Source organism: Paenibacillus sp. FSL E2-0178, from assembly GCF_038593005.1.
GTDB lineage: Bacteria > Bacillota > Bacilli > Paenibacillales > Paenibacillaceae > Paenibacillus_AQ > Paenibacillus_AQ phytohabitans.
In genome coordinates this window covers 5,931,791-5,989,461 of record NZ_CP151953.1, presented here as the reverse complement: position 1 = coordinate 5,989,461, position 57,671 = coordinate 5,931,791, and the positions used below count along the sequence as shown (strand labels likewise).

The 57,671-nt window shown below is 53.2% G+C and carries 48 protein-coding genes (2 of these 48 running past the window's edge); 19 read left to right on the top strand and 29 right to left on the bottom strand.

The genetic code is table 11. The features are described from left to right. Positions 1-780, top strand: partial view of an MFS transporter gene (locus MHI42_RS26175; RefSeq protein WP_340985424.1) — the 3' portion only. It extends 396 nt beyond the left edge of the window; the window shows 780 of its 1,176 coding nt (coding positions 397-1,176); the start codon falls outside the window, past its left edge; its stop codon occupies positions 778-780. A 181-nt stretch (positions 781-961) separates the two neighbouring features. Further along, positions 962-1,312: a DNA primase gene (locus MHI42_RS26170; protein ID WP_342421095.1), complete on the top strand. Its 351-nt coding sequence runs from the start codon at positions 962-964 to the stop codon at positions 1,310-1,312. A 95-nt stretch (positions 1,313-1,407) separates the two neighbouring features. Here MHI42_RS26170 and MHI42_RS26165 read toward each other — a convergent pair whose 3' ends face one another. Further along, positions 1,408-2,025: an SCO family protein gene (locus MHI42_RS26165; RefSeq protein WP_144026206.1), complete on the bottom strand. Its 618-nt coding sequence runs from the start codon at positions 2,023-2,025 to the stop codon at positions 1,408-1,410. A 56-nt stretch (positions 2,026-2,081) separates the two neighbouring features. Further along, positions 2,082-3,014, bottom strand: coding sequence for a heme o synthase (gene cyoE / locus MHI42_RS26160; protein WP_342421094.1), 933 nt, complete (start codon positions 3,012-3,014; stop codon positions 2,082-2,084). Positions 3,015-3,272: 258 nt separating this feature from the next. Between cyoE and MHI42_RS26155 the strand changes: the two genes are divergently transcribed. Further along, a complete protein-coding gene (locus tag MHI42_RS26155; RefSeq protein ID WP_042139837.1) occupies positions 3,273-4,277 on the top strand; it encodes a metal-dependent hydrolase in 1,005 nt (334 codons plus the stop codon). 424 nt (positions 4,278-4,701) lie between these two features. Continuing rightward, on the top strand, positions 4,702-4,893 hold the full coding sequence (locus MHI42_RS26150) for a hypothetical protein (RefSeq protein WP_042139839.1): 192 nt from the start codon (positions 4,702-4,704) through the stop codon (positions 4,891-4,893). Here MHI42_RS26150 and trpS read toward each other — a convergent pair. After that, positions 4,890-5,879: a tryptophan--tRNA ligase gene (gene trpS, locus MHI42_RS26145; RefSeq protein ID WP_342421093.1), complete on the bottom strand. Its 990-nt coding sequence runs from the start codon at positions 5,877-5,879 to the stop codon at positions 4,890-4,892. The two genes, MHI42_RS26150 and trpS, sit on opposite strands and share 4 nt — an antisense overlap. Positions 5,880-6,320: 441 nt before the next feature. On the opposite strand from trpS, the gene MHI42_RS26140 reads away from it, so the two are divergent. After that, positions 6,321-7,292: an aldose 1-epimerase gene (locus MHI42_RS26140; protein ID WP_342421092.1), complete on the top strand. Its 972-nt coding sequence runs from the start codon at positions 6,321-6,323 to the stop codon at positions 7,290-7,292. A gap of 101 nt (positions 7,293-7,393) precedes the next feature. Next, a complete protein-coding gene (locus tag MHI42_RS26135) occupies positions 7,394-7,627 on the top strand; it encodes an alpha/beta-type small acid-soluble spore protein (RefSeq protein ID WP_039307200.1) in 234 nt (77 codons plus the stop codon). 132 nt (positions 7,628-7,759) lie between these two features. Here MHI42_RS26135 and MHI42_RS26130 read toward each other — a convergent pair whose 3' ends face one another. Both MHI42_RS26130 and MHI42_RS26125 read right to left on the bottom strand, forming a co-directional pair. Continuing rightward, positions 7,760-8,170 carry a hypothetical protein gene (locus MHI42_RS26130; protein WP_042139842.1) on the bottom strand — a complete coding sequence of 137 codons (411 nt, stop codon included), beginning with the start codon at positions 8,168-8,170 and terminating at the stop codon, positions 7,760-7,762. A 386-nt stretch (positions 8,171-8,556) separates the two neighbouring features. Then, entirely contained in the window at positions 8,557-10,356 is a 1,800-nt protein-coding gene (locus tag MHI42_RS26125; RefSeq protein WP_342421091.1) for a M3 family oligoendopeptidase, read from the bottom strand. A 104-nt stretch (positions 10,357-10,460) separates the two neighbouring features. On the opposite strand from MHI42_RS26125, the gene MHI42_RS26120 reads away from it, so the two are divergent. Beyond that, positions 10,461-10,616 carry a YycC family protein gene (locus MHI42_RS26120; RefSeq protein ID WP_076248154.1) on the top strand — a complete coding sequence of 52 codons (156 nt, stop codon included), beginning with the start codon at positions 10,461-10,463 and terminating at the stop codon, positions 10,614-10,616. Beyond that, the gene (locus tag MHI42_RS26115) at positions 10,613-10,843 is read left to right on the top strand and encodes a hypothetical protein (RefSeq protein ID WP_039307194.1); all 231 of its coding nucleotides are present in this window, start codon (positions 10,613-10,615) and stop codon (positions 10,841-10,843) included. Before MHI42_RS26120 ends, MHI42_RS26115 begins: the two co-directional genes overlap by 4 nt. A gap of 122 nt (positions 10,844-10,965) precedes the next feature. Here MHI42_RS26115 and MHI42_RS26110 read toward each other — a convergent pair whose 3' ends face one another. Continuing rightward, positions 10,966-11,670, bottom strand: a complete 705-nt coding sequence (locus MHI42_RS26110) for a DUF2225 domain-containing protein (RefSeq protein WP_171720128.1) — start codon at positions 11,668-11,670, stop codon at positions 10,966-10,968. A 27-nt stretch (positions 11,671-11,697) separates the two neighbouring features. Then, entirely contained in the window at positions 11,698-12,081 is a 384-nt protein-coding gene (locus tag MHI42_RS26105) for a globin (RefSeq protein WP_042139845.1), read from the bottom strand. A 428-nt stretch (positions 12,082-12,509) separates the two neighbouring features. On the opposite strand from MHI42_RS26105, the gene ylbJ reads away from it, so the two are divergent. The 4 genes from ylbJ (at position 12,510) to MHI42_RS26085 (ending at position 17,522) form a co-directional block, all read left to right on the top strand. Then, positions 12,510-13,760: a sporulation integral membrane protein YlbJ gene (gene ylbJ, locus MHI42_RS26100; protein ID WP_342421090.1), complete on the top strand. Its 1,251-nt coding sequence runs from the start codon at positions 12,510-12,512 to the stop codon at positions 13,758-13,760. Positions 13,761-13,839: 79 nt separating this feature from the next. Then, complete coding sequence (locus MHI42_RS26095) at positions 13,840-14,637, top strand: NAD kinase (RefSeq protein WP_171720130.1); 798 nt, start codon at positions 13,840-13,842, stop codon at positions 14,635-14,637. Positions 14,638-14,854: 217 nt separating this feature from the next. Next, positions 14,855-16,036 (top strand): copper amine oxidase N-terminal domain-containing protein, encoded by a 1,182-nt coding sequence (locus tag MHI42_RS26090; protein ID WP_342421089.1) that lies wholly within the window; start codon positions 14,855-14,857, stop codon positions 16,034-16,036. Positions 16,037-16,070: 34 nt separating this feature from the next. Next, entirely contained in the window at positions 16,071-17,522 is a 1,452-nt protein-coding gene (locus MHI42_RS26085) for a S41 family peptidase (protein ID WP_342421088.1), read from the top strand. 165 nt (positions 17,523-17,687) lie between these two features. Here MHI42_RS26085 and MHI42_RS26080 read toward each other — a convergent pair whose 3' ends face one another. Together MHI42_RS26080 and lipA are read right to left on the bottom strand one after the other, a co-directional pair. Then, a complete protein-coding gene (locus tag MHI42_RS26080; RefSeq protein ID WP_342421087.1) occupies positions 17,688-18,422 on the bottom strand; it encodes a YutD family protein in 735 nt (244 codons plus the stop codon). Positions 18,423-18,711: 289 nt separating this feature from the next. Further along, positions 18,712-19,617, bottom strand: a complete 906-nt coding sequence (gene lipA, locus MHI42_RS26075) for a lipoyl synthase (protein WP_039307183.1) — start codon at positions 19,615-19,617, stop codon at positions 18,712-18,714. Positions 19,618-19,840: 223 nt separating this feature from the next. On the opposite strand from lipA, the gene MHI42_RS26070 reads away from it, so the two are divergent. Next, the gene (locus MHI42_RS26070; protein ID WP_342421086.1) at positions 19,841-20,956 is read left to right on the top strand and encodes a M23 family metallopeptidase; all 1,116 of its coding nucleotides are present in this window, start codon (positions 19,841-19,843) and stop codon (positions 20,954-20,956) included. A 24-nt stretch (positions 20,957-20,980) separates the two neighbouring features. Here MHI42_RS26070 and MHI42_RS26065 read toward each other — a convergent pair whose 3' ends face one another. Then, entirely contained in the window at positions 20,981-22,681 is a 1,701-nt protein-coding gene (locus MHI42_RS26065) for an alpha amylase N-terminal ig-like domain-containing protein (RefSeq protein WP_342421085.1), read from the bottom strand. A 118-nt stretch (positions 22,682-22,799) separates the two neighbouring features. Here MHI42_RS26065 and MHI42_RS26060 point away from each other — a divergent pair, with 118 nt between their 5' ends. Then, complete coding sequence (locus MHI42_RS26060; RefSeq protein WP_342421084.1) at positions 22,800-23,816, top strand: LacI family DNA-binding transcriptional regulator; 1,017 nt, start codon at positions 22,800-22,802, stop codon at positions 23,814-23,816. Between the two features lie 231 nt (positions 23,817-24,047). On the opposite strand, the gene MHI42_RS26055 is transcribed toward MHI42_RS26060, so the two are convergent. From MHI42_RS26055 to MHI42_RS26045, 3 genes are all read right to left on the bottom strand, one after another. Next, the gene (locus MHI42_RS26055) at positions 24,048-24,716 is read right to left on the bottom strand and encodes an alpha/beta fold hydrolase (protein WP_342421083.1); all 669 of its coding nucleotides are present in this window, start codon (positions 24,714-24,716) and stop codon (positions 24,048-24,050) included. Between the two features lie 112 nt (positions 24,717-24,828). Next, positions 24,829-25,407, bottom strand: coding sequence for a hypothetical protein (locus MHI42_RS26050; protein ID WP_342421082.1), 579 nt, complete (start codon positions 25,405-25,407; stop codon positions 24,829-24,831). A gap of 41 nt (positions 25,408-25,448) precedes the next feature. After that, positions 25,449-25,985, bottom strand: coding sequence for a hypothetical protein (locus tag MHI42_RS26045; protein ID WP_171720140.1), 537 nt, complete (start codon positions 25,983-25,985; stop codon positions 25,449-25,451). A 274-nt stretch (positions 25,986-26,259) separates the two neighbouring features. On the opposite strand from MHI42_RS26045, the gene MHI42_RS26040 reads away from it, so the two are divergent. The 4 genes from MHI42_RS26040 to MHI42_RS26025 all read left to right on the top strand — a co-directional run bounded on the left by MHI42_RS26040 (position 26,260) and on the right by MHI42_RS26025 (position 34,768). Further along, complete coding sequence (locus MHI42_RS26040; RefSeq protein ID WP_342421081.1) at positions 26,260-28,662, top strand: DUF6385 domain-containing protein; 2,403 nt, start codon at positions 26,260-26,262, stop codon at positions 28,660-28,662. Positions 28,663-28,825: 163 nt separating this feature from the next. Continuing rightward, complete coding sequence (locus tag MHI42_RS26035) at positions 28,826-30,892, top strand: glycosyltransferase (RefSeq protein WP_342421080.1); 2,067 nt, start codon at positions 28,826-28,828, stop codon at positions 30,890-30,892. After that, the gene (locus MHI42_RS26030; RefSeq protein ID WP_342421079.1) at positions 30,889-32,574 is read left to right on the top strand and encodes a glycosyltransferase; all 1,686 of its coding nucleotides are present in this window, start codon (positions 30,889-30,891) and stop codon (positions 32,572-32,574) included. Before MHI42_RS26035 ends, MHI42_RS26030 begins: the two co-directional genes overlap by 4 nt. Positions 32,575-32,590: 16 nt before the next feature. Further along, entirely contained in the window at positions 32,591-34,768 is a 2,178-nt protein-coding gene (locus MHI42_RS26025; RefSeq protein ID WP_342421078.1) for a glycosyltransferase, read from the top strand. A 1,422-nt stretch (positions 34,769-36,190) separates the two neighbouring features. Here the strand turns inward: MHI42_RS26025 and MHI42_RS26020 are convergent. The 15 genes from MHI42_RS26020 to MHI42_RS25950 form a co-directional block, all read right to left on the bottom strand. Next, a complete protein-coding gene (locus MHI42_RS26020; RefSeq protein WP_342421077.1) occupies positions 36,191-36,925 on the bottom strand; it encodes a glycosyltransferase in 735 nt (244 codons plus the stop codon). After that, complete coding sequence (locus tag MHI42_RS26015; protein ID WP_342421076.1) at positions 36,906-38,255, bottom strand: hypothetical protein; 1,350 nt, start codon at positions 38,253-38,255, stop codon at positions 36,906-36,908. Before MHI42_RS26015 ends, MHI42_RS26020 begins: the two co-directional genes overlap by 20 nt. Next, entirely contained in the window at positions 38,252-39,748 is a 1,497-nt protein-coding gene (locus tag MHI42_RS26010) for a hypothetical protein (protein WP_342421075.1), read from the bottom strand. The genes MHI42_RS26015 and MHI42_RS26010 overlap by 4 nt, the downstream gene beginning before the upstream one ends. Before the next feature lie 179 nt (positions 39,749-39,927). Further along, positions 39,928-40,818: a glycoside hydrolase family 43 protein gene (locus MHI42_RS26005; protein ID WP_342421074.1), complete on the bottom strand. Its 891-nt coding sequence runs from the start codon at positions 40,816-40,818 to the stop codon at positions 39,928-39,930. 33 nt (positions 40,819-40,851) lie between these two features. Then, positions 40,852-42,693, bottom strand: coding sequence for a beta-L-arabinofuranosidase domain-containing protein (locus MHI42_RS26000; protein ID WP_342421072.1), 1,842 nt, complete (start codon positions 42,691-42,693; stop codon positions 40,852-40,854). An 18-nt stretch (positions 42,694-42,711) separates the two neighbouring features. Continuing rightward, positions 42,712-43,542 (bottom strand): carbohydrate ABC transporter permease, encoded by an 831-nt coding sequence (locus tag MHI42_RS25995; RefSeq protein WP_039307165.1) that lies wholly within the window; start codon positions 43,540-43,542, stop codon positions 42,712-42,714. Next, positions 43,539-44,426 (bottom strand): sugar ABC transporter permease, encoded by an 888-nt coding sequence (locus MHI42_RS25990; protein WP_039307163.1) that lies wholly within the window; start codon positions 44,424-44,426, stop codon positions 43,539-43,541. The genes MHI42_RS25995 and MHI42_RS25990 overlap by 4 nt, the downstream gene beginning before the upstream one ends. A gap of 182 nt (positions 44,427-44,608) precedes the next feature. Continuing rightward, positions 44,609-46,012: a sugar ABC transporter substrate-binding protein gene (locus MHI42_RS25985; RefSeq protein ID WP_342421070.1), complete on the bottom strand. Its 1,404-nt coding sequence runs from the start codon at positions 46,010-46,012 to the stop codon at positions 44,609-44,611. 128 nt (positions 46,013-46,140) lie between these two features. Further along, the gene (locus tag MHI42_RS25980) at positions 46,141-47,907 is read right to left on the bottom strand and encodes a sensor histidine kinase (protein WP_342421069.1); all 1,767 of its coding nucleotides are present in this window, start codon (positions 47,905-47,907) and stop codon (positions 46,141-46,143) included. Further along, positions 47,904-49,499, bottom strand: a complete 1,596-nt coding sequence (locus tag MHI42_RS25975; RefSeq protein ID WP_342421068.1) for a response regulator — start codon at positions 49,497-49,499, stop codon at positions 47,904-47,906. Before MHI42_RS25975 ends, MHI42_RS25980 begins: the two co-directional genes overlap by 4 nt. A 652-nt stretch (positions 49,500-50,151) precedes the next feature. Next, the gene (yunB, locus tag MHI42_RS25970; protein WP_342424807.1) at positions 50,152-50,964 is read right to left on the bottom strand and encodes a sporulation protein YunB; all 813 of its coding nucleotides are present in this window, start codon (positions 50,962-50,964) and stop codon (positions 50,152-50,154) included. A gap of 856 nt (positions 50,965-51,820) precedes the next feature. Next, entirely contained in the window at positions 51,821-52,432 is a 612-nt protein-coding gene (locus MHI42_RS25965) for a VTT domain-containing protein (protein ID WP_042139861.1), read from the bottom strand. Positions 52,433-52,793: 361 nt separating this feature from the next. Next, the gene (locus MHI42_RS25960; protein ID WP_246354565.1) at positions 52,794-53,678 is read right to left on the bottom strand and encodes a glycine betaine ABC transporter substrate-binding protein; all 885 of its coding nucleotides are present in this window, start codon (positions 53,676-53,678) and stop codon (positions 52,794-52,796) included. A 17-nt stretch (positions 53,679-53,695) separates the two neighbouring features. Then, positions 53,696-54,532: a proline/glycine betaine ABC transporter permease gene (locus tag MHI42_RS25955; RefSeq protein ID WP_039305343.1), complete on the bottom strand. Its 837-nt coding sequence runs from the start codon at positions 54,530-54,532 to the stop codon at positions 53,696-53,698. Further along, positions 54,529-55,728: a glycine betaine/L-proline ABC transporter ATP-binding protein gene (locus MHI42_RS25950; protein ID WP_042139862.1), complete on the bottom strand. Its 1,200-nt coding sequence runs from the start codon at positions 55,726-55,728 to the stop codon at positions 54,529-54,531. The genes MHI42_RS25955 and MHI42_RS25950 overlap by 4 nt, the downstream gene beginning before the upstream one ends. Positions 55,729-55,984: 256 nt before the next feature. On the opposite strand from MHI42_RS25950, the gene MHI42_RS25945 reads away from it, so the two are divergent. Further along, positions 55,985-56,539, top strand: coding sequence for a GbsR/MarR family transcriptional regulator (locus MHI42_RS25945; protein ID WP_171720151.1), 555 nt, complete (start codon positions 55,985-55,987; stop codon positions 56,537-56,539). 99 nt (positions 56,540-56,638) lie between these two features. Here the strand turns inward: MHI42_RS25945 and MHI42_RS25940 are convergent, their stop codons facing one another. Beyond that, a protein-coding gene (locus MHI42_RS25940; RefSeq protein ID WP_342421067.1) for a carbohydrate binding domain-containing protein crosses the window boundary here: on the bottom strand, positions 56,639-57,671 show its end. 4,088 nt of this gene lie beyond the right edge of the window; the window shows 1,033 of its 5,121 coding nt (coding positions 4,089-5,121); the start codon falls outside the window, past its right edge — the gene reads right to left on this strand; the stop codon is at positions 56,639-56,641.

Here is a 57,671-nt window from a genome sequence, read left to right as displayed (position 1 = left end):
GGGATCATCCACACGTTGGCCTCTGTGGTCTCACCGGCGGCCGGTGCGTTCATCGTGGCCAAGGCCGGCTATTCCGGTACCTTCAGCACGCTGGGCTGGCTGCTGATCCTGACAGGTGTGATGGCCTTCTTCAGTGTCCCGAAGCATTCTCCTGCGCTGGCTGTACACAAACCCGCTCTGCCGCTGCCGCAGGAGAAAGCGGCGAATCCGCTGTCAGCCGATATTCCAGTCTCTAAGCGCTACTATCTGCTGCCTTTTTTCGTATCCTGCTCCCAAGGGGTACTCTTCTTTGAACTTCCGCTGTCTCAAGGAAGCGGCGGAATGATTTCGACCGGAATTCTGCTGTCGCTGCTCAGCCTGGGGGCACTACTGACCCTCAGCCTGTTCTTCCTGAACCGGCTGGCCCCTGGCATCCGCATTGCTGCCGCCCTGCTGGGAATGGCGATCTGCTTCTTCACTCTGGCCGCCTTCCGCAGCATCCCGGCGGGAGCCGTTCTGTTCATGCTGGGCGCAGCCAAAGGTGTGTTATTCCCGGCCATGGCTTCCCTGTTCATCAGTCTGGGCGGTGCAGGCCGGATGGGCCGTACCTTCTCGCTGCAATCCATCGCCATGTCGCTCGGGGCATTTGCCGGGCCGGTAGCCGCCGGACAGCTGCGGGACTATGTCTCCCCTTACTTCATTGCCTTCGTGCTGCTGATGACAGCCCTTCTGCTGCTTCCCCCCGGGAGATCCGGCAGTCCCGCTGCTTATTCTCCGGGCTTGAACGGCCATGCCGCCTGATTCCAGCCGCATTCGCCAGCAATCACCCGCATTTTTTCTGCCGGGTGATTGTTTGTTTGATGACGTTTGTTTTTACGACATTTCCCGGGGAATGAATACATATTGCTCTTGGAACTGTTAAAATTGGCGAAGCTTAGGTACAATATCGTCATAACCAACTACGATCCGGGAGTGAGCAACAATGTCTATTACCATTATTGTCGAAGGCAAGAATGACCGCAGCCGGCTGAGACGGCTGCTCGCGCCGGAGGTCGACATTCTGTGCACTTTCGGCACCTTGAACACACTCAAGCTGGAATCCCTGCGCCGCACTGTCGGTGATGGAGAAGTATACCTGTATATGGACAATGACAGCTCCGGCAAAAAAATCCGCGGCGTACTGCGCGATGCCTTTCCCGATGCGGTGCATATGTATACCCGCCGGGGTTATGTCGGTGTCGAAGGCACTCCTGACGAGTACAGCATCACCCAGCTCGAAAAAGCCGGCCTTGAGGAATATATTCTCTATCCGCAGCCGTTCAGTAACAACTAGCTGGCTCCGGTCTATAGTTCAACACCAAAAACGCCTTGCCGGTCCCTCCTTAAATGGAAGGAGTCCGGTAAGGCGTTTGGTATATTCCGGCAAATCTATTCACGGGCCAGCTTCTTAACCGATTCGGCCAGAAACTCGGGAGTCACATTCTCCGTATCGCCGGCATCATATAATCCCCGGAGGCGGTTGGTCCGGTCTACCAGACCAATAAGGTTGGCATGGGCGAAATCATCCTTACTGTTGCCGTAGATCAGAACCTTGAATGATTCAGCCGCCAGCTTGCGTACCTGCTCCTGATCCCCGCGCAGGAAATACCAGCCGTTATAATCGGCATGAAACTTGTCGCCGAATGCCCTGATCGCTTCACGTGTGTCGTTCTCCGGGTCAAAGGAAATGGAGACAAATTCAATATCCTTGCCGAAGCTGCCATCCTTCACCAGCAGATCCTGTGTCTGTGACAGCATGTAAGTAGTAATAGGGCACACATCCGGGCATTCGGTGAAGAAGAAATAGACCAGCCTTGCTTTGCCTGCCGTATCCGCCAGGCTCACCTGCTGTCCATCCACATTCTCCAGAGAGAAGTCCTGTACCTCCCCGATGACCGGCAGCTTCTTGTCTCCGAAGCTAAGCGAATTCACTACCAGATAGACGGCCATAATTACCGCCGCCAGCAGCATCAGCCAGGTCCATTTATAGCGTTTCAAGGTCTGCACAGGACCCCTCCCCATTCATCATAAGAATCCGTACTTCCACCGCGTGTATCTAAAATTTAACCGTGGATCGTATTCAATACCAGCACAATCAGACTTATGGTCAGATAGTTAATGGAGAAGAAGAAATTTTTCTTGGCCCAGGCATCATCATCCTTCGCCTTAAATCCGATTAAGGTTAAATAGAGCCAGGCCAGCGACAAAGCTGACGATACAATCAGATAAAATATTCCTGCATAGTCATACATGTACATCAGTACAGGGATAGGCAGCAGCAGTGCCACATAAGGGATCATCTGGAACTTGGTGCGGCGTGTCCCTTTGACCACTGGAAGCAGCGGGAACCCTGCGGCCCTATACTCCTCTTTGCGGCGGATACCAAGTGCCCAGAAGTGGGGCGGCTGCCACAGGAAGAGCATGGCGAACAGCAGCCAGGCACCAAGGTCTACGGTTCCGGTAACAGCCACATAACCGATTACAGGCGGCATGGCACCGGAGATGGCTCCCACGGATGTGCTCCAGGTAGATGTTCTTTTGAGCCAAAGGGTATACACTACAACATATACGAACATGCCGACGATGCCAAACAGTCCGGCCAGTACTCCGCAGAAAGCAAACAGCACAGCCAGGCCGGCAATACCGAGCCCAATGCCGTACAGCAGCACTGTCTGAGGCTTCAGCCTGCCTGTAGGCAAGCCACGCTCACGGGTTCTTTCCATCTTCATATCCAGATCCCGGTCGAAATAATTATTGAATACACAGGCCGAGGCCATAACCAGCATAGTGCCGAGCAGGGTAAGGATTAAGCGCCCATATTGTACATCCCAGCCTGAAGCTACCCAGTAGCCTGCAAAAGCAGCGATCAGATTGGAACGGATAATACCGGGTTTCGTCACCGAAATGAAGTCGCGCCAGCTTGCACCTTCCGGTGGAGACTTGGCAGACATTGATGCGGAATCGGAAGAAGCTTGATATCTCAATTGATTGTCCACGTATGGTGTTCCTCCTTCTAAGGGACTTCTTAACGTTCCGCCGGAGCCTGAGTAACCGTTCGGCTACATCTGGATAATATTACTCGCTCCGCTATTAACTTTATCATAGCAAACTGGGAAAGACTTTGACAATCATTGACCATGATGTTCATCAATTCGACAATTACGTGACAATATTTATTTCCTCCCCCCTAAATAACTGGACGCTAAATTGGGTAGTTATTAATAGAGAACTTCCGTACAAAGGAGATCTGACCAATGGATACCGCTACACATTTTGTTATGGGACTAGGACTCGCCGGTCTGTCGTTCGTTGATCCTTCAGTCGCCGCGAATGGGACACTTGCCGGTGCCGTAATGGTCGCTACTGTACTCGCTTCTCAGGCACCGGATGCTGATACTGCGCTGCGGCTGAAGGACAACGCAGTTTATATCCGCAATCACAGGGGAATCACCCATTCCCTGCCCTTTTTACTGTTATGGCCGGCTCTGATCACAGTGGTCATAGGTCCGGTCTTCGGATTAACGGATCTCCATGCCTTAAGCCATATTGCGCTTTGGAGCTTCATCGGCGTTGCCATCCATGTGTTCTCGGATCTGTTCAACACCTATGGGACCCAGGCGGCACGCCCGTTCACCGAGAAATGGATTGCCTGGAATATTATCCACATCTTCGATCCGTTCATCTTCGGCAGCCATGCGGCAGCGATCATTCTCTGGATCAGCGGGATTGTGCCTCCGGCGCCCTTGTTCATTACGCTATACGCAAGCATCGTCTTGTATTACATCTGGCGGACGCTCGTACATGCGCGTATCACACGCAACATCAAGAACAAGGATGTGCACCATAATGCTGGTGACCGGTACTTTGTCATCCCTACGATTTCGCCTACACGCTGGAACGTGGTCAAAGCCAAGCCGGATGGCAGCTACAACGTCGGACTGCTGAACAACGGCAAGCTGGAATGGTTCAAGCATGCGGTGTGCTCCACTCACCCCGCTGTTGAACATTCGAAATCCCATCCGGATATTCAGGCTTTTCTATACTTCACCTCTTACGCTGTCGCCGAGGTCGAAGAGCTGCCCTCTGGTTATATTGTACGCTGGGGGGATGTTCGTTATTTACACCGTAAGCAATTCCCGTTCGTTGCAGTACTGGTCATGGACAACCAGTATCATCCGCTGAATACTTATGTAGGCTGGCTCAGCAGTGAGAAGCTGGATGAGCGCTTCGCCATTGATCCGGGGACAGTTAAGACATAGCAGCGTAAACAAGGCATATCATGTAGATGGATGGCATCCGCCCATGCGGATGCCATCTTTTTAATTTATACGGGCAATGAGTTGAAGTTCACCCTCTTTACGAATTGTTGTATGAAATACAGCAATTCCCCCGCTTAGCGGCTATGAAGGAGGATAATTCTGCCTTTTGTGCAACAATTTCCGATAAGAGGTAATTTAATAAAGAAAATGTTGTATTCCGTGCAGGATTCCGTCATTGGACCCTTTACTGGATTCTGAGGTCTAATTCTCTCACCGCCTCTTGACGCCCCGGACCGCATAAGGCACAATCACAATAAAGCGGTTACAGTTTATACTTCATGATATGAATTGAAAATCCCGGGGTGCAGAAAGCACTCCGGGACTCGCTCCACCGCTATTGCAGCAGAAAGGAAGGCTGGAACATATGGGTAAAGGTCTGTCACTGTGGTTCGCCTGCTCTTCAATTCTCATACTTACGGCAGCTTCCATTTCAATCAGCTATAACATTTGGCTGGCGCTGCTGCTCGGCGCCCTGTGCGTGCTCAATATCGGCTGGGGCTTCATCATCAAAGCCCGGCTGAGACGCAAGGCCGAGCGCAAGCTGCCCTCCTCTTAACGGTAAGGCAGGAAGCCCATCCGTTCCTTCACGCCTTCCAGTGTCCGGGCAGCACTGCTGCGCGCGCTTTCGGCACCTTGAGCCAGAATATCGCCCAGTGTGCCTGAGCTGCGGATCTCATGGTATCTCTGCTGGATGGGTTCAAGCAGGGCGACGGTTACTTCGCCAAGCTCTTTTTTGAAGCCGCCATACATTTGCCCTTCATACTTGTCAGCTATCTGCTGGAGGCTCATTCCCGAGCATTCGGCATAGATACTCATCAGGTTGCTGATCTCAGGCTTATTGGCCGGATCAAATACCACTTCGCGTCCTGAATCCGTGGTTGCGCGGCTGATCTTTTTGCGGATGACATCCGGCGGATCCAGCAGACCGATTCTGCTGCCGGCATTGGGGTCGCTTTTGCTCATTTTTTTGGTCCCGTCATCCAGAGACATAATCCGCGCCCCGACTTCAGGAATATACGGCTCAGGAATGGTGAAGAAATCACCGAACCGGTGATTGAAGCGCCCCGCCAAGTCGCGGGTCAGCTCCAGATGCTGCTTCTGGTCTTCACCCACCGGTACCAGATCGGCGTTGTAGACCAGGATATCTGCAGCCATCAGCGATGGATATACGAATAATCCGGCTCCTACGGATTCTTTGCCTGCCGATTTATCCTTAAACTGCGTCATCCGTTCCAGCTCACCCATAGCAGTCAGTGTCGTCAGAATCCATCCCAGCTCAGCATGCTGAGGCACGTGGGACTGCATGTAGACATGGGAGATGGCAGGATCAATGCCTGCAGCCAGATACAATGCAGCTACCGATTCCGAATTCTCACGAAGGGCAGCGGGGTCTTGGGCAACCGTAATGGCATGCAGATCCACCACCATGAAGTAACATTCATATTCCCTTTGAAGCTTGACGAAATTCTTGATCGCTCCGATATAATTTCCGAGTGTGAGCGAACCGCTGGGCTGAATCCCCGATAATACTTTTTTAGCCATGATCTTTATCCTCCATCATCTGTTTATTCCGTTTGCGTCAGGACGCAAAAAGGCCCCACATCCGCAAGGGACGTGAGACCGTGGTACCACCCTTATTCGCTGCTCCTAAGTTATCCCTGAAGGACAGGCAAGCAGCCTTAGCTTCCGTTAACGGGGAAGAGCCGGCCGGTCTACTGAAGGCTTATGCAGCCCGTTCGATCGCGGCGCTCAAGGGTCCATTCGGTCAGAGGTGCACCACCGGTTCACATCAGCCACCGGCTTTCTGAAGGTACAGTCCATGCTTACTTGTCCCTGTCATCACGTTGTTGTCATTCATTGTTGCCTTCATCATAGAGCGTGCCGGAGAAGTTGTCAAATCTCTAACCACCGCCGAATAAATCTGGTATGATAAGGATATTCGTGTATGATCTGATTACAGTTTATCAAAGGAGCATATCTCTTATGAAACAGGTGACCAAAGGGCAGTGGAACGGTTATGATACGTACATTTTGCATAGCCGTGAGCTGGAAGTCACGCTTTTGCCCCGGCTGGGGAACAATGTAATTTCCTTATGGGACCGCAAGGAGGAGCGGCAAATCCTGCGCCAGCCTGATGAAAGCGACTTGGCTTTTTATATTCAGAAACCTTATCACTTCGGCATTCCGCTTCTGGTACCGCCCGGCCGTATCCGAAACGGGCAGTTCGCGTTCGATGACACCAGCTACCAGTTCGACCGGAATTCAGGCGATCATCATATTCACGGCCTGCACCGTACCCAAGCCTGGTGCGTCAGCGATATTGAAGAGGACGAGGAGGGCTGCGCGGTAACAACCGAATTCACAACTACGGATGATCCGGAGTGGATCAGGCAATTTCCCGAGCCGCTGAAGCTTGAGATGACATTCCGCCTGCAGGGCCCCGACCTGGTGCAGACACTCAAGGTTACCCATCTGGGCGGCAGGCGCATTCCATTTGGTATCGGCTATCATACATGGTTCATGCTTGACGGCGCCCCTGAGCGCTGGAGCCTAACTCTCCCTGTGCAAAGTCTTTATGAGCTAAATAATGAACTTCTGCCTAGCGGACATTTATTACCGCTCGGTGAACTCGATAGTCTTAACAGCCATATGAACCTCCAAGGCAAGAATCTGGATACGGCCCTGAGGATGGATGATCATCAGCCTGCCGAAGCGTTACTGATGCGCGATGACGGCTATGGACTGCGTTATTCGGTGGACAAGGAACAATTCCGCCATTGGGTCCTCTATACCAAAGGAGAAGCTGACCAGTTCCTCTGCATTGAACCGCTCACCTGGCTTCCGGATGCGCCGAATCTTCAGCAGGATGCTTCCTTCACCGGAATGGTCACGCTTGAACCGGGCCAGACACTCGTGCTCGGCAGCAGCTTGCAGATGATTTATCCCGGCCAATAAATTTCATATAATTACCAGCCTCTAAACCTTCGAAATTCGTGCATGAATTCTTCCCCTAGCGCTCATACTATCTTCACAACGGGCGAAGGAGGTGAACAAACATGGGTCAAGCAGGTCAACAAGGTCGTGGTAGCCGTTCTAACAACCTGGTCGTTCCTCAAGCGAATGCAGCGCTGCAGCAGTTGAAATATGAAGCAGCACAAGAGCTTGGAGTAACTATCCCGGCTGACGGTTATTATGGGAACTACACTTCCCGCGAAACCGGTTCTTTGGGAGGATACATCACCAAACGTCTGGTGCAACTGGCAGAGCAACAACTGTCCGGTCGTTCGTAGTAGCAGCCTTATCATAAGTATCCGGCCAAGCGCATAGCTTAGGCCGAGCAGCTTCACAGCCCTCCCGCGCTTCTCGTCGAAGCGTAGGGGGGCTTTTTATATGGGCATGCAAAGATATATATAATCGGGTAATCAGCCAAAGGACTGGTCGGAGACATCGCCATGGTTACTGCGGGGGTAGCGGATCATCAGGTTGGCCATATTGTAATTAGACTCCAGTGTCGCATCCACCACCACCATCCCCTGGCGGACGGCAAATTCATAGCTGATCTCGCCATGAGTCCAGCGCTTCTTGTACTTCAGGCTCTCCAGAGCCATCACCCGGAAAGAAGATTGCTGACCCGCAGTTAATCCTTCCTGCTCCGCTGCATAGCTCCCGCTGCGACCGGCAAGCGGATTATGGCGGATGCCGAACTTTCCGATGACGTTATTTCTGATTTGCACAAATACGATACCGGAAGTCAATCCTGACAATTCTTCCTGCAGTTCCTTAAACACCAGATCGATTTGTCTTGCCAGCGATAGTTGTTCCGTCCTCAACATACATATCCTCCTAGAAGTTTTGTGGGTGATACAAATTCCATGATTCAGCTTCACAAAACCCGCTTCGTAAGCTATGGCTTAAGTTTTGTGTGGGTAAAAATACAGAGTAGTAAAGTATCAGCCTGACAGCCCTTATATAAGGCTTTAGGCACATTATAGGTCACTAATTAAACGCATTCAACATTATCCAACATAATTGGGTTATTATCCCTATGAATGCGCAAATTTCTTAATACCATTAGCTAAATCAATCCTTTTATCGCCCTTTTTCGACAAAAACGCAACTAAAAAAGCCCCTGTTTCCAGGGGCTTTGCGTATTCATACCATATTCTATAGCTATTGCTTTACTGCAAAAAATTCAATTCGCCTTATTTCCGACAAATTCTTAGGCCAGATGCGCTGTCATTTCCAGGAATTCATTAATGTCTGCAGTAATCAAATCTGCGGCCCCCTGCCAGAAGTCCGGCTTGGACAAGTCCACGCCAAGATGCTTCGACACCAGATTCTCCAGTGTCATAACTCCGGTATCCTTCAGCAGGCTGTCATATTTATCAGCAAAGGATGCACCTTCCTGCAAAGCAAGCCGGTACAGTCCGGTACTGAACATATATCCGACAGTGTAAGGGAAGTTGTAGAACGGCACATCCGTAATATAGAAATGAAGCTTGGAGGCCCAGAAATGCGGGTGGTACTCCGAGAGCACACCGCAGAAGGCTTCTTTCTGCGCTTCTTCCATCAGGGCAGACAGTTCTTCCGCATTCACCAGACCCTCTTTGCGTTTCTCGTAGAAGCGGGTCTCAAACAGGAAGCGGGCATGAATATTCATGAAGAACGCTACGCTGTTCTGAATCTTCGCTTCAAGCAGCGCCAGCTTCTCCTCAGCATTGCCTGCGGATTTCACCTGTGCATCAGCCACTATGACTTCGGCGAAGGTGGAGGCCGTCTCAGCCACGTTCATGGCATAGTTCTGATTGAACAGCGGCTGGTCATCCAGCAGGAATGAATGATAGGCGTGACCGAGCTCATGCGCAAGCGTCGATACATTGGACGGAGTACCGCTGTAGGTCATAAAGATGCGCGATTCTTTGCTCTCCGGGAATGATACACAGAATCCCCCGGGGCGTTTGGCCGCACGGTCTTCGACCTCAATCCAGTCATTGTCAAAAGCATGTTCGGCGAAATCCGCCAGCTTCGGACTGAATTTGCGGAACTGGGTAACAATATCGGCTGCCGCTTGTTCATAAGGGATTTTGCCGGAGGACTTGCCAACAGGCGCTTCCACATCAACCCAGGCCAGGGATTCCAGACCCAGAAGCTTCGCCTTGCGCTGCAGGTAGGACACAATCGCAGGCTTGTTCTTCGTGATTACCTCCCACATCACATCGAGCGATTCCCGCGTCATGCGGTTAATGCCAAGCGGCTCCTTCAGCACATCCTCCCAGCCCCGGCCCTTATACAGCTTCAGGCGGAAGCCGGCCAGATGGTTAAGGGTGTCGGCACAATAATCAGCAGCGCCGGCCCAGGCCTCTTCCCATTTGCGGAACATGGTACGGCGGACCTCAGGGTCCTCGTCATCCAGCTTGTTGAAGGCTTGGCCGGCAGACAGCAGCTTCAGGCCTTCTTCATCCTCAAAAGGAATCTGGACCCGGCTCACAATCGTTTCGTAATGCTCGCTCCAGCCATGGTATCCGTCAACTGCCAGTTCAAGCGCAAGGCTCTCAAGCTCCGGACTCATCTTCTCCCGGGCCTGATCACGGCTCTCACTGAGCACGAAGCTCAGCGGGGCAATCTCCGGCCGGGCCATCCATTCAGCCCATACCCCGTCCGGAGTCTGGCGCAGCACATTGTCGAATGCAGAGCTGACGCCCTCGAATCCGGCCCGCATGCCAGTTACCTTGGACGACAGCCTTACAGCCCCTTTGTCCTGCTGATTCTGGGCTCCCAGACAGCCGGTGAATTCTGCAGCCTGCGTGAGGCGTCCGGCACAGCTCTGCAGCAGTTCGATCACACCGTCCAGCGACTCCGTAGAAGCAGCATCGGTTGGCGCAACTGCCGCAGCGACCTGCCGGCGCAAGCTTTCAATGTCTTCCTCCAGATGGTTCAAAAAACTCTCAAACTGGGGGGAAGCCGAACCTCCAGGGAAAATGGATTCCAGTTCCCAGGTCAATGATAAAGGCTGTTTCATGTATTCTCACCATTCCTTTGTTCATATTGGTTTTCTTTGTATTTGTGCTGCAGCCATGGTAAAGTGAATTACGATAGTCCACCAATGTTAAGGAGGCCACCCTTGTGAAGCCACTGCAAATTTCGCCGGAAACGGCCATTACGTTATCCAAACAACTCGGCGTTCCGCTGGAACACCTGATGCATATGCCTCAACATATCCTGCTGCAAAAAATCGCCGAATTATCCAAGAAAGCAAGTACAGAGCAGGACAAGGAATGATTCCCTTTAGCCATACCTGGCCTTATGATATTATTCTGGGTGACATGTACGTACAGTATTGCCCGTTCTGCGACCAGGAGAATGTTCTTCTGCCTATGAAGCCCAAAGAGCTGCAAATCGTGCGTGACGGCAAAAAAAAGCTGCTGGTCTTCCCCTGCTGCAGTGCCAGCCCCACGGTCATCGACAATGACGGGGACTATCTGCTGTTCGACCGGGCTGTCCGCTAAGCAGCGGAAGACAGTGCCCCCGCTTCAGTCACCAAATACAGGCGTATGAGGAGTTTTCTCTTCTACGCCTTTTTGGTGTCCGGATGACTGCGGACCGACATTCAAAATCCAAGTACGGTTCTCTATGTAGCCGACGGAAGGCCGTCCGGATCAATCTCTTCTCCGCGCATCTGCTCCCGCAGAATGGCCCACTGTTCACGTGAAGCGCGGATCATAGCCGCATCTGTAATTCTCTGGTCATTAATCACACGGGAAAACCACCTTACAGCGACAGTGAACTCGCCGACACGGCGGTTAAGCTCCCCGATCAGATACATCAGTCGGGCATCATTTCCTCCCGAGGAATCATTCTCGAACACCTTCACATACTCATCAAGCGAGTAACGCAAGAAACGCTGCTCCTGTACCGTATCCCCTTGATAGCGGTATAGCCAGGCAATATGGTGCAGCAGACTTGCAATGATCCGTTCCTTATCCTTGATGCTTTGTGCGCAGATCAGAGCCAGCTTGTAAGTCTCCAGAGCTACCTCCCAGCTGCGCTTGTCCCCGAAGTCACGGGTTACCCAGCGTCTGCCCACCTGCGCATCAAAAGATTTGCGCTGCCATTCCACCAGTTTGTCTGCTGAATTCTCCGTGGATGCGAAGCCGCACTTCGGACAGACACGCACAACATAATAGTCAGGATTCTCATCCTTGTAATACGAGCAGAAATCAGCATCACGGCGGATGGCTTTTTTGAGACTGGGACGTACTCTGGATGTTGAAAATTCATGTTCGCAGTTGCAGCATACAACCTTAATTGAATACAGGGGTATTAATTCCGGCAAAACGCCCTCATCCTTTCACAGCAGCTCTTATTCATGGGGCATATTGACAAAATGATGCGCAGGACCCGCCAGCCGGCTGAGTACGAACGAACGCAGGGGCTCTTCCACACCGGTCTCTTCAAGTGCGGCCTTCATGCAGTTCAGCCAGTCATCCGCCCGTTCCGGAGTGATGGGAATATGCATATGCCTGGCTCTCATCATGGGATGGCCGTGCTGCTCCGAATAAAGGGCAGGACCACCAAAAAACTGGCTTAGAAACTGATATTGCTTCTCCAGTACAGGAGTAATATCTTCAGGAAATAACGGACTTAGCTGCGGGTGGAGCTGTACCTTGGAGTAGAACACTTCCACCAGACGGTGAACTCCCTCGGCACCTCCCAGGTTATCAAACAGACTCTCATTCGAATTCATTGGAGGCTTCAGCCTTCTTCCCTGTTAATCTGACAAGCAGTTATTTTATTATACCAAAAAATAAGCTCCACAGTTATCCCTGCCTTAAGACATGCATCCTAAGGGAAAAAACACAAAAAAAGGCGCCAAACCTAAGTTCAGCGCTCGTTAACTACTGTAGTCAGTAAGTTCTAAATTCTTCATCACCAGGCGGGACAAGAGAGACCCGGATTACATATACAAAAGCACAAACAAGAACTCCGGCAACTACACTCATCACCATCACTCCATCCCTTAAATCAATCTTGATCAGATGTGCATTAATTAATTTTATAATATCATAATTCCGGTGAAAAAGCACCGGTAAATGTAACCGCTTTCCGCGTTATTTTTGTGCTGTTTGTCCCACTTCCGGCATACAACTAAGCATAGAATTGGAGGTGCCATCGATGTCACTGAACAAAATTGCCGGCCCGCTGCTCGGTATCCTGCTGGCGGGCTGCATGCTGCTGATGCTGATCCATCCGTCCAGCTCTCTGGATGCGGCACTTCGCGGGCTGGCTGTCTGGTGGGACGTGCTCTTTCCTTCATTGTTCCCCTTCTTCGTCATTTCTGAAATCATGCTGGGCTTTGGCATCGTCCACCTCTTCGGGGCGCTGCTTGATCCGCTTATGCGCCCGCTCTTCAATATACCCGGCAGCGGCGGATTCGTGGCTGCCATGGGATATGTGTCAGGATATCCCGTCGGGGCCAAATTAACCGCCAAGCTGCGGGAGCAGGGAATGATCAGCAAGGTGGAAGGGGAGCGGCTGGTGGCCTTCACCACCTCCTCAGACCCTATTTTCCTGCTTGGCGCCGTGTCCGTCGGGTTCTTCCATGATGCCTCACTCGGGCTTATCCTCGCCCTTGCCCATTACGGGGGCGGATTCATCGTTGGCCTGCTGATGTCATTTCATGGCCGCAGCAGACCCGGGGACTCCGGGACAGCCCCCTCTCCCCCCGCAGAGCCCACATCTGCAGCCCCGTCAGGACCAAGCTACGGCAGACTGCGCACCGCGATGAGTGCCATGGCTGAAGCCCGCCGCAAAGACGGCCGAAGTCTCGGCGAACTGCTGAGGAACGCCATCCAGTCTTCGCTGCAGCTTATTATTGTCGTTGGGGGGCTGGTAGTATTCTTCAATGTGCTGATGGAGCTGCTTGCCCGCGCCGGAATTATGTCCATGCTGTTCAGTACCACCGGCCGGCTGCTGTCCCTGGCCGGATTCCCGCCGGGGCTCTCGGCCGCTCTGGTCAGCGGGTTATTCGAGGTGACACTCGGGGCCCGCTCGGCCGGAGAAGCGGCTGCAGGAATTCCGCTGCAGTTCAAGGTGGCCGCTGCAGCGTTCATCCTCTCCTGGGGCGGATTATCCGTTCACGCCCAGGTAGCCAGTATACTGAATGGCACCGGACTGCGTTACCTGCCCTTTATGGCCGCACGGTTAGTGCATGCCCTGCTCTCTGCCGGGCTTGTTCTTCTGCTCTGGAAGCCGGTGGTCAGCTCAGGACTGGCCGGGCAGTGGGGTGCGCTGCCTGTTGCCTCCGGCCTGGCTTCACCGGATTCGGCCCTGATCAGCAGCCTCAGCCTGCTCTGCCTGCTGCTGGCCTGCATGCTTGTGCTGTCGCTGCTGATGCTGCTGGCGGGCAGGCTGCGGCGTTTTTAACTCATTCAAATATTGTGTTCCGGGTCAAGATTGATTATGATCGGTGTATGACTGAATCATACAAAGGAGCCTGTACATCTTGAGATATTATGTTCTGGACCGCGGAGATGAATTGTCCATCCAACTAGCGGAGCAATTTCACAAGCTGGCGGCGGAGCGGGATTTGGAGCTGGATGCCAAGTCTCCGGAAATTGTGATATCGATTGGCGGCGACGGCACCATGCTGCATGCTTTTCATACGTTTATCGACCAGATTCCTAATTTGGCTTTTGTCGGTGTGCATACCGGGCATCTGGGCTTCTATGCGGACTGGCAAGCTGAAGAGCTGCCGACCCTGATCGATTATATGTGCGGAGATATAGGGCCGCATAATCCACGCATGGTGCAGTATCCGCTCCTTGAACTGGAAATTCACAAGAAGTCCGGTTCAAGCTCGCATATTGCCCTGAACGAATTCACACTTAAAGGCGTAGACGGAACGGTTGTCATCCAGATTGATATTAACGATGTAAGCTTCGAAATGTTCCGCGGTGACGGCATTTGCATCTCTACCCCCTCCGGCAGTACCGCTTATAACAAAAGTCTGGGAGGCGCCATGGTGCATCCCACGATCGAGGCGCTGCAGATTTCGGAGATTGCTTCGATTAATAACCGGGTATTCCGCACGATGGGTTCGCCTTTGCTGCTGCCCAAGCATCATCACTGCGATATTTTCTCGCGCAAGGATCAGCGTCTGCTGCTGACCGTGGACCATAACAATATTCCTGTGGATGATCTGATCTCTGTACGTTGTCAGGTGTCCGACAAAAAAATCAGTTTTGCCCGGTACCGCCCTTTCCCTTTCTGGAACCGTGTCCGTGAAGCGTTTCTAGTGTAGGATTTCTGGGGAATAGAAGGATATCCGAACCAGATGATACGTCTGCTTTCCATTGCTCTTACAGCCGGAGATGCCCCGCCTCTCCGGCTTTATCATGCCGCCTGCCCGGAGTCCTGCTACCTCCGGAGCATCGTTCATAAGAAATGGACAGAGGGAATTTTCAAATGGTATAATGAACCTATTTTACAAAGTTTGCTAATTAAAAGGAGAGAATCTATTGAAAAAACTACTATCCCTCATTGGCGTGAGCCTGCTGGCCCTCGTACTGGCCGTTCCCGCTTTTGCAGCAGAGAAACCTATCAAAGTCTACATAAACAACAGTAATCTTACCTTCACCGCCGGAACCCCTTATCTGAAGGATAATACGGTGCTGGTGCCTTTCCGGGTTATATTCGAGAAGCTCGGGCTGCAGGTGCTATGGGATTCCAAGACAGGAACAGTTACAGGGACAGGTACAGGCCTGAATATCAGCCTTAAGGTCGGCAGCAAACGTGCTACTGTCAACGGTACGGTCAAGCAGCTTACGGTTGCTCCGGTATCCACGGCAGGTACAACATACATACCGCTGCGTTTCATAGCTGAAGCCACCGGCGGAACAGCCGTCTGGGATTCAGCCAGCCGGAGCGTAAAAATTACCGTACCGCAATCCTCCTCCAGCGATGAGAAGGATATTACAGCACTCATTCAATTATCCAATAAATATTATAATGAAGAAAAAGCCATCAGCTTCTACTCCCTGGTAGATTCCGAATCCGATAATATGGAATCTGTAACGGATATGAATTCCCTGTTCGAGCTGTACGACCTCAAGAATACCATTACAAGCCTTAAGATTCTGAGTCTTGCCGGAGACGAGGCTACTGTCTACACTGTCGAAAGCTCGGTTAGAACCGGCGGTTATTATATCCCGGATGAGCAGTTCGAATATTTGTACACACTGGTCCGTAAGGACGGGTCCTGGAAAATCTCCGGAATGGAGGTTCAGGAATCCACGGTGCTGCTTACCCGCGAGCAAGGCATGAAGCAGGCGGTGCTTCCACAGAGTGACGCCACAGTAATCAAGGATAATCTCAGCAAATATTATCAGAATATGACTACCCAGAATGTTGATGGAACCCTGGCACTAATGACCTCTTACGGTGAGGAATATGACGCTGCCAGTGCAGCCGATCTGCAGGATCTTTTCGATTCCTATGATCTCAGCTACTCGCTGACGAATGCGAATATCTACTATTATGCGGCCGACGAAGCTGCGGTCTACACGGAAGTCTCTATTAAAGACGGTGAATCGGGAGAGAGCTACACCCAGTCCCTCATCTTCATTCTGAGCAAATCGGAAAGCGGCGCATGGACCATTGACGACACTTATCACATCAGCTTTGATAGTACGCAATCCTAGAATTTCAAAATATATCAAAAGGATGTATGAACTTATGAAATCAGCCAAAATCCTTACTGCAGTCCTCAGCGGCTGCTTGGCTTTATCCATCGCTTGGGCTCCTGCCGCTTCGGCCGCAGACGCTGCTGCTTCCACTGAAGCAGTGCAATCCTCCAAAACGGATATCATCAATGAAATTATGGAATATCTTGAGTACTACAATGTGGAGGGTATTGATCAGGATACGCTCATCCGTGGTGCGATTGACGGCATGGTAAGTACGCTGGATGATCCCTACAGCCAATATTTCGATCAGGCTGAAGCTGCGGACTTCGGCCACGCGGTTGATCTGGAATATGTCGGCATCGGCGTCCGGCTCGTATATACGCCCAAAGAACTCTACATTGAAGAAGTGATGAGCGGTTCCCCCGCAGAGAAAGCCGGTCTGAAACGCGGGGATATCATTCTTAAGATCAACGGTATAAGGGTAGATGATACGGCAGGCGATGAGCTTGCCGGCGCGTCCGGCACGAAGGTCTCTCTGCTGATCCAGCGGAACGGCGTTAGCAAATCCTACAGTGTTACCCGCAGTGAAATTACCACAACATCCGTTACCAGCACAATTATCGGGTCCAAGGTTGCCTATATTGCCATCAACGGCTTCACACAGACCGCTGACGAAGAGTTCTCCACAGCGCTGGATAAAATGCGGGCAGCCGGAATGAAGTCACTGGTGCTCGATCTGCGTGACAATACAGGCGGCTACATGGATAGCGCCCAGAACATTGCCGCCAAGTTCATGGATGCCGGTATTATGATGTACACCTCCGATCAGAGCGGCGTACTGACACCTGTAACGATCACAAACGGCAGCAAAATCGGCGTTCCCGTTGTCGTACTGACCAATGAATACACCGCCAGTGCTTCCGAAGCCTTGACCGGGGCACTCCGCGACAACAAACTGGCTACAATCGTCGGTACCCGTTCTTACGGCAAGGCGCGGATTCAGAGTCTGATTCCCATGTCGGACGGCGGCGAGCTGAAGCTGACAACAATGAAGTATCTGACTCCAAGCAAGGAGGATTTCAACCACATCGGACTCGCTCCTGATATTGAGATCAAGGGCAAAACAGCCCAGCTGATCACCGCTCTGCAAATCGCCGGTCTGACCGGAATCACAGCCTCCGGTGACAATCATATTCTGGATATTAACGGTGCTGCTTTTGCCGGAAATGTCGGTCTGATCAAGCAGGGGGATAAAGTCTATGCCTCCTCCCGCGTACTGTCCGCACTTGTAGAGAGCGAAGTAACCTGGGACGCGAAGAACAAGAAGGTGCTGATTACGACCGGAGCCGGCAAAAGTTCAGGATTCACCCTGGCCGCCAAAGAGGCGCTATACCAGGACGGCGAAACCTTCATCGAGCTGGGTGCCTTCAAGAAAAAGTTCCCGCTGCTTACATGGAGCTACAACGCTGCCCAGAATCAGCTGAAATTATCGGTTAAATAATTGGACTTCATAGCTAAAATACAGCACTGACATCGAAAGAGTCCCTCCAGCCATGTGGCTGAAGGGACTCTTTAAGTTATCGGCAGCGCCTAAGCGACACTTCGAGGGAATGCACCGAAACACCGGAAAAAACCTCTGAATAACCGCCCCGTGAACAGGCGTTGCCTACCCTTGGCTGTTATTCGGATTCTGGTTGTTCTGGTGATCCTGTTTGTTTTGGTTGCTTGGGTTATCCTGCTTGTTCTGGTTGTTCTGTCTGTTGGGATTGTTCTCTCTATTTTCTCTGTTCTCTTTGTTCTGCTTTTGATTATTCGAGTTGCCTTGATTGCCACCCTGATTCCCCTGCTGCTGGCCTCGGCCCTGGAACTCTTTGTGGTTCTTCTTGCCTTGCTCCTTGTTGCGGTGATTCCGGCTCTGGTGTTCACGCACAGGTCTGTCTTTGGCAGCATGCTCCCTACCTGAACCGCCTGCGTTATCTTTGTCCCGGTTTCCTCCCTTTGACGGGGATTCGCGGTGATCTTTCACATTCCCTGCCGGCTCGGCAGACTCCTGCTCCAGTTCTTCCTCCGTTCCCGGTTCAGGAACTTCCTTAATCAGAATATCCTTGAAGGTTCCCTCCTGCGGAGCTTCCTTCAGCTTGTGCAGCACAAAATATGCACAGCCAAAATTACAGTATTCATTAATGTAATCCACCATGCCTGAAATAGCCGTATCCCGGTTCACCTTGGGGTGATTATCCCGGTAGAAGCCTTTCAGACGCAATTGGCTGTACCCCCAGTCGCCGATAATATAATCGTAGCGGTCCAGCACCTCGCTGTATCTTCCGCGAAATGCTTCCGGGTTCCATCCGTCCTTATGATCGAGCATGAGCTCATAACCTTTTCCACCTATAACGATCAAGCGTGTGTCGCCTGCCTTTCTATGAGAGGGTTGGGGGCGTTGATAAGCCGTCATTCCGCGGGATTTTGAATTTCCGGCCGCTGTTGTTGGCTGATTTCTTCCATTTAAACCGCTGGGCGGTTGAAATCAGCCAACAAAGGCGGACGCTACCGCTCCTACAATTTCAAAATCCCTCTCCATGACTCCATCAACGCGGAGGGGTGGTGCAACCGCACACCCCAGAACCTCGTCGCTATCGCAACATCGGTTCTTTGCCCCTTTTTTACAACACTAAAACTAAAAAATAAACTTAAGCCTGGGAAACCGATCGCGCCTCACGCGCAACCGCAGCAGACTTCACCTGATCATGCGCATGATAGGAGCTGCGCACCAGCGGACCCGCCTCCACATGGCTGAAGCCGCGCTTCATTCCCTCTTCCTTCAGCATAGCGAATTCTTCCGGCGGATAATACTTCTCCACGTTCAGATGTTTCGGCGAAGGCTGAAGGTATTGTCCTAATGTCAATATATCACAATCTGCCGCTCTCAGGTCATCCATCGCCTGCAGAATTTCGTCCCACTCCTCGCCGACCCCAAGCATAATGCTCGATTTCGTTGGAATATCCGGCTTAATCTCCTTCGCGCGGCGCAGCAGCTCCAGGGAACGGCGGTATTTGGCTCTGGCCCGGACACGGTCCGACATGCGTTCCACGGTCTCAATATTGTGATTCAGAATATCCGGATTGCTGTTCATCACGATCTCCAGACTCCCGCGGTCGCCCAGGAAATCGGGAATCAGTACCTCTACGCTGCACAGAGGAAGACGCTTACGAATAGCGGCTACCGTCTCGGCAAAAATCTGCGCGCCCCCATCCTTAAGATCATCGCGGGCCACGCTGGTAACCACACAATGCTTAAGCATCATCCCTTCTGCAGCTTCAGCTACACGTTCGGGTTCGAGCAGATCGAGTTCAGTCGGCAAGCCTGTATTTACAGCGCAGAAACGGCAGGCCCGTGTGCAAATATCACCCAGAATCATGAAGGTTGCCGTACGGTTCGCCCAGCATTCATAAATATTCGGACAGCGCGCTTCTTCACATACGGTATGTAACGTCTTGGAACGCATCATGCCCTTAATTTCCTGATAATCTTCACCGGTGGTTAACTTGATTTTGATCCAGTCTGGCTTGGGCTGTTTGGCTGTTCTATTAGTCAAAATGATGAAACCCCGCTTTCGATCTGAATGTCATTTTCATAGTTAAAAGTTGCTGCCTCATATTATAGCATGTGGAATAGTCATTTGCCTGTTTTTGTGAACCTTTGGGCGGTAACGGATAAAAATAACGCTTTTGCTTCAATCTAAAGAAAAGCACCTGCAAGGTGCCATTTCATGAGGATGTATAGATGACTAAGCGTCCGGAACACAGGAGGTTGAGATTATGCCTGCCCTATTCAGAAGTTATAACACCCGGAGAACCCTTATATGCATGTCGGCAGCCGCCTTGCTCTGGGGCAGCAGCCCTGCTATGAGTACCCCAGCCCACGCTGCCCGTTATCATGAGCTTCCGGAGCTGACGTCCAGCGGTCCCGTAGCCGCAGACAGCAAGGAAGCCGCCGCCGCTGCCCGCAAAGGGCTCTATGAACAGATGAGTGCAGCAACCGGAATTCCCTGGTTCCGGTTCGCTGCGATTGATCAATATGAACGGTCTGTCGCCAAAAAGAAAAAAAGCCCTGCGGCGTCAGAAGCAGACTCCGCAGCAGCTCCGGCCCGGCTCACCGGTATCTCCATCCCGGCACCCGTATGGTCCGGACCCCTAAACCCTAATCAGGAGGATAAATTCCCGGAATCCATCACCTTCTTCGGCGGCTTCGGCCGTGACGGCACGGGAGACGGCATTGCCGATCCCGGGAATGATATTGACGTGCTCTATAGCATGGCAGAGCATCTGCTTAAGTACGGCAGATCGTCCAGCGACTTCAGCATCGGCATCTGGGAGTATTACCATAACGGCCGCGCAGCTCAGCGGATAGCCCAGTTCGCCAAGCTGTATGAGCATTTCGGGCGGCTTGACTTGTCAGGCAGCGCCTTCCCGCTGCCCATAGGTACGAACTACGCCTACCGCAGCACCTGGGGAACAGGCCGGAGCTGGGGCGGGGCACGCGTCCACGAAGGGACGGATTTGTTCGCACCGCATGGCTTGACCGTCCGCAGCACCTGCTTCGGAGTGGTGGAGACCAAGGGCTGGAACCGTTACGGCGGCTGGCGGATCGGCATTCGGGATATCGAGAACCGCTACCATTATTACGCGCATTTGATGGGTTATGAGAAGTCCTTATCCCGGGGGGATATTGTGATCCCAGGCCAGACCATCGGCTGGGTGGGCAGCTCCGGATACGGCAGTCCGGGCACCCAGGGCAAATTCCCGCCCCATCTGCATTACGGGATCTACCGTGACCGCGGAATTACCGAATGGGCCTTCGATCCCTATCCGCTGCTCAAACAGTGGGAGAACCAGGAATTCCGGCAGCTCAAAAAAAACAAAAACAAGAAATGAGCCTCTGCTTCATGCAGTCTTCATTTAATGAAGCATCAGACAGCCAAACGGCTCAATCTCCACTAGCATCCGCTTATCGGTGCGGATGGTGAGTCCGCTCAACAGATCAACCAGCACCGTTTTGTCCGGGCGGTAATTGCACAGCTCAAGCTGGTATGCATTAGGAGAATTATTGATAATAAGGCCCATCCGGTCCTGTTCACTGCGCCGCACATAACCTAGGACATTGCGGGGCTCGTCTGTAAACCACGGGCGGAATCCGCCTGTCCGCAGCACTTCATGTTCTTTTCGCAGAGAGATCAGCTGTTTGTACCATTCCTGCAGCAGGATATTCTGATCCTGAGCTTCCCAGATCATTGGCTGCCGGCAGTGGGGATCCGTAGCCCCTTCCATTCCAACTTCATCGCCGTAATAAATCATGGGCAGACCTAAATAGGTCATCTGGAAAAATACAGCCAGCTTCATCCGGCTTAAGCTTGTGGATTCCCGGTCCCAGCCCCTGCCTCCCTGCTTGCAGGCAGTCAGAAAACGTAAGGTATCGTGGCTTCCCAGCAGCTGGAACATAGCTGAATTAGCCTGATCATTGTAGAGGGCTTCCTGGTGCAGCACCTGCTCCATGAATCGGACCGGTCCCGCAGATTGTCCGGCAAAAAACTCCAGCACCGCATCCCGCAGCACGTAGTTCATCCCGCCGTCGAACTGGTCTCCCCGGAGCCACGGTCCGGAAGCATGCATAATCTCACCAATCAGCAGGAGGTCGGGGAACTCGGCCTTCAACTCCCGGCGGAACCGCGGCCAAAAGGCCGGGGACACTTCATTGGCCACATCCAGCCTCCAGCCGTCGATTCCCGCCTCCCGTACCCAATACTTGGCTACCTCCATCATATAATCGGCTACATCCGGATGATCCATATTCAGCTTCGGCATGCTGGCTTCCGCTTTGGCGAAGGTCTCATAGCTGGGAACCGGCGCCTGGCGTACAGGGAAAGAACGGATATAGAACCAGTCTTTATACGGTGATGCCTCTCCCCGCTCCAACACATCCTTGAAGGCAAAGAACGTATCCCCGGCATGATTGAATACCGCATCGAGCAGAACCTTCATCCCGTATCGGTGTGCTGTATCAACCAGCATTTTCAGATCCTCCATCGTCCCAAAGCCCGGGTCCACCTTGTAATAATCGGATGTATTGTATTTATGCTCTGAAGGCGATTCGAAGATCGGAGTCATATAAATGGCGGTCACACCCAGCCCGTGCAAATAGGGGATTTTGTCTGCAATGCCTTGTAACGTCCCCTGGTTGTAGCTGCTGGGATAAATCTGATAAACAATCGCATCTGCAGTCCAGGAAGGCAGCAGGGTTGCCTGCGGACGGTGAATATATGCATATTGAAAAGCCCCTGCCTGCTCCCGGTTCTCCGATATTCCCCTCTCTCCATACCATACATTTTCCCCTGCAGGATTCTTGATATGGAACTGGTACCGGCATTTGCCGGTCTCCGTCCGGAGTACCGCCTCATGAATGTCATAGGCCCCGGCAGAACCGGTCCGCTCCATCTCCTGCGGAAGCTCGCTGCCGGGTGAATCGTAGCGGTCGGAATGGATAACGGTACAGCAGAGCGACTGTCCGCTCTGCACAAATAAACGCAATTTAAGGGTGCCGGGACCTGCCGGGAAAGCGAAAGGGTCCTCGGCCGTATGGTACAGAAACAAATGCTTGGACATCAGGTTCAGTCTCCTTTGGTACTGCATAGAGTAGCTTGCACAATCTGTGTTATTATGGCAGGTAGAACGAGTTCACTGTCATGGAATACAAATACCGTTATGACCGAGAGGGATCGCTATGAAAGTTACGATTAAGGATATTGCCCAGGCGGCAGGAGTTGCCAAATCCACCGTATCCAAGGTAATGAATGACTCTCCCAAAATATCCGAGGAAACGAAAACCCGGGTCAGGGATATTATTAAGCAGATGAACTATACTCCCAGCAGTATTGCCACCGGACTTGCCAGACAAAGCAGTAATACGGTCGCAATCCTGATCGATATGTCTAAGGAAAGCGAATTTCTGAATCAGTTCTTTTATAACATCATCGGCGGGGTGGAGAGCGTCATCGGACCTCTGAAATATGAGCTGACCATTGCCAACATTCAGCATGATCAGGCTGAGGGGCATTTCCTGCACAGACTGGTGCTGAATAAGCGGGTGGACGGTATCATTGCCAACACTTCAGTGCTGACTCCTGAGCTATGCGCAGAGCTTAACAGGCTGGAGTTCCCCTATATCTCGATCGGTGAAATTAATCCTCCCGGGACATGGGTCGATTGTGACAATGAGCTTGGAGGAACTGTGCTGACTGGACATCTGCTGGAGCAGGGGTATTCCTCTATTGCTTTTATTGGCGGAGAACAGAACGAGCCTCTGTTCCTGCGCCGTATTGCCGGTTATAGGACCACACTTCAGCAGGCGGGTCTTCCGGTGCGCAGCGACCGGATTATCAACGGCAGAGCAGCCGAAGAGGATGGCTATGACGCGGCTATGCAGCTGCTGCAAAGCGCAGAACCGCCCGATGCTATTGTCTGCATGAGTAACTTCTCTGCTTTTGGAGTGCTCCAGGCTGCCCGGGAACTGAAGGTTCAGATTCCGGCGCAGCTGGGCATCGCCACGTTCGATGAATACCCGCTGTCTCCCTATACCACACCTCCGCTAACTTCACTCAATATGGATACCTTCCAGCTTGGGGTCTCCGCAGGACGGTTATTAATGGACAAGCTTGGCACCACGGTCACTACTGAGAGCGGACAGCTGCTGGAGCCGGTGCTGATTCCAAGGTTGTCTTCCCTGCGAAGCAGTAAGTAGCCTGCGGACAGAATAGATTAAATGAGGCAATTCGTCCGAATGAATTACCCGGACTGGAGTTGGCTGGGCTATAACGGCCCCATCCACGGGAAACCGGTTTCCCTAAATTGAAATTAACACGCGCTATAGGCAATGTCAATGTGAAATCATACAATAAGAACTGCATGCCGAAGAGCCCTTTCCACTGAATTGTGAAAAGGGGCTCTTCGGCTTGTCCGTTTACCTTCCCTATTAATGACCGGAGCTGCGGATAAACTGCAGCACTTCCCTCATCATCGCCGGGCTCTCCTCGCTGTGGCAGACCATATGCCCGCTCTTTTCCATAATCAGCACCTGCTTGCGGCCGGAGGGGATGGTCTGCTCCAGATAGCCTGCGCTTTTGAATTTCACCAGATGATCGCGCTTGCCCTGCACAATGAGGGTTGGCAGATCCATCTGCGGATAGATCTCAAAGCTCTCGCGGACCAGACGCTGAAATTCTCTTGTGGCCTTCGCGGGAGTGGAGCCCCATTTACGGATGTAATTCCTGATCATCTCCGGCTGCCCCAGCGTCCGCAGGATCTGGACCGGATTCAGCGGAAACACAGGGGTGGACAGCAAAGTCAGTGATTTGATCCTGGCCTTATATTGAACCGATAGATGGGAAGCAATCAGCGCCCCTGTAGAAAAACCTATCAGATGTACGCCCTCTGTCCGGGTCAGCAATGTACTCAGCTCATCCTCGGCGCTTTGCCGCCAACCCTGGCGGTCCGACTGGAGCAGATCACTCCGGCTGCCCCCGTGTCCTTGTAACGTGAACGTTCTGGACAGGCAATCATGCTCTCCGAGATACTGGGACAATGGAGCAATCTCATATTCGCCTCCGGTGAAGCCGTGTATTAACAGGCAGCTATCCATCATGTATCCTCATTTCACACCTTATTAATATCCATTTATAGAAAAATAAACCTTAACAGAGCCGAAGTCAAGGTTTACTCCCTGTTCCTGCTATAGACCGACTGCATAACAGCGGTTATCTCTCCCACCAGGTCATACTCAACGCGGAGATAATGGTTCCGACCGCAGCACTTGAGGAGGTTACATTGATGCTGAGTGCATTGTTAGGCGGAACAATGATACTTCCGGTAAAAGCCGGAGTAAATACTCCCGGCGCTAATTGATAAGTGGCTAATACGCTTCCTCCGGTGATTGCCGCGGTAGAGGACTGAACCGTCATGGCACTGGCCGCCGGGCTGCCCAGATTATTATTCACCGGAGTTACAGTAGCAGGCGAAGTGATTGTCCCTCCTCTAACAATGGTAAAGGTTCCTGAGATGGAGGTCAGCAGCGAGGTCCCGCCGATACTGCCGCTTACGCGGGATAAATACAAGGTTCTGCCGCTGCCGGCCGGATTATTGATGCGCACTGTGATGATGGCAGAAGCAAGTCCCAGGACAATCGTTGCTGAGTTCGAAGCATTCGCCGAGAATAAAACGGCAGACTGGGAAGCGCTTATCTCCGGCGGTGCGCTAATGTCCGGTGCCCGAAAGGTATTCGTCATCTCTACATAGACCGGCTGGTCATTATCATTAATTACATAATTATTAGGCATGATCCGCTCCCTCCCGTTCTGGCTCTGATCTGATTCTGGTTCTAGTTCTCCCACCAGCTGATGTTCCCGGTAGCCGCTGTACTGCCAGATGCAATTGTAATGCTTATCGTAAGCGAGCTGCCGGGGGGCAGAATTATTCTTCCGTCCAAATCAAGAATCACCGGACCTGTGGCCAGCAGCAGCGACATTAACGTTGCCGGACTTCCGGTGGGTGCCGCCGTTGCTGTCCGTGCAGTCGTCACACTGGTGACGGCGCTGCCGAAGTTATAGTTGACCGGGGTTACGATAGATCCCCCGACTGTTGCATTGCGCAGCAGTGTTAAGGTTACCGCTGCTGTCCCGGTGCTCGCGATTACGCGCGAAATATACACCGTACGTCCGCTGCCGCCCGGGTTGGATACCTGCATCACAAGCGGAGCTGCAGTAGTAACTGTGGAAGCAAAGGAAAATCCGAACAATAAGCCTGACATGGCGGCTCCCGCCTCAGGCAGGGTATCAATACCGGGAGCAATATAGGTGTTGACCTGCTCTGTATACAGCGGCTGGCTGTTCTGGTTGAATACAGCATCATTGGGCATAGCTTTACCCTCCCTCGTTCTAGCATATTCTCATAGTATGCAAGGACGTCTGGCAGGTTGTTCGGTAATATGCGTATTTTTGCACCCGCAACCCAGTCATCCTCTTAAATTCTCCATATAGTAATATCACACCATTCGAATGGTCCAGCTTAAACGTACAGGCTTCACCCTGTTCCACCCGCCAGCTTATATATGCTTGAGACCCAGACGACGGTTTGGGTTTTTTCATGAGTAAGCAGACGATATCCATTCTATGAAGAAAGGATGAATAACTTTGCCGAATTTCAGTTCATTTCAAGCCAATCCGGACAATCTGCGCACGCTTATTTTCGGCCGGGACCCTTCGACTCTGATTGACCGCCCACTGACAACGGATGCCAGCGGAAATCTGACCACCGTTATCTTAAACGGAACCATCTCCAGCGTGCTCGGGGCTACGATTACTGCTGGTACATTAACATCTGCCGGTACGGTTACTAACATCCTTGCCGGTACGATTACCAGCGTGCTTGGAGCGACCATTACTGCTGGTACATTATCGTCAGCTGGTACGGTTACTAACATCCTTGCCGGTACGATTACTAGCGTGCTCGGGGCTACGATTACTGCTGGTACGTTGTCTTCGGCTGGTACAGTTACTAACCTGTTGGATGGTACGATTACTAGCGTGCTCGGCGCTACCATTACTGCTGGTACATTATCATCGGCTGGTACAATTACCAACATCCTCGCCGGTACGATCACTAGCGTGCTCGGGGCTACAATTACTGCTGGTACGTTAACCAACCTGCTGGACGGTACGATCACTAGCGTGCTCGGCGCTACCATTACTGCCGGTACATTATCATCCGCTGGTACGGTTACTAACATCCTTGCCGGTACCATTACCAGCGTGCTTGGCGCTACGATTACTGCTGGTACATTGTCTTCGGCTGGTACGGTTACTAACCTGCTGGACGGTACGATCACTAGCGTGCTCGGTGCTACGATTACTGCTGGTACATTGTCATCCGCCGGTACGGTTACTAACCTGCTCGATGGTACGATTACTAGTGTGCTTGGCGCTACCATCACTGCTGGTACATTGTCTTCGGCTGGTACGGTTACCAATCTGTTAGATGGTACGATCACTAGCGTGCTTGGCGCTACGATTACTGCTGGTACGTTAACCAACCTGCTGGACGGTACGATCACTAGCGTGCTCGGGGCTACGATTACTGCCGGTACATTATCGTCGGCCGGTACAATTACCAACATCCTCGCCGGTACGATCACTAGCGTGCTCGGCGCTACCATTACTGCCGGTACGTTAACCAACCTGCTGGACGGTACGATCACTAGCGTGCTCGGCGCTACCATTACTGCTGGTACATTATCATCGGCTGGTACAATTACCAACATCCTCGCCGGTACGATCACTAGCGTGCTCGGGGCTACCATTACTGCTGGTACATTATCATCCGCTGGTACGGTTACTAACCTGCTCGATGGTACGATCACCAGCGTGCTTGGCGCTACGATCACTGCTGGTACATTATCATCCGCTGGTACGGTTACTAACCTGCTCGATGGTACGATCACCAGCGTGCTCGGGGCTACGATTACTGCTGGTACATTGTCATCCGCTGGTACGGTTACTAACCTGCTCGACGGTACGATTACTAGTGTGCTTGGCGCTACGATTACTGCTGGTACGTTAACCAACCTGCTGGACGGTACGATTACCAGCGTGCTCGGCGCTACGATCACTGCTGGTACATTGTCATCCGCTGGTACGGTTACTAACCTGCTCGACGGTACCATCACTAGCGTGCTTGGCGCTACAATCACTGCTGGTACATTGTCATCCGCTGGTACGGTTACTAACCTGCTCGACGGTACGATTACTAGCGTGCTCGGCGCTACCATTACTGCTGGTACATTATCATCCGCTGGTACGGTTACTAACCTGCTCGATGGTACGATCACCAGCGTGCTCGGGGCTACGGTCACTGCAGGTACGTTGTCTTCGGCTGGTACGGTTACTAACATCCTCGCCGGTACAATCACCAGTGTGCTTGGTGCTACCATCACTGCCGGTACATTATCATCCGCTGGTACAATTACCAACATCCTAGCCGGTACTATCACCAGTGTGCTTGGTGCTACCATCACTGCCGGTACATTGTCTTCAGCTGGTACAATTACCAACATCCTCGCCGGTACGATTACTAGCGTGCTCGGGGCTACGATTACTGCCGGTACATTGTCGTCCGCTGGTACGGTTACTAACATCCTCGCCGGTACGATTACTAGTGTGCTCGGGGCTACAATTACTGCCGGTACGCTGAGCAGCGTAACCTCGATTTCACAACGCAGCTTTATTGAGCTGGCTACAACCGGAATTGCAACTTCAGATACCTACACGCCTTTGCCGGCCAATACTACCAGCGTACTGGGCACCTATTCTTACTTCATTGTGAATACCGGAGCCAATCCGGTGAATACCCGTGTTGAGATCAGCGCGGACGGAACTAACTATTTCGTGGATACTACAGGCGACAATCCGCTGCCGGCTGGTTCGGTTGACGTCATCGTGCCTGCACGGTTCCTGAAATACACCCGCCTCTCCTATCAATCCTCTACGCCGGGTGCGGCTTCTACGCTTAATGTCATTTTTGATGCACAAGGAACGTAAAAGAAATGCCCGTCATATGATGCAGAAGCAAAGAGTGCATGGATATCCATGTACTCTTTCCTGTGCAGCATTCTGCTTCTACATAAGACGGCAAAACGCGACCCTGTGCCTCAACCAGCAATAAGCAGTACCGAATGATATGGCCCGCCAAGGAGGAACAATCGTGAATAAACCTGCCAAACCCACGCTTGGAGTGCAGCTGATTGTCAAAAATGAAGCCGAGCTCCTGCCCCGCTGTCTTGCCAGTCTGAATGGTTCCGATGAAATCATCGTTACCGATACCGGCTCTTCAGATCAAACGATGGACATTGCCCGGGCTTATGGGGCTGACGTATATGCGGTCGGGTGGAGTAATGATTTCTCGGCAGCACGCAATACCGGATTGTCCTGCGCGAATACCGACTGGATACTGGTGCTGGATGCGGATGAAGTACTGCAGACTTCCATAGAGTCAATCAAGGACATCCTTCAAGGCAGCACAGCCGAAGCTTATACAGTGCGCATAGAGAACTGGCTGGGGAGTAATCCGGAGGACCGTCTGTATCACAGCAATGTGCGGTTATTCCGCAATGGACAGGGCTATCTTTTCAGCGGAAGAATTCATGAAAGTGTAGATCCCTCTATCTTAAAAATACATGGAGCCGCCGCAATCGGAACCAGCAGCATAGAGATCATTCACCTCGGCTACCTGCCCTCCATTATGAGCGCCAAAAATAAAATCAGCCGCAACGAACAGCTGCTGCGCCTTGCGCTGGAAGAAGAGCCGGACGATGCCTTTTACAGCTATAATCTGGCGGTCACCTGCTGTCAGGACGGGCGGCTGAAGGAAGCCGAAGAACTGCTGCGCCATACGCTTGGCCATGCTCCGCTTCAGGTCTCCTACCGTCCGTCCATGATTCGTGATCTATGCAAAATCTATCTGGCCACCGGTAAAGTAAAAGCGCTCGACAGCCTCCTGACACGCGAGCTTACGCGTTATGGCGATTATCCCGACTTACATTATATTCAGGGCCAGTCCTGGGAGAGCCAGGGGCTTCCTGATCGTGCGTATCAGTCTTACCAGCATGCAGTGGACACTTCCTCCGCCGCTGCTCCGCACAGAGCTTATGTCAGTGAACAAGGCATGGACAGCTTCCGCCCGCTGCACCGCATGGGGGTCATCTCACAGCAGCTTGGCAAGCAGGAGGAGGCCGCCCGTCTGTTCCACCGTTCACTGCAGCATCATTCGCTGTATCTCCCGGCGATGCAGGGTATCGCCTCTGCCTTCCAGCAGCTGGAGGTGCCGGATGAGGACATCGCCGGGCTGCTAATGCAGCTGTCCGGTACCGGGCAGAGCGCAGCAAGAGGCGCAATTATCCGCACTTTATATGAGCTTGGCGCTTATAAGGTAATTGCTGAGCTGCCGCCAGAGCTTTTTCCGCTGGAGACAGATACTGTGCTGCTTATCCTCTCTTCCTGGGTCAGCACCGGGAAATATCATGCGTTCAGCAGGACTGCAGCCAAGCTGCGGGCACAACCCTTGTTGCTGTCTCCCGGGGAATTGGATACAGAGACTATGCGGCAGCTATGGCTCCTTGAAGCGGTCTGTACGTGGGAGCTTGGCGAGAAGCTCCAGCAGGAGAAATGGTTGCAATCACCTGCGGAGCTGCGCTCCGGATTGCTTTTTATCGATACACAGCTGTCGTCAGAAGCAGTCCTACCGCAAGCAGCCGTTGCCGATTCCAGCCACTCTACGCTCATTACCGAGGTAATCCGGCTCGCTGTGAAGCTGGAGCTTGTGACACTGGGTAAGCTGCTTGTGGAGCGTTTTCCTGCTTATACAGGCGATCTGGCGGAGGCGCTCTATGAAGAAGGCTGGCGGGCGGAGGCGGGGGAGCTGTTCATCCGTCTGGTCAGCAGCAAAGAAGCGCGGGGCTCGACACTGCGGTATCTCGGAGAGATGCTGGCGGATAAAGGGCATTATGCCGAAGCAGCGGACTGGTACCGGCTTTCGCTCGAAGGAGCTCCCAGGGATGAGGCAGCCAGTGCCGGATTGGCGCTCTGTTATCTGCATTTGGCGGAGCTGGGGCTTGGAGAAGTTGCAAACAGCTTCAAGGGGGAGAAGGCCCACGGGCCTCTTCAGGAGGATCGGGCAGCGATTGCCCATTCCATCGAGGTGCTGAACCGCACGCCCTGGCATACGGCTTGGAATTACAAACAGCGGCAGAGAGGAGCAGACCTGAGCTTATGAAAAAAACACCGCGCAAACCGCTGATCTCCTTATGCATGATCGTCAAAAATGAAGCCGACACTTTGGCACGCTGTCTGCAGAGTGTCCGCGGTGTTGCCGATGAAATTATAATTGTGGATACAGGCAGCACCGACTCCACGGTTTCCATCGCCCGCAGCTTCGGTGCCCGGATCATCCCGTTCCCCTGGACCGGGGATTTCGCGTCCGCACGCAATGCTGGTCTGGCCGGGGCGCGTGGAAGCTGGATTCTGGTGCTGGATGCGGATGAAGAACTGGAGCCCGGGAGTAAAAAAGAATTGCTGGTGTGCGCGGAGCATACGGAGTATGAGGCGTTTTTTGTGCGGATTCATAACCATAAGGGGACGGACCGCGCCTCGCAGACCATTACGGTCAATCCGATTCTCCGCATGTTTAAGCGCTGCCCGAACTATCGTTTCAGCGGAATTATTCATGAGCAGATTGCCGCTGTGATTGTGCAGGAAACCCCGGCGGCCGCGATGCATATGAGCACCGTTGTGGTTCATCATTACGGGTATGCCGACGGGGTTGTGGAGAAGAAAGATAAAATCAGCCGCAATATCGGGCTGCTTAAGGAACAGCTGAGGCTGAATCCGGGGGATGCTTTTCATCATTTCAATATGGCGGTAGAATATATGCGGCTGGGCGATTACGGGCATGCCCTTGAGCATATCCTGACCTCGCTGGACCATGTGGAGCCGGATACGAGCTATATTCATCTGCTGTATAAATACGAAATCCGCTGCCTGGCTGTAACAGGTGATCTCCCGGGTGCGCTGGAGGCTTGTGAACGGGGCCTTGCCCTCTTCCCGGACTATCCCGATCTTCATCATATAAAAGGGGCTTTGCTGCTGCAGGTGTCGGCTTTTGCCGAGGCCAAAGCTGCGCTGGGCCGGGCGCTGGACATCGGAGCTTCGCCTCCCGCCTACCATACGGAATCCGGTCTCGGCACTTACCTTACCCGAACTCTTCTGGGGCAGGCATGCCAGCAGATCGGCGAGGATAATGAAGCGATAGCCTGTTACACCAGGGCGGCTCAGCTCCATCCGGAGCCCTTGCCGCTGGTCACCCGGCTAGTGCGGCTGTTCAAATGCGCCGGGCGTGAGCTTGAGATCAAGGGCTGGCTGGCCGAGCATTTGCCCGTCATCCTGGCGGAGCAGCGCCCGGAGCTTGTGCGGCTGCTGGTAACGGACGGTTGTTATGCGGCGGCGGCTGATGTGTTGGGCGGCGGGGTGAATGAGGATGCTGCAGGAGAGCAGGTCGTTCGGGAGTTTGGTGAGGGAGAGCTTGCTGCGGGGGAAACAGTTGCGCGGGAGGTTGGTGCAAATGAACGTAGTTCGGGGGCGCATGCTGAGAAAGGGCAAGATTACGCTGGAGAACCGGAGGCAGCATCTGCCGATTCTCTGATTCGGCTGCTTCAGCGGGCGGAAGCCATTCCCGCAGCAGAGCTGACGTACGGCGATATCGCAGCGCTGCTTCAGCATCCTGCGATTGCCCGAACAACAGGCGGGACAATGTCCGCCTCCGAATCTGCGGCTTCAGCGGTACAGCCCTGGATATCCCTCGCTGACAAGGTACTGGCTACGCTGGAGGCTTCATCCGGCTTTTCCCCGGCGGCCGCAAGAGCACGTCTCGCACTTCCGCTTCCCAGACCCGCTGATTAGGAAGGAGCTTCTGACTATGCATAATCCAGGGCTATCGCTCTGCATGATTATTAAGAACGAGGCGCAGCATCTGGAGAAATGTCTGAGATCCGTGCAGGGATTGGTCTCCGAGATCATCATTGCCGATACCGGCTCGACGGATGGCAGCATGGAGATCGCCCGCAGGTCCGGTGCCCGGGTCATTGAGGTGCCCTGGGAGCATGATTTCTCCAAGGCCAGGAACCGGGCACTGCGGCTGGCCTCCTATACCTGGATTCTAGTGCTGGATGCGGATGAAGCAATCGCAGGCTGGAAGCCGGAAGAGGTGGAGCGGCTGCTGGAGACGCAGAGTGCTGACGGTTATTTTCTGCCTTTTATCCACTATGTGGGTGAGTTCTCCGAAGGAGATTATGTTACGGACAATGTGTGCCGGCTGTTCCGCAATGATGAACGCATCCTGTTTCGCGGCAGCATTCATGAGGAGGTGGCCTCCAGTATCTGGAGCCTGCCGGGAGGACATATCGCATACGCAGCTCTGCCGGTGCATCACTATGGGTATCTGGATGGTGAGCTGCAGCGCAAGCATAAAACCAGCCGCAATCTGGAGCTGATCCACTCCGCTCTGCATCTTGAACCCCGCAGCATCCATCTGCGGTACGCACTGGGTACGGAGTATTACCAGCAGGGAAACTACAATGCTGCGGCGGAGGTTCTCCTCCCGCTGCTGGAAGAAGTTCCGGCTGACTCCGGATATACCGCTGACCTTTACCTCAAAACAGCCTACGCTTTGGAGGCCGGAGGACGTCCGGAAGAGGCTCAGGCTGTCTACGAGGCCGGGAGCATTCTGTATGCAGATTTCACGGATCTGCTGGAGAGCTATGCCGGGCTACTGATGGAACAAGGGGAGTTATGGCGGGCTTACGATCTGCTTCAGCGGGCGCTGGACAGCGGTAATACCGCGCATAAATATCCCTCCTCCTCCGGCAGCGGCACAAGCCGCACCCGCTTATTCACCGGGCAGGTCTGCGAGCAGCTGTTTCTATATCAGGAGGCGCTGGACCATTACAGGCAGGTCCTGGTCTACACCCCTGACGATTCCGCCGCCTGGGCACAGCTGGCACCGCTGTGCCTGCTGTCCGGACAAGAGGAGCAGCTGACGGCCATCACCCGTCAGCTGCTCCCTGCCTTGCCCCAGAGAGTGCTGAGCAGGCTGGTGCCTGCCGCACTCAATGCCCGCGCCGCCGGGTGGCTGGCGGCGCTCAGCGCAGCACCGCATCTGCCGGAAGCCATCCGGCAGGTTCTGCAGGTGCTGCTGGATACGCTGTTCCGGGACCCGGAACAGCCTTGTACCGCATCCGTCCGGCTGGAACGGATGCTGCTGGATGAGCCGGATCAGCCATGGATATCCGGCTATCTGTGGGCCTTGTCCTGCCGCAGCGGCGGGCCCGCTGCAGCAGGACAATGGCTGGAGCGCCTGGCCCGGCACAGGCCAGGCATTGCTGCTGTGCACCGCTGGCTCGCGCAGCAGACCGCCGGTGCATCAGCTCATCCGGCAGAGCGGGAGCCGGATGCGCATACGGAATGTGCGGCCGATGAGCCTGCTGAAGCTGCGGGAACTGACAGATGGCGGGAAAGAGGTCCCCGGCATGCTGAATCCAGCAATTCCGCCGTCCCGCAGCGCACCGCTGACGAACACGCAGACAGTTCTGCTCCGCCTTCCGGCAGCTCAACCCATCCTGAGCTCAGCCCCGTTACACCGTTAAGCTTTCCGGATATTTCTTACGCCGCACAACTGCTGGTCCAGACAGGCGCTTGGTATACTCTGCTGCTGTTATTCAGTCCAATGGCAGCTTCACGTTTCTATTGGAGCCGCTTGCCCCAGCCTCTGCTCTACGGACTGCTGCACGCTCCTGCTCCGGTTAAGGAGCAGTGGTTCACTATGTATACCGGGCAAGCTCATTTTTACAGCTCGCCCTGCGATGCTGCCGAGTGGCTGCTATACGCAGCGATGGCTAATTCTTGCGGGCTGCTTCCCCGGCTTGACCCCGCTGACGAACAGGCGCTGCGACAATCCGGCGGACCTGCGGCAGCCATTGGCCTCAGCTACCACAACTTGCTGCTCGCAGCCAAGGTTCACCCGCAAGGAATACCTGTCGTTTCCGGCAGCATCCCCTGGCTGCTGCTTGTAAAGTCCGCCCTCCAGGCAGCACCGTGACACGGACCTTAGCTGCCAGGAACCGCTTCTCAGTATCTCTCACAACATTAATAGAACTTAAAATTTATAGAAACTGCTAAAAGGTCTCGTAACACTCTATGGGCCTCAGCGACAGTCAGCAACACTCAGCACACTCAACAATACTCAGCATCACTCAGTAATACTCAACAACTCTCAGCACACTCAGCAACACTCAGTAATACTCAGCAACACTCAGCATCACTCAGCATCACTCCGCATCACTCCGCATCACTCCGCATCACTCCGCATCACTCAGCATCACTCAGCATCACTCAGTATCACTCAGTATCACTCAGCATCACTCAGCACACTCAGTAACACCTCAGCATCACTCAACCCTACTCTATACTGGCTGTCATCAGCTGATTGCATGACGCACGATAGATAGAAATGCAGATAGCCAGCCGCTTCAATCCATTCTGCTTGCACATACAGCAGAATGGAGTCATTTCATCATTTGAGGACAAGCCCAGTAATATTACTCATTTCCCATCCCGCCCACTCCTAGCGCAATCAAAGGTATTCGTATCGCCTATTCCCCACATCGACCACTTCCAGCGCTATCAAAGGTATTTCCGCCTCCCACCCTCCGCCCGCTGCTCCCAAAGTAACATCAAGAAGTTTGTGTAAAAGCATAGAACAAGCTCCCCGGTTTGTTTAGGCTTAGAGTTAAATTAGCGGTTAGATATACGATTAGATATAACAGTTAGATAAACTGAATTTAGACAACAACCCCGAAAGTTAACGTTCAAACACTGCGGGATAGCAGAATACGTAAATATTTATCACTTTTATTCGTTTCCGGCAACATGGAGACTTCTCAGTATGCACCGCAGACCTAAATGTTGTACGTTATGCAACTTCTACCTATAGATAACTGGGTGTTTGGGAGAATTGTTGTAAGAAATACAACAATCCTCCTGCTAAATCGCTTGAAAAAGGAAAAATCCTGCATTTTATACAACATTTTCGGATTTGAGCCGATATCCTGAGAAAAATGTTGTATTATGTGCAGGATTTTATAAAAATTACGCTTTCCACCGCAGAAAGCGGGCGGATGAACCGGGGAATTCCTGCGGCAACTGCAACCGTCAGGAGGTCCAGATAATCGCAGGGTGTAGAATTAGTTTTATAAGCTGCAACCTTAAGTCCAGCCAATAGAGATTTACAGTTAAGTGTTCAGTTAGTTGTTTAGTTAGTCGTTCAGCTAGTCGTTCAGTCAGATGTTCAGTCAGATGTTCAGTCAGATGTTCAGTCAGTCGTTCAGTTAGTCGTTCAGTTAGTCGTTCAGTTAGTCGTTCAGCTAATCGTTCAGTCAGTTGTTCAGTCAGTTGTTCAGCTAGTCGTTCAGTTAGTTGTTCAGTTAGACACCCAGTTCCTTCCCGGCCTCTGCCCCCCCCCCTATTCCCTCCACTCCACCAGCCGGGGATGCTCATCCAGAATGGAGCGGTACTGTTCAAGGCTTCCCCATTTTCCTTCGGGGTCAAGCTCCATGTAGCGGTCGTATTTGCGGCGCAGCTCTTCGGGTTCCAGTGCCCAGCCGTAGTGCTTCACCCGCAGCTCGGCCAGGAAGCCCGGCAGGACCGCATAGGACAACGCCAGCCGGGGGACATGGTGATCCATCCGCGGGGTGTAATAATAGAAGCCGGGCAGATAGCGGACCAGTGTGCGCGTGTGCTTCGTGTGGATATTCCAGTGCTCATCTTCCCGGTAATGGGTCGTGCCGCCCCAGAAATCAAACAGCCTGAACCCTACCCAGTCGTAAGCGTCCTGATCGATCAAACGCCGCATTTCCTGCTTGGCCCGGTCTTCATAGAATTCATCCGCATCTACGGACAGCAGCCAATCCGGGCCGGTAGATACCGCCAGATCCCAGAGTGTTTTGCGCAGCTCCCATTCACGGCCGAAGATAGAGTGCTCCAGTGTCACCAGCTTGCTAACCTTGGCAAAAGAGTTGCACAGCCGTACCGTACCATCCGTGCTGCCGTCGTCCACTATTACGATATCGTCGACAAATTCGCTCAGCTCTTCCAGCACCTGCTCCAGATAACGGCCGGTTTCATTACGCACCTGCATCATCGCCGTCAGGCGGTTGCCGGATGCCTTGCGCAGCGGTTCATGCATGCTCTTCGCCATCCATTACCCTCCCTCTCAAGCCTTGTACGGCTTCTTCCATATCGGCCATTTCCGCAAACAGCTGTCTGGCTCCCTGGTCCGCTCCCGCCGAACGAAGGAAGCTTCGAATAGCTTCATGCCGCCGGCCATACAGCAAATGCAGTGTCCCTTCAATCACCGGAAGCTGCACTGCATCCTCAAACGCCGGAGCGGTGCCCCCCGCAAGCCCCGGAATCTCAGGAGCCCCTGCTATTCCTGCAAATCCTGCAAATCCGCCCAGCCCAGTATTCTCCGCAGCAGCCGTCCCGTCCGCCTCCATTTCCTCATAGAGCTGCAGCGCCTTCTCCCACTGAAAGGTTCCGATATAATTCAGCAGCAGCCGCTGCCGGGCTTCCGGCCCGGATAACCGGCTCAGAATCTCATTTGCCGCCGCACCATCCTCATTTACCGTGAAAATCTCTGCCCGGAGCAGCTCATGCTCCGCCTCGCCGCCACTCAGCCACTGCCTCATCTGCGCTGCCTTCGCCCTTTCCCCGGCCGTAAACGCCGTGATTTCGTATTGCCGGACGGCATGCTCCAGATTGCCTTTCTTCGCTTCAATCGCCGAGAAGAAACGGTAATGCGAATGCAGACAATCCGTATAATCATGCAGTAGCATCAGCTCGAAGGATTGGGCCAGATACAGCGAAGCGGCTTCATCTCCCCGCAAATATAAATAAGAAGCGGCTAAATAGTGCACCGAAGGCTGGAGGGGCATCTTGGCGCACATGGATATATAGAATGCGGTGCGGTGCCGGCGCTGGATGTCCAGCCAGCCGGCCTCCTCACCCGAAACCACGGGAGGCTGCCATAATTCCGTAAGCGTCCTGTTCCAGATCGCTTCGTAATCGGACAGGAAGAACAATTGCTCTTCCCGGCGGAGCAGTCCGTAGGATAAGGGCTGGTCTCCGCTGAGATACACAATTCCCTTCCGGCGCAGATTCTGCTCCAGATATATCCTTTCTGACGTGGTTCCCGCCAGATCGGCCTTCGCCGCGAGCAGCGCACTGTATTTGTCCCAGAGAACACTATCCTCCCCTTCCGGACAAAGTTCCAGCAGGGCTACAGTATAAGCAGGCTGCAGCGCCAGCACATCCGGGAGCCAATAAGGCGAAGAGACAAGCAGCGTATATTCTTTGGCATTCAGACTGTACAATTCGGCCAGCGTCACGGACCTGATCCCGCTGCTCCGCTGCCGGGCAGGCGTCATTCGTCCGGCAAAACAGACCTCCCCACGGTCCGGGAGCAGCTCCAGCATTCTTTTATACTCATAATCTTCCCAGGAAACACGGCTAAGCACGATATAGTTCATAAGTGTCCCTCCCCCTCCCCGCCGGGGGCTGACGGATGAAGCTTATCCCGGCCGCCTGCCGGCTCACCAGCATAGCCCACCGACAGATCCGGATCAGGAATAAGCGCCAGACTGCGGAAGAAGCCCTCCCGCTTCATAATCCTTCCGGGCGTGATTCCGCTTCTGTGTGCGATGCGTTCCAGTGGAAGATGCTGCGTTGTCCCGCCTGCCCCAGGCCGCTGCCCGGGGTCTTCTGCTGCATAGTCCGCACTGACTACGATATCCGCCCGGCTATGCTGCAGGACTTCCACCAGCTTCTCGATGTAACGGCTGTCATATGCCGCAGAGGCGGATAAGTAGACAATGACTTCGCTGCCATAGAGAGCCGAGATATTCTCCAGCGCGTGCAGCCAGGGCTTCTCGCCATGCACAGTAATCACAGCGTCACGCTCATGCACCGGAAATTCGGGAAAAGACTGGCTCCAGCTGTCCCGGACCCACACCCAGCGGATATTGCTGTAGCTCTGGCCTTCCTGCAGCGTCTGCTGCCACTCACGCGAATCCGCTGCCGTCCAGTTTTCTTCGAAATAGACAACAGTAGTCACAAGGGGCGTCTCCGCCGTATGCCGGCCCAGCGGAATTACCGGCTGCGGCAGACAAGCGGACAGATCACCGGGAATCTGGAGCAGACCCGCATCAGCAGGACTGTCCTGCAGATTCCATTTCCGGCGGTATGCCCGCTCCCCCGCTGCTGATGACGCATTGCCTGCGTTAATCACAGCGCCTTCCTCCAGCGGGTGAAGAACATGCACATACACCGGATCACTGAGTGCAAGACTTGCCCCCTGCATCCGGGCCCGCAGACACCAGTCGGCAATGATCAGCCTGCGCTCCGCTAGTGATGAATCGAAGCCTCCTACCCTCAGCAGCAGCTCTCTTGCTATAAGCAGACAGGACCCGCCCAGTACCTCCGCATACCTCCACTCCCCTTGCCTTTTGTCCAGGATGTGGGCTGCATAAGCTGACAGTTCAGAGTATCCGGCAAAATGCAGCTGTTCCTGCCCCTCTCCTCGTTCACTGGAGGAACGGGGAGCCACCACGCCCACCGCTGGATCATCAATAGGCGGCCACAGCAAATTGCCAAGCCAGCCGGGGGACACCATCACACGGTCCTCCAGCAGAACGGCAAAAGAGGTCTCAGCATAAGCCAAGGCCTCATTCACCCTATAATTCCCGGCGGCAAAGGGGAGAAATACCAGATTCGGCTCCCCCGAGAACTGCTCTGACAACCATTGCAGCGGAAATTCAGCAGTCATCGGAACGGCAATCAGCCGCACAGAAGAACCGGAGTGCCGGAGCAGCAGCCGCAGGCACTCTGCCGACCACTGTGCATGCCGCAGCTCCACCACAAGCGTAACGCCTCCCTGCACCGGCAGCGGAAGCAGCCCCTCCCGTTCCAGATAGCTGTATCTTCCCGCCAGACGTTCCGTGCTGACAGCTTTAACAGTATTCATGGTTTCAATTGTATGGATTGCATCCATCGCTTCATAGGACATCCAGACTCACACTCCAATGGTCATAACTGTGCTGTCTATAATGTATGAGCGGGATGGGGCAGGTATCCCTGTTTATGCCGTATTCGGCAGATAGTATCCGCCAAGCGGATACCCACGTCAAACTGCGGCGGTCGCTTTTACCACCCGCCTGTCATTACTATCGGCCTGATTCCGCCGGCATCGAATTCCATTCGGTCAATACATAACATACGGTTGCCCGGCTCCGGGTCTCCGATGATTCTCCGGTGATAGACGATCAGCCATTCATCACGGTCAGGAAGATGTAAATATCCGTGATGGCCGGGGCCTTCCGCTAGAGGCTCCTGCCTCTCCAGTATGGTCCCTTTGTTATCGAATGGCCCCAGCGGATTATCGCTTACACCGTAGGCCACCCGGTAGGTCCCGTTGGTCCACCCTCCCTGCGACCACATCAGATAATACAGACCGTCCTTCCTGATCATGCACGGTCCTTCCACATAACCCGGCGGCGTAACAGAACAGATCATTTGTCCGTCCGGGAAAGGGACAAAACCCGTCATTTGCTCATTCATCCGGGCCACGTTGCAATGCCCCCAGCCTCCGTAATACAGATAGATTGCACCGTCATCGTCCTTGAACAGATGAGCGTCAATGGGCTGAGCGCCGTGAATAAACTTGCTGATCAGCGGCCGGTGGAGGTACCCCCTGTAGGGGCCTTCGGGAGCATCTGCAACGGCAATCTCCAGCCCTCCTGCTTCACCATCCTTCTGGATATCGTTCGAGGCAAAGACAAGATAATGCCGGCCGTTATGCTCTATCTGGGTCGGAGCCCATACCGCTCTCCAGATCCAGGGGAAATCATCCATTTCAATAATGCTCTCATGGACCTTCCAATCGATCAGGTCTTCGGAGCTGAAGGCATCCAGATTCATCTGCCGCGTATATTCCGTAAAGGATCTGGTGGCATAAATATAATGCCTGCCGTGATAGGTCCTGGCTTCGGGGTCTGCATACCAGCCCGGCACGATCGGGTTCGTAATTCCTCGCAAGCGAACCTCCCTCCTTTCTCCGCAACCTGCAAATTAACAGCTGTATAATCCGTTCTCTTCCTGTTCCCGGATCCAGACCTGCATGAAGCCGGACGCTCTGTTGTCCCAGGCGTAATAGGGAATGAACCGGAGCGGCCTGCCCTCTTCATCCCGGCTCTGCAGCACCGTCACCCCGCCCAGCAGCTCCGGCAGATGTTCCACCCGGAACTGCGCCCCGGCCGGAATGGAGCAGGCATCATAGGACAATCCGGGATGATCCGTCTGCTCCAGACAGTACACCACGGGTCCCCGCTGAACGGCAACCCTACCTCTGTCCGCCTCCACCTCCGGCTTGGCCCGCACAAGATTCACGGGCATATCCAGTTCAAGCACAACCGTATCTCCCGGCGACCAATGCCGGTTAAGCACCAGATACCCTTGATCCGTCAAGGCTCCGGCCCCGCTGATGCTGACGCCGCCAGCCTCCAGCCGGTACCCCCTGCACCATTCCGGCACACGCAGCCGGATGCTGAAGCCGGCACTTGCTGCTGGGTTCACCTCAAGCTCGATCCGGCCATCCCAGGGATACAACGTGCTTTGCTTCAGCCTGACGCCCAGTCCGCTGCCCAGCACAAGCTCTGCCTCGCTGTTCATGTATTGATTGACCACCAGGCCTTCTTCTGCAGACGCATAGACGTATTGGCCCAGGGAAGGCAGGAAGCGGGCCAGATTGGTCGGACAGCAGGAGGTTTCGAACCAGGGCACACGATGATGCCCGCCCTGTGAAGCAAGCGGATTGACATAGAAGTACTTATCCCCGGACAGAGATATTCCGGATAAGGCGCCGTTGTACATTTCACGCTCTACCACATCGGCGTATTTGCCGTCTCCGAACGTCAGGTTCATCCGGTGATTCCAGAACACCATGGCAATGGCGGCGCAGGTCTCGCAATAGGCTGTTTCATTGGGCAGGTCATAATCGAAGGTGAAGCCTTCATTATGCCTGGACGGCCCAATGCCGCCCGTTACATACATGTTGCGCTGCACCGTGTGGTTCCAGACCCGGTGCAGCGCCTCCGCATAAGCGGAATCCCCTGAAGCATGGACAATATCCGCCATTGCCGTGTACATATACATGGCACGAACAGCATGCCCGGTCACCTGCTTAATCTCGCTGACGGGAACATCATCCTGGCAATAGGCCGGCCCCCATTCCGGATTGTCCCAGATCGCGCCCGCGCCATGTCCATGGCCGCGCTCCTCCAGCAGCCACAGCGCAAGCTTCCAGTAGCGCTCGGCCCTGGTCACGCGGTACAGCTTCACCAGCGCCAGCTCAATCTCCTGATGCCCTTCCACCCAGTGCCGCTTGCCGGGGCCAAACACCTCATCATAATGATCGGCCAGACGGCAGGCCACCTCCAGCAGCCCGCGCTTACCGGTCGCTTCATAATAGGCAACCGCCGCCTCAATCAAATGGCCGCCGTTATACATCTCGTGCTTCTCCATATCCGTCCATTTGCCCTGCGGATTCTCCAGTGTGAAGTAAGCACTAAGGTATCCATCCGCTTCCTGCGCTGCCGATATCAGCCCGATAATCCGGTCGGCTTCAGCTTCCAGCGCCTCATCCCGCCTGGGCATCAGCGCATAGGCTATGCCTTCAAGCACCTTGTAGACATCCGAGTCATTATAATATTTGCCTTCGTAATGCCCCTCCATTAGGCCCCCGGCCTTGGCGAAGTTATCGATGCGCCCGGTATCCTCACATTTGGATAAGCAGTCCGGCAGAGTGGTCTGCCGGAGCACCTCCAGGCGCGGCCGCCAGAAATGATCATTAATGGTTATACTCGTAAAAGACACACCCTGCCAGGCATACAGCTTCGCTTGTTGCTCTGCCATTTCCGTTCCCCGCCTCCTTTATCCTTTTAATCCGGTTAAGGTAATGCCCTCCAGAAAGTAACGCTGCCCGGCCAGAAACACAATGACGCAGGGCAGAACGACGGTGGCCGAGGCCGCCATCAGCAGATCCCACTGCGCGGTGTAGGTACCCTGGAACATTTGCAGGCCCAGGGCAAGGGTGAAGAGACTGTCGCTTTTCAGGTAAATCAGCGGGCCCATGAAATCGTTCCAGGAGGCCAGAAAGCTGAATAAGGCAACCACGATGATCGCGGAACGGCTTAACGGAAAGATGAGCCGGGTATAGATCTGCCAGTAATTCGCCCCGTCTACAAAGGCCGCTTCATCAAAGTCTCGCGGAATCGTCAGATAGAATTGCCGGAGCAGGAAGATATTGAAGATTCCGCCGCCGAAATAAGCGGGTACAATCAGCGGATACAGCGTATCGTATAGACCCATCAGCTGCCAGCCGAGAAAGCTCGGGATAATTGTGACCGCCGCCGGCAGCATCATGCTGGTCATCAGGATGGCAAACACCGTATCCCTGCCCTTCCACTGAATCCGTGAGAATCCGAAGGCCCCGATGCTGCTGGTAATTACGGTCCCTACAAGCACCGTAACCACGATGATCAGCGTGTTCTTGAAGAAAACATCGAACGGCAGCACCGTAAGCGCCTTATGAAAATTGCTCCACTGAAACGGCTTCGGTATCCATTCGGGAGGCATGGTGAAAATCTGTGACAAATTCATCAGCGAGCTGCGGATCAGCCAGACAAACGGAATGACGAACATGGCAGAGATCAGGATAAGCGCTCCGTAGCTTGCGGTAAGTGATAGCTTCGATGGCCTCAAGCACGGTCCCCCCCTTCGTAATACACCCATGACTTCGAGGTTCTGAAGACGATAAAGGTAAAGAACAGAATAATGATGAACAAGATCCAGGCCAGCGCAGACGCATATCCCATTTCAGCATCCCGGAAGCCCGTTCTCCACAAATAAAATACATAGAAAAGACTCCGGTTGTTCGGTCCCCCCTGCGTCAGAATATAAGCTTCGTTGAAGACCTGGAAGGAGCCGATTATGGTCATGATTGTATTGAAAAAAATCGTGGGGGTGACCATCGGAACTGTCACGTGGCTCAGCTTGCGGAACCAGCCGCCTCCATCCACCTCAATCGCTTCGTAATACTGCCGGGGAATACCGGAAAGTCCGGCGAGAAAAATAATCACCGTGCTGCCGATGCCCCATAGCGTGGTAAGAACCACTGACGGGATGACACTGCTCTCCCCGTACAGCCAGTCGCTGGTCGGCAGATGCAGCCGGCTGAGCAGCGAATTGATGAGGCCCAGATCGGGATTGAGCAGCCACATCCAGATCATGGCCGAGGCCACCGCCGGAACAATGCTCGGAAGATAGATAATCGTACGGAAGATGGCTCTTCCCTTTACATTGAGATTGAGCAGAAGCGCGATGCCGAAGGAAATAAGAATAACTGCAGGCACACGCAGCACGACGAAATAAAAGGTGATTCCCAGCGATTTATAGAACAGCTCATCCTCACCTGAGAACAGCCGCACGAAATTATCCAGACCGACAAAAGACGTCTGATCCTTGAACACATTATAGTTGGTCAGACTGAGCACCAGGCTTGCGATCATGGGACCCAGCGTAAAAATGGCAAACCCAAGTATTGCGGGGGCGGTGAACAGCAGCCCATAGAACATTCCCTTTCGCATACCGGCCTCCAGTCTCGAATTTCGCAAGTAGAAACGGCTTTGCCGTCCTTTAGACGGACGGTACCGTTTCAGCGTGAAATAGAAGGATAATTTAAAGCGTAAGCATATAAATTCTTATATTTGCAAAAAGAACGGCGAACGAGGCATCGGACGCCGCTCCTTACTACTAGTTTCGCAGTTGGTTATTCCTTGATATCACGGCGTCCCTTAATTTGGGCCTGGGCCTTTACGGCGATTGAGTCCATCGCTTCCTGGGCAGTTTGCTGGCCGAGCCATACCTTATCCAGGGCAGGATTAACCAGATCCATAATATTGTTGAAATTCTTCACATAGCCGGTCGGCGTCTGATGCCCTTTGGTCAAGATTACATCGACGATGGCTTCTTTATAGCCGGAGGGTCTGGCATCCAGATTCTCCGTCCATTTGGCGAGCAGCGCCGGATCGGTGTACCAGTCCTTGGGAGAAGGCATCCAGGTTCCGGCTGTAAGCATATCAATGGAGGCTTCAGGATCGAGCAGCGCCTTCAGCAGCTCCCAGGTCTCCTGTGGATGCTTGGTGGATTTGAAGATCGAGAACATGCCGCAGACCACGGTGGTTACCGGCTCTTTCATTACAGGCATGACCCCGACGTTAAAGTTGAACTTCGACTGGGCGAGGCCTGCGCTTGCCCATTGCCCGTCCACCGTCATCGCTACCTTCTTGGTCTGGAGAGCTACATTCGTTGCCGGAATATTCTTCGACTGCACGGGTGAAGGGGATACGTGGTGCACATTCATCAGATCGGCTATTTTCTGGAGGGCTTCAACAGCTTCCGGCTGGTTAAGCGCGAAGGTCTTGCCATCCGCCGAGATGAAATCCCCGCCATTTGAATAGATAAAGTTGCTGTATACCCCCCACCAGGTGGAGAGATTTGCGCCATATTGCTTAATTTTTTTGGGATCGAAGTCCGGGTCGGCTGCTGTTTTGCCATTGGTGTCCACAGTCAGCTTCTTGGCGACCTCGACGAATTCATCCCAGGTCCAGGCATCCGCCACATTCGACGGGGGAGGCTCAATGCCGGCTTCCTTGAAGATATCCTCATTGTAGAACAGTCCGAAGGATTCCGGCCCCGGTCCGATTCCAATTACATTGCCCGGCTCCAGTGAATAGGTAATATTGGGAACCAGCGTATCCGGACTGATGTCGGCATCCGTATCGAGAAATTCCTGGAGATTATAGAATTTGCCCTGCTCCGCCATCGGAAAGGCAATCGTACCCGATTCCATCATGGCGATATCCGGAACATCATTTCCGGCAACCATGGTCGTCAGCTTGGTATCATAATCAGCGGCAATATGCTGAAGCTCAACCTTGACATTTGGATGCTTGGCCTCGAAGTTCTGGATGGCTTTTTTGTAAGGAGCCACTTCTTCCGGTGATCCCCATACAGTCATCCGCAGCGTAATGTTCTCCTTCGATCCGGCATTCCCGGAAGGCGTGGAAGTCTCAGGGCTTGCTGTACCCGACTTCGAGCACGCAGACAGCACAGCGGCTAGCATCAGAATCAGAGCCAATGTAATGAAGACCGGTTTTCTTGGTAGCAACATATTCCGAGCCCCTCTCGATTTCTAAGTTCAACGGGTTCATAGCTGCAGTCTATGATGCCTTTATTATAAATTACAGGATAGCGCTTACATAACCCTAATCTCTTTGGATTGGTGGACTGTGATTGGGTTTACAGCGGGAGTGTAATGGCCACCTTGGTGCCTTTTCCCGGAGAAGAGAAGATGGAGATTCCGTACTCGCCGCCATAGGTCATCTGAATGCGGTCAATGGTATTCTTAATGCCCACGGAAGATGCTTTCTGGTGCAAAATCGCATTTACAGTCGCCTGGCTCATGCCACGGCCGTTGTCGGCCACCTCGTAATGCCGGACTCTGCCGTTAATCCAGCCGCGGATTCCGATGATGCCGCCCGATTCGGTCTGATCGAAGCCATGCAGAATCGCATTTTCCACAAAAGGCTGGAACAGCAGCCGTGGCACATCGTATTCGAAGAGCCGCGGGTCCATATCATACTCTACCGTGAACTTGTCCTCGAACCGGATCGACATAATATAGAAATAGTTATTCATCCAGTTCATTTCTTCGGACAAAGGCACGGCGCCCCATGTCTTCCTCGAAGTATAATGCAGCATATTGGACAGGCAGACAAGCATTTTGCTGAGCTCCTGCTGATCATTCTCAATCGCCGTCCAGTTCATCACATTCAGGGTATTGTACAGGAAATGCGGATGCATCTGCATGTTCAGCGCCTGAATCTCGGCTTCCTTTTCCTTCAGCTTGGTCTCGTAATTCTCTGTCACGAGCAGATGAATCCGGTCATTCATCCGGTTAAAGCGCTGCGTCAGAATGCCGAATTCATCGTTGCTTACCACATCCACGCGGGTCTGGAAATCCCCTTCGCCCACTGATCTCATCGCGCTTAACAGCCGCTTGATCGGTTTGGTAATTTTGCCGGCAATGAAAAAAGCGAGGATAAGCGCCACTATCCCCATCACAACAGCCATGACAGTAATGGAAGCGCGGATCACCGGCACAAAGCTGCTCACCAGCCCTGCTTCCGGAATCCACACGACAGACATCCAGCCGGTAACCTCCGAGCGGTCAAAGCAGACGATCACTGCCTCGCCGTCCAGCGTCATTCTCCGCGCACCGCTTTTCTCCTGCTGCAGCTCGTCCAGCCACGCCTCCTTATAGGTCTGCGCAATAGCCCCCGGCTCACTGCTGGCGACCACCTTATCATGCGGATCGAGCACCATATAGCGAGAGCTTCCCGGTATGCTGTCCTCATACAAGGATTTAAGCACCTCGGATTTGAAGCTAATGGCAAGTACAGGGCGTTCCACCCCGGCATCCATTTTCTCCAGCTTCGTATTGCTTAGATAGGTGAAATCAAGCACGCGTGTGGCCGAGAACAAATAACGGAACTCCAGATTCCCGTCCTCCAGATAAGGCTGGTTGAACATAGATACGAAATCATAGGTAGGAATCCATACCAGCTTCCCCCCTGCCTGCCGGGCCAGATCGTATATATCCGATTGAACCGGGTCTCCTTGCGGCAGCGTTTGTCCGAAGGTAAAGTAGGAGGTCCATAGCTGGTAGGCATAGATATCCTGGTTCTGGGAAAAGGTTTTGCCGAGCACTGCCGTCACCTGCCGGTCCGCTGCAAACAGCTCCACTTGGTTCGCGGGGTCCAGCTGGCTGAAAATTCGGAACAGATCCTTATCGAGAAATAAGGACATGCTGTTCTGATCCACGATCCGCAGCTTCGTGTCCATGACTTCGTTATTTTTTTTGACAATCTCATACACATTCTTCTGCGCCTGCTCCGTGATAATCTTCAGGCTGGTCCGATAGAACAATGCCCCCAGTACGAGCAGGGGAACCGCGATCAGCAAGATGTAGCTTGCCAGCAGCCGGTAACGGAAGGTTATCTTCATGCCTCCCGTTTCCTTTGCGAAAGTGCGTGCTTATAAGCTTTTGGCGACATGCCATGATATTTCTTGAATACACGGCAAAAATATTTCGTATCCTGAAATCCGCATTCCAGGGAAATTTCGTATACTCTGAACTGCTCCGCTGCAAGCAGCTCTTTGGCCCGCTTCATACGGACCGCCGTCACATGCTCGGAGAAGGTCTTTCCCGTCCTGCTCTTGATCAGCGTACTGAAATAGGAGGGGTTAAAATGGAAATGCTCGGCTGCCCGTTCCAGTGTAAGGTTCTCTTTCGTATGCCCCTGTATCCAGCCCAGGCATTCCGCGATGACCACCTCACTCTTATCCTGTCTGGATAAGGCCAGGGCTAGATGCGCTTCCCGGAGCGCATGGTTAAGTTTGGTCATTAATTCCTGGTAGGAGCTGCATGAACGGATCAGCATCGTGGCCGTATCGGTCAGTATCTGCCCCGTCTTTTTGTCCAGAATATCCTGATGGTCACTCCGGATCTGCAGCAGCATCAGCGAAGCCTGCTCCTTCAGCAGCATGGGACTGGCCTGTCCGGCATCCGCGAGCTGATAGACGGTCTCAGCGCAGACCTCCTGAACAAGGGCGGCATCGTCCATTTTCAAAGCATCATACAGCCTGCCCCAGTCAGGAGCTCCAGCTCCGGGGGTTGAAATAAGCTCATCCGCAAAAAGCAATCCCTGCCGGAAATCGTAGAAATTGTAGCTGTTGGCCGTCCTGGCTGCAAGATACGACCGCGGCGCTTCGGCAAGCAGGGAATGGCATTGCGGCCCAATCCCGTGGACAAGCTGTCCCGCATGCACCCACTCAGCCGCCAAAGACTGGGCGATGTAGCGGGCCTCCTCCCGCTTGCCTTGGGTAAGCGCTTCCAGCGTAATCAAGGTCACGGCCGCCTGAACGCCGTCCTCCATCATCCCGCTCAAGGGAACGGTTATGGCCTCTCCCCACCGACTCCAGGCCTGCTCCAGAGAGCGGACGAAGGAGCCGCTGTCCTGCTGTTCCCCGCTGTCCCGGCGGTGCTTCAGCTCCGAATATACAGCCACACCGCTCTCCCGCAGCCACTCATAACGGTTCAGCTCCTCCAGCTCCTCCAGGGCCGCACTGCCGTTGAGCCAGGACAGTATCAACCGGCTCAGGTAGGCGGAAGAAGCCAGCTTCAGGCGGTGCTGCAGCTCTTCCTCTTCGCGGTACTGCTGCTGTTCCGCTGTCAGCTGAAGGTCGATCCGGCTTAAGACCTCCGTAATTTTTTCAATCTCCACAGGCTTCAGCAGGTAATCAAAAGCGCCGTGACGAACCGCCTTCTGCGCATACTCGAACAGATTGTAAGCGGATACCATTACAACCCTGGTTTTAATGCCTTCTACCTTAAGCCGTTCCAGAAATTCAAGACCATCCATGCCAGGCATGCGGATATCCGTCAATATAGCTTCCGGGCTGTGGGCTTTCACCAATTCCATGGCCGACAAGCCATCCTTCGCCGCCACCACCTGGTCCTCCGGCCGCAGCCGCCCAATCAGATTGACCATCCCTCTGAGATGTCTGGGCTCATCATCCACGATCAATATTCTCACTATGCTCAGCCCCCCGAATTGGTTTGAATTACATATCAGCCGCATCTTTGCCCTAATTATAAAAGCCGTTCCGGCTTATTCATAGTGCATTAATATTGGATTGGTGGACTATTATTAGGAGCGTGCGCGGAGTTCGGGAGGGAAGCTGTTTCTATGCCGCGTCAAGAGAGGCTACGTTCCTGATACGTAAACAGCAATGTAGTATGATCGTTCACGTTTCTACGCCGCGTCAAGAGAGGCTAACGTTCCTGTCACGCAAACAGCAACGTGGTACGATGTTTTCACGTTTCTATGCCGCGTTAAGAGAGGCTAACGTTCCTGTCCGAGCAAATACAGAAGAGCCGCCCATTTCATTGGCGGCTCTTGCTTGCAAATTATAGTCTTTTTCATTATCGCTTAAACGCCCGCAGGCCCGCATTATCGCTGTCCCTGACCCTTCAAGGTAAGCAGTTGGATTTTCTCCACTTAATCATTCCGGTTTGCTTGCCTTACAGAAATTAGTTGGATTTATGACACTTAATCCTGTCTATATCCCCGCCGTCAGCGAATCCGGCTGAAATTAAGTGCCGTTTTTCCAACTAAGTCACCGGGATCAGCGATTCTGCCAACAGCAGATGGAGTTTTTCCACTTATATGTTCTACCAATCTCCCATTACTCTCCACCGCCCGCATTGGCCCCGGCATTTCCGGCGTTTGTGCTTGGCGCAGAGTTGCCGCTCCCGGCCGGTGTGTTATTCTCTCCGCTGTTCGTATTCCCGGCTCCCCCGCTTCCCTCAACAGCTGTACCGTCCGCACCGGTGCCGCTCTTCTCTGTGTTCAGCGAAGGCGCCGGAATCGCGATTCCAGGTGCGCTGCTGCCATTCTCGCCGACAGGCTGGCCCTGATTGTCGTAATAGTACATCGGGACATCGCCGACAACCATCAGGTAGGAGACAGGAATTTCTGTATCCACGATCTGCGGCTCCATATCAAACGGAATGACAACCGCTACCTCGGTAACAATATGAATAAAGACTTCAACGAGAATCATGTTGATGCCGGCATTTTGCTGCCGCGTGTTCAGTTCCACCTTTACCGCGCCCTGCGGTTCGATTTTGATCGGAATATCCGGCCCAAATGAGGCAATCAGCGGACTGCCCAGCGCCTGGCCCAGCGGAATATGCTCCGTCTGGTTATGCAGCTCCTGCAGCGTGGACTGGATGACTTCGGCCGCCTGTGAAGTAATCCGCATATGCTCCTTATAGTTGAGCATGAACCCGGATATTTTGCCGTTCTTATCCGTCTTCCAGTCAATCAGCGCTTCCGCGTTCCCGCCGTCCGCAACCTGGGAAGTAATCGCCTTGTTAATGGATTCCGTAGCGATTTGCTTCACCCGGATCTGCGCCAGATGGAGGATCGGCGGCTTCAAATGCTGCTCCACATAACGCAGCCCCTGAAGCACAGCCAGAATCAGCAGCAGGCTCAGGATGATCCAGAATCTGCCCCGGCGGCGCGGCTTCCGTCCTTTCCCTGCGCCAGCCTCCTGCTTCTTCCGCTCCCTGCCGCGGAACAGGCTGAATCCCCCGTTCCGGCTGGCTTTACGCCAGACACGATAACCCGGAGCTCCTGCTCCTGCACCGGGCGAAGCCGTCTCATAACCCGCTTCCTTCCTGTCCGGCCGGAGTCCCGACCTCGAAGGCTTCGCCACGAATACCCCGCCCCGGCTTGATGCCCCCGCCCCGGACCTTGACGGCTTCGCCGCGAATCTTGCTCCCGAACCCGGCGGCCGGAAGACAGCCTTCGACGGTTTAGCCTTGAACGACGGGCTGCGCCCGGCCGGTCTCGGCAACCCGCTCCAGCTGAACCTCGGCAGACGCAGACGCCCGAAGATTGATACGCCTGCCCGCCGGTTCCCCCATTTTCTGATTCTGCCCATGCCTTGCAGTCCCTCCCGACATTCCTGCGGTCAAGCCGCCCATGTACTATAAGGCTATTCGGGACGAACGCAAAATAACCCCACAATGTGGGAAAGCAGTGAAGACACTTATCCTTTTTAACCGAAAATGAGCAGTTCCCGGTGTAACACCGAAGAACTGCTCTACGCTTCTACTTCCTTCTATCCTTTATATAGATTGAACTGGAATTTGAGTTGGAGAAGGGAGTGACGGAAGGGAATTTTGGAACTGTAGGAGCGGAAGCGTCCGCCTTTGTCTACGGATTTCTACCGCTAAAGGCGGTACAAATCAAGAAATCTGTAGACAACAGCGGCCGGAAGTCCAAATATTCACCGCAGTTACGAATACTTCTTTACTTAAAATCTTAAGTTTAATCTATATTGCCTCCTACCCCATCCGCTTACGCTTATCCTCCTGCAGATGCCCCCAGTGACGGCGGACAAAAATAGCGATCAGAATCACCATAAACACCGCATACCACGTAAGGAATCCGTTCCACTCCTCCCGGGGGACAATCAGCGAGGAGCTGATCGTTCCAAACAGCCAGATGTAAGACAGATTCCCAAGCACCGTCCCCCAGATAAAAGCAGCAGGCTTAATCGGAGAAACGGCCGACATCAGATTGATAATATTGCTCGGCACAATCGGAATCGTACGCAGCAGCACCAGGGTCCAGATGCCGTAGCGGTCCAGATACATCTGCCATTTGTCATAGCGCTTCAGCTTATATCCCCATTTCCGGTCAAACCACTCCGAAAGATAGCGCCGGAACAGGAAGTAGACGAGCACCGCACCAATATTACAGGCCAGCCAGCTGACAATCATCCCGCCAATAACATTAAATACAGAGACGTGAAGCACAATCAGGATCGCTAGTGGGAAAAATCCGAATAAACTTTGCAGTACCGCCAGCGGAACGGTAGCGAATAGAATGGAAGGGCCGCTCAATCCAAGACTCTGCAGCAGCCAGTCGATCCAGGCATTAATGGTCTCGGTCACGGAGTTCTCCCCTTTCCTGACTCCTTGCAGCAGCTGTCTCCTGATTTCATACTGAACATAAGGGAATCGCTCATTAACGTTTGTTTCGTGAATCTCAAGTGGAAACGGCGTTGCCGTCCTTTAATAAGGACGGTACCGTTTCAGCGAGAAAGATAAGGAACATTTATTACGCGAAGCATATACATTCTTATCTTTTCAAGAAAAACACCCCTCTCGGGGTGTTTGTTGAATGAGTTTGCTTATGATATGTACATCTAAAGAACAGTCGTTAGCGTACAAGTTACAGAATTGTAGCCTATGTTCTTTCAATCATAGCACACATCGATCTTCTCTGCCAAATAGCTGATTCGCTGAACAATCTCTACAAATTCACTCCGGTAATCCACTCATTCACCTTGGCTTCATTGTTATCGACCCAATCTTTGGCTGCTTCCTCCGGCGATTGTCCGCCTTGGATCTTGACCATAACCTGAGCCATATCGTCTGCGGTCCATTTGAATTGGCTTAGGAACAGATATACATCGGGCATATCATCCTTCAGACCTTTTCGTACCATAGTATGGATCTGTTCAGCACCGCCGTATACATTCTTGGGATCATCCAGATATTTCAGATCCATATTCGCGAACATCCAGTGCGGAGTCCAGCCGGTAACTACGATCGGTTCATTGTTGTCAAAAGCTTTCTGCAGCTCCTGTGCCATCGCCGCCGAAGAGCTCTCAAGCAGCGTATAATCGCTTAATCCGTACGCTTCAATTGCCGCTTCAGTAGCCGTCATAATTCCGGCACCCGGTTCAATTCCGATAATCATGTTATCCAGCGAAGCCGCAACCTCCGCATTGTTCAGATCCTCAATGGAATTGATATCCATATAAGCAGGAACGGCAAGTCCAGTCTTCGTTCCATCCAGATTCACACCGGCATCTACGATATCATTACCGTATTTCTCCAGATAAGAAGCATGGGTGCCCGGCAGCCAAGCGGCTACCATCGCATCCGCACTTCCATCGGCAATCCCTGCCCACATTGGACCGGCATCGACCTGGAGCATTTCTACCGTAACGCCAAGCTTCGATTCCAGTACTTCCTTAACCACGTTCGTGCTGGCAATTTCCGAATCCCAGGCCACATAAGCCAGCTTCACCGAAGAATTATCCTTGGACGAGCATCCGGAAATAACAACAACCATCATCAATAGCATAATCAAGCCAAGCTGGCTCAGTTTCATCGATTTAAATTTACTCATATGAATTAAACACTCCTCTATCCTTGTTGTTTGGGCTTGAACAGCTTCTGGGTCAGACGGTCCAGCAATATCGCAATAATAACAATGGCAATTCCCGCTTCGAAGCCTGCCCCCGTCTTGGCCTGTGATACCGCACGGTACACATAGGCTCCGACACCCTGGGCGCCGATCATGGACGAGATTACGACCATCGACAGTGACAGCATAATGGTCTGGTTAATACCGGCCATAATAGTCGGCAGGGCAATCGGCAGCTGCAGCTTGAACAGCTTCTGTCCTGCTGTCGATCCGAAGGCATCCGCAGCCTCCACCAGCTCCGGCGATACCTGCCGGATACCCAGGTTCGTTAGACGGATGGTTGGCGGGATAGCAAATATAATAGAAGCAATCACCCCGGGCACTACACCCAGAGAGAAGAACGATACCGCAGGCAGCAGATATACGAACGCCGGCATCGTCTGCATAAAGTCAAGTATAGGCGTAGCAATATTCTGGAAGGTCTTGCTCTGCGCACAGAGCACGCCCAGCGGAACCCCGATAATTACAGCCAGTAAGGAAGCCGTCAGCACAAGGGCCAGCGACTGCATTGAGGGGTCCCATAATCCGAGATTATCAATTAGCAGCAGCCCGATCACTGCGAACAATGCCATCCGCCATTTGCCGATCCAATAAGCCAAAGCGGCGATAAGTATGGTCAGCACAATCGCGGGCAGGAATGTTAGCGCCGCATCAATGCCGCTTACCATTCCGCCGATCACAGCATGAATGAGATCGAAGAAGGGGCCGAAATAAGTCGTCAGCCAGTCTTCGAGCCATTCTACGCCCTTTCCGAGCGGTATTTTGGGTAAATTCATGAACCAAGTCCTCCTTCCGGAACCGCATTACCGGCAAGTGCGGACAGCACGGCTCCCTTGATGACAATGCCCTTCAGCTTGTCACCCTCGTCTACTACGGCAACCGGCAGATGCGTCTCCGACATCATCTCGAACAGGTCATTCAGCAGGGTATCCGGCCGTACACGGGGAATCTCCCGCTGCATGACTTCCAGAATGCTCCGGTTCTCTTTCAGTGCCTGTGCCGCATTCTCCGCTGTAATTACACCTTGGAGCTTCATTTCATTATCCGCCACATACAGGCTGGATACTCCGCTGTCCCGCATAAGCTGCAGGGCTACCCGGGGTCCGCGTTCCGGACGGATCATCTCCGGCTGGCGCATGACATGAGCGGCGGTCAGCACCTTGGACAAGTCGACGTCCTCAACGAATCGTTCTACATATTTATTCGCAGGCTGAATGAGGATCTCTTCCGGCGAACCGATCTGGACAATGACGCCGTCCTTCATCAGTGCAATCCGGTCACCAATCCGCAGCGCCTCATCGAGATCATGCGTGATGAATACAATGGTCTTCTTCACCCGGGCCTGCAGCTCCAGCAGCTCCTGCTGCATATCCTTGCGGATCAGCGGATCAAGCGCACTGAAGGCCTCATCCATCAGCAGGATATCCGGATCATTGGCCAGCCCTCTGGCCAGACCGACACGCTGCTGCATGCCGCCGCTCAGCTGATCCGGGCGGTGATGCTCCCAGCCCTTAAGGCCGACCAGCTCGAGTGCCTCCATGGCAAGACGGGTTCGCTTGCTTTTCTCCACACCTTGCACTTCCAGTCCGTATTCAGCATTGGCCAGCACACTGCGGTGCGGGAACAACGCGAACTTTTGAAAGACCATGCCGATATTCTTGCGCCGGAACTCTCTTAGCTGCTCCGGATTCATCTGGACAACATCCTTGCCCTTGAACAATACTTGGCCCCCAGTGGGCTCAATCAGCCGGTTCAATAACCGGACGAGCGTGGACTTACCGCTGCCCGACAATCCCATAATGACAAATATTTCTCCTTCTTCAATGCTGAATTCGGCTTTATTCACGCCAACCGTCAGCTTGGCTTCCCGGGCAATCTTCTCTTTGGACCAGCCTTGTTCTAATAATGGAAGTGCCCGTACCGCATCATGACCGAATACTTTGGTAAGCTGTTTCACCTCTATAATTGCCATGGTGACCTCCTTCTCTCCCCTTAATATTTCAGGTTAGTTCTCCTGACCTAGTGTAACGGACTTGTGAAAAGAGACGCAAAGCGCATATTCGCTTAAAATTTAGTGTACAGTTTTAACTTTACGAACTTTACGTATAGAATACTCTGTTTAACGCCATATTCCGTTCTAGATGAATTCTTTACTTATAGCAGCGGATTTGATTACAATACATTGGAGAGGTTTGTTGCCTGTCAGCCTATTCCTCAGGAGGGACATCATGAATGATTTAGAGGGGCTTCTGCCCGAACAAATAGAGCGAATCAGCAAAGTCCGGGAGCGGGTCATCGATTCCATCGGTAAAAATATGGATTTGTACGGGATTACCCTCTCCATTGGGCATTTATACGGTTACATGTATTTCAATCAGGGTCCGGTTACACTGGACGAACTGAGCAGCACTATGGGTATGAGCAAGACATCGATGAGTACCGGTGTGCGTACGCTGCTGGATCTGAAGATGATCGATAAGGTCTGGGGAAAAGGCACCCGCAAGGATCTGTTCGAGGTGGTTCCCGACTGGCATCAGAACTTCAGCGACTACTTCTCCATTAAATGGAGAAAAGCAGTCGAGGGTAATATGACTGCACTTAACAAATCATTGTCCGAGATCCAGCAGATGAAGCAAGAATATGCGGACGAGCCGGACATCGGACGTCTGCTTTTGACCGATGAGGCCAAAATTGAGGAAGCGATCAAATATTACCGCTGGCTGCTGAAGCTGATCGAAGCGCTGGAGACCGGCAAGATTTTTGAATTGATCCCTAAAGAATAATATCAGCCATATACGTTAATCCTATCCGCACAAATGCAAACGGCCGCGATCCTTAAATTCAAGGATCGCGGCCGTTTATCGTTCTCTGTTATTTTACGGTTACAGTTTCTCAACCAGACTGACATCATCGATATAAATATGGTTGCCGGCCTGGATGGCCGTGTTGGTCTGTGCGTTGTTTCCGTCAATGAGCCCCATAAGGAATACCAGATGTGCACCTGCATCGGTACTGTCATTCATAGTGAAGGTGAAGCTGTACGCCTCCATCTCACCGGTCAGAGCAATGGCTGTCACCGGTAAATACTTGTTGTAATCCGGGCCCAAGTGCTCAACGGCCACTTCAATCAGCCGGTTCACATCCGAACGGGCCTTGAAGGTCAGGGTATAGGTCTTGCCTTGCACAAGCTTCAGGTCTCTGTAATCGACCTGCGCAGCGAAGTTGGCTATTCCTGTGAAATTCAGTAAGACCGCCAGTTCGCCGTTCTGGACTGCGGCTGAGCCGGGTCCGTCGAAGTATTGCGTCCAGCCCTTAATGCCCTGATCCGCATTGAAGGTGCCGTTATCCAGCGTGCCGCTGGCAGGTTCGATGACCGGACCGCCTGTAACCTCTCTGACCACAATATCATCCAGCGAAATGGTGTGCGCAGTACCGTTGGCCGTCCCGTCTTCACCTACGGTTTTGCCGATCAGATAGTTCAGCTTCAGCGGGCTGTCATTCGTAACACTGAACTGCGCGCTGTAAGTCGCCCAGGTTGCGGTGACATCGAACTTCGCTTGAGCTGACTGGGCCGAGGTTTCGCTGTACTCCACAATAATCTGCCGCGCAACCGTAGATTTGGCCTTGAAGCTCAGCTCGTAGGTTTTGCCTGCTTCCAGCTTGATATGCTCCTGATAGAACTGTGTACTCCAGGTATCGCCGCCGGCAGCGGCAATCTCGATCTCTGCGACACCCTCGTTCACCTTAAAGTTTGAGACTCCGCCTCCCCCGGACCATGTCGACCAACCCGAGTCACCGCTTGTGAATGAACCGTTGACCACCAGATTGTTGTCATTGGCCAGAATGGCCTGAACGACACTTGAGCCTACATAACCGTCAGCTTCCACGGTAATCTTATAGCTGCCCTCTGCCGGG

Coding starts and splice junctions, on each gene's coding strand:
- MHI42_RS26170 (WP_342421095.1), top strand. CDS start 962: ATGTCTATTACCATTATTGTCGAAGGCAAGAATGACCGCAGCCGGCTG.
- MHI42_RS26155 (WP_042139837.1), top strand. CDS start 3,273: ATGGATACCGCTACACATTTTGTTATGGGACTAGGACTCGCCGGTCTG.
- MHI42_RS26150 (WP_042139839.1), top strand. CDS start 4,702: ATGGGTAAAGGTCTGTCACTGTGGTTCGCCTGCTCTTCAATTCTCATA.
- trpS (WP_342421093.1), bottom strand. CDS start 5,879: ATGGCTAAAAAAGTATTATCGGGGATTCAGCCCAGCGGTTCGCTCACA.
- MHI42_RS26140 (WP_342421092.1), top strand. CDS start 6,321: ATGAAACAGGTGACCAAAGGGCAGTGGAACGGTTATGATACGTACATT.
- MHI42_RS26135 (WP_039307200.1), top strand. CDS start 7,394: ATGGGTCAAGCAGGTCAACAAGGTCGTGGTAGCCGTTCTAACAACCTG.
- MHI42_RS26130 (WP_042139842.1), bottom strand. CDS start 8,170: ATGTTGAGGACGGAACAACTATCGCTGGCAAGACAAATCGATCTGGTG.
- MHI42_RS26125 (WP_342421091.1), bottom strand. CDS start 10,356: ATGAAACAGCCTTTATCATTGACCTGGGAACTGGAATCCATTTTCCCT.
- MHI42_RS26115 (WP_039307194.1), top strand. CDS start 10,613: ATGATTCCCTTTAGCCATACCTGGCCTTATGATATTATTCTGGGTGAC.
- MHI42_RS26105 (WP_042139845.1), bottom strand. CDS start 12,081: ATGAATTCGAATGAGAGTCTGTTTGATAACCTGGGAGGTGCCGAGGGA.
- ylbJ (WP_342421090.1), top strand. CDS start 12,510: ATGTCACTGAACAAAATTGCCGGCCCGCTGCTCGGTATCCTGCTGGCG.
- MHI42_RS26085 (WP_342421088.1), top strand. CDS start 16,071: ATGAAATCAGCCAAAATCCTTACTGCAGTCCTCAGCGGCTGCTTGGCT.
- MHI42_RS26070 (WP_342421086.1), top strand. CDS start 19,841: ATGCCTGCCCTATTCAGAAGTTATAACACCCGGAGAACCCTTATATGC.
- MHI42_RS26065 (WP_342421085.1), bottom strand. CDS start 22,681: ATGTCCAAGCATTTGTTTCTGTACCATACGGCCGAGGACCCTTTCGCT.
- MHI42_RS26060 (WP_342421084.1), top strand. CDS start 22,800: ATGAAAGTTACGATTAAGGATATTGCCCAGGCGGCAGGAGTTGCCAAA.
- MHI42_RS26055 (WP_342421083.1), bottom strand. CDS start 24,716: ATGATGGATAGCTGCCTGTTAATACACGGCTTCACCGGAGGCGAATAT.
- MHI42_RS26050 (WP_342421082.1), bottom strand. CDS start 25,407: ATGCCTAATAATTATGTAATTAATGATAATGACCAGCCGGTCTATGTA.
- MHI42_RS26045 (WP_171720140.1), bottom strand. CDS start 25,985: ATGCCCAATGATGCTGTATTCAACCAGAACAGCCAGCCGCTGTATACA.
- MHI42_RS26030 (WP_342421079.1), top strand. CDS start 30,889: ATGAAAAAAACACCGCGCAAACCGCTGATCTCCTTATGCATGATCGTC.
- MHI42_RS26025 (WP_342421078.1), top strand. CDS start 32,591: ATGCATAATCCAGGGCTATCGCTCTGCATGATTATTAAGAACGAGGCG.
- MHI42_RS26020 (WP_342421077.1), bottom strand. CDS start 36,925: ATGGCGAAGAGCATGCATGAACCGCTGCGCAAGGCATCCGGCAACCGC.
- MHI42_RS26015 (WP_342421076.1), bottom strand. CDS start 38,255: ATGAACTATATCGTGCTTAGCCGTGTTTCCTGGGAAGATTATGAGTAT.
- MHI42_RS26010 (WP_342421075.1), bottom strand. CDS start 39,748: ATGAATACTGTTAAAGCTGTCAGCACGGAACGTCTGGCGGGAAGATAC.
- MHI42_RS26000 (WP_342421072.1), bottom strand. CDS start 42,693: ATGGCAGAGCAACAAGCGAAGCTGTATGCCTGGCAGGGTGTGTCTTTT.
- MHI42_RS25990 (WP_039307163.1), bottom strand. CDS start 44,426: ATGCGAAAGGGAATGTTCTATGGGCTGCTGTTCACCGCCCCCGCAATA.
- MHI42_RS25985 (WP_342421070.1), bottom strand. CDS start 46,012: ATGTTGCTACCAAGAAAACCGGTCTTCATTACATTGGCTCTGATTCTG.
- MHI42_RS25980 (WP_342421069.1), bottom strand. CDS start 47,907: ATGAAGATAACCTTCCGTTACCGGCTGCTGGCAAGCTACATCTTGCTG.
- MHI42_RS25960 (WP_246354565.1), bottom strand. CDS start 53,678: ATGAGTAAATTTAAATCGATGAAACTGAGCCAGCTTGGCTTGATTATG.
- MHI42_RS25955 (WP_039305343.1), bottom strand. CDS start 54,532: ATGAATTTACCCAAAATACCGCTCGGAAAGGGCGTAGAATGGCTCGAA.
- MHI42_RS25950 (WP_042139862.1), bottom strand. CDS start 55,728: ATGGCAATTATAGAGGTGAAACAGCTTACCAAAGTATTCGGTCATGAT.
- MHI42_RS25945 (WP_171720151.1), top strand. CDS start 55,985: ATGAATGATTTAGAGGGGCTTCTGCCCGAACAAATAGAGCGAATCAGC.